The 57,671-nt window shown below is 33.1% G+C and carries 58 protein-coding genes and 5 pseudogenes (1 of these 63 running past the window's edge); 33 read left to right on the top strand and 30 right to left on the bottom strand.

Going from position 1 to position 57,671, the window contains the following annotated elements; genetic code table 11:
• The 5 genes from ACQY44_RS08625 to ACQY44_RS08605 form a co-directional block, all read right to left on the bottom strand.
• A protein-coding gene (locus ACQY44_RS08625; RefSeq protein WP_428229977.1) for an AAA family ATPase crosses the window boundary here: on the bottom strand, positions 1 to 13 show its 5' end (the start). The gene continues 701 nt to the left of window position 1, outside the view; only the first 13 of its 714 coding nucleotides appear in the window; the start codon lies at positions 11 to 13; its stop codon lies beyond the left edge, outside the window.
• Positions 14 to 42: 29 nt separating this feature from the next.
• Positions 43 to 774 (bottom strand): YggS family pyridoxal phosphate-dependent enzyme, encoded by a 732-nt coding sequence (locus ACQY44_RS08620; protein ID WP_428229976.1) that lies wholly within the window; start codon positions 772 to 774, stop codon positions 43 to 45.
• Positions 775 to 1,078: 304 nt separating this feature from the next.
• Positions 1,079 to 1,819 carry a hypothetical protein gene (locus ACQY44_RS08615; protein WP_428229975.1) on the bottom strand — a complete coding sequence of 247 codons (741 nt, stop codon included), beginning with the start codon at positions 1,817 to 1,819 and terminating at the stop codon, positions 1,079 to 1,081.
• Between the two features lie 68 nt (positions 1,820 to 1,887).
• The gene (locus ACQY44_RS08610; RefSeq protein WP_428229974.1) at positions 1,888 to 2,352 is read right to left on the bottom strand and encodes a DUF962 domain-containing protein; all 465 of its coding nucleotides are present in this window, start codon (positions 2,350 to 2,352) and stop codon (positions 1,888 to 1,890) included.
• 370 nt (positions 2,353 to 2,722) lie between these two features.
• Positions 2,723 to 3,964 (bottom strand): TMEM143 family protein, encoded by a 1,242-nt coding sequence (locus tag ACQY44_RS08605; protein ID WP_428229973.1) that lies wholly within the window; start codon positions 3,962 to 3,964, stop codon positions 2,723 to 2,725.
• 266 nt (positions 3,965 to 4,230) lie between these two features.
• On the opposite strand from ACQY44_RS08605, the gene ACQY44_RS08600 reads away from it, so the two are divergent.
• Positions 4,231 to 4,653: a DoxX family protein gene (locus ACQY44_RS08600; RefSeq protein ID WP_428229972.1), complete on the top strand. Its 423-nt coding sequence runs from the start codon at positions 4,231 to 4,233 to the stop codon at positions 4,651 to 4,653.
• Between the two features lie 124 nt (positions 4,654 to 4,777).
• Entirely contained in the window at positions 4,778 to 5,386 is a 609-nt protein-coding gene (locus ACQY44_RS08595; RefSeq protein WP_428229971.1) for a YkgJ family cysteine cluster protein, read from the top strand.
• Positions 5,387 to 6,113: 727 nt separating this feature from the next.
• Here ACQY44_RS08595 and ACQY44_RS08590 read toward each other — a convergent pair.
• Positions 6,114 to 6,332 (bottom strand): hypothetical protein, encoded by a 219-nt coding sequence (locus tag ACQY44_RS08590; protein ID WP_428229970.1) that lies wholly within the window; start codon positions 6,330 to 6,332, stop codon positions 6,114 to 6,116.
• A gap of 87 nt (positions 6,333 to 6,419) precedes the next feature.
• Between ACQY44_RS08590 and ACQY44_RS08585 the strand changes: the two genes are divergently transcribed.
• The gene (locus tag ACQY44_RS08585; protein WP_428229969.1) at positions 6,420 to 7,118 is read left to right on the top strand and encodes a S24 family peptidase; all 699 of its coding nucleotides are present in this window, start codon (positions 6,420 to 6,422) and stop codon (positions 7,116 to 7,118) included.
• A gap of 469 nt (positions 7,119 to 7,587) precedes the next feature.
• Here ACQY44_RS08585 and ACQY44_RS08580 read toward each other — a convergent pair whose 3' ends face one another.
• Positions 7,588 to 8,055 carry a hypothetical protein gene (locus ACQY44_RS08580; protein ID WP_428229968.1) on the bottom strand — a complete coding sequence of 156 codons (468 nt, stop codon included), beginning with the start codon at positions 8,053 to 8,055 and terminating at the stop codon, positions 7,588 to 7,590.
• Between the two features lie 352 nt (positions 8,056 to 8,407).
• On the opposite strand from ACQY44_RS08580, the pseudogene ACQY44_RS08575 reads away from it, so the two are divergent.
• The 6 genes and pseudogenes from ACQY44_RS08575 to ACQY44_RS08550 form a co-directional block, all read left to right on the top strand.
• Positions 8,408 to 8,638 (top strand): annotated as a pseudogene (locus ACQY44_RS08575) (helix-turn-helix domain-containing protein); the annotation flags it as partial.
• 1,075 nt (positions 8,639 to 9,713) lie between these two features.
• Complete coding sequence (locus ACQY44_RS08570) at positions 9,714 to 10,649, top strand: IS1595 family transposase (RefSeq protein WP_428229967.1); 936 nt, start codon at positions 9,714 to 9,716, stop codon at positions 10,647 to 10,649.
• Entirely contained in the window at positions 10,642 to 10,764 is a 123-nt protein-coding gene (locus ACQY44_RS08565; protein ID WP_428229966.1) for a hypothetical protein, read from the top strand. Before ACQY44_RS08570 ends, ACQY44_RS08565 begins: the two co-directional genes overlap by 8 nt.
• Before the next feature lie 416 nt (positions 10,765 to 11,180).
• Positions 11,181 to 11,489 carry a hypothetical protein gene (locus ACQY44_RS08560; protein WP_428229965.1) on the top strand — a complete coding sequence of 103 codons (309 nt, stop codon included), beginning with the start codon at positions 11,181 to 11,183 and terminating at the stop codon, positions 11,487 to 11,489.
• 90 nt (positions 11,490 to 11,579) lie between these two features.
• Positions 11,580 to 11,870, top strand: coding sequence for a hypothetical protein (locus tag ACQY44_RS08555; protein ID WP_428229964.1), 291 nt, complete (start codon positions 11,580 to 11,582; stop codon positions 11,868 to 11,870).
• 86 nt (positions 11,871 to 11,956) lie between these two features.
• On the top strand, positions 11,957 to 12,142 hold the full coding sequence (locus ACQY44_RS08550; RefSeq protein ID WP_428229963.1) for a hypothetical protein: 186 nt from the start codon (positions 11,957 to 11,959) through the stop codon (positions 12,140 to 12,142).
• Between the two features lie 62 nt (positions 12,143 to 12,204).
• On the opposite strand, the gene ACQY44_RS08545 is transcribed toward ACQY44_RS08550, so the two are convergent.
• Genes ACQY44_RS08545 through ACQY44_RS08535 form a run of 3 tightly spaced genes read right to left on the bottom strand, consistent with a single transcriptional unit; the run spans position 12,205 to position 14,504 of the window.
• On the bottom strand, positions 12,205 to 12,642 hold the full coding sequence (locus tag ACQY44_RS08545; RefSeq protein ID WP_428229962.1) for a hypothetical protein: 438 nt from the start codon (positions 12,640 to 12,642) through the stop codon (positions 12,205 to 12,207).
• A gap of 27 nt (positions 12,643 to 12,669) precedes the next feature.
• A complete protein-coding gene (locus ACQY44_RS08540) occupies positions 12,670 to 13,194 on the bottom strand; it encodes a hypothetical protein (protein WP_428229961.1) in 525 nt (174 codons plus the stop codon).
• 2 nt (positions 13,195 to 13,196) lie between these two features.
• Complete coding sequence (locus ACQY44_RS08535) at positions 13,197 to 14,504, bottom strand: hypothetical protein (protein WP_428229960.1); 1,308 nt, start codon at positions 14,502 to 14,504, stop codon at positions 13,197 to 13,199.
• 117 nt (positions 14,505 to 14,621) lie between these two features.
• On the opposite strand from ACQY44_RS08535, the gene ACQY44_RS08530 reads away from it, so the two are divergent.
• From ACQY44_RS08530 to ACQY44_RS08520, 3 genes are all read left to right on the top strand, one after another.
• Complete coding sequence (locus ACQY44_RS08530) at positions 14,622 to 14,864, top strand: helix-turn-helix domain-containing protein (protein ID WP_428229959.1); 243 nt, start codon at positions 14,622 to 14,624, stop codon at positions 14,862 to 14,864.
• A gap of 30 nt (positions 14,865 to 14,894) precedes the next feature.
• Positions 14,895 to 15,149 carry a hypothetical protein gene (locus ACQY44_RS08525; protein WP_428229958.1) on the top strand — a complete coding sequence of 85 codons (255 nt, stop codon included), beginning with the start codon at positions 14,895 to 14,897 and terminating at the stop codon, positions 15,147 to 15,149.
• A gap of 87 nt (positions 15,150 to 15,236) precedes the next feature.
• On the top strand, positions 15,237 to 15,581 hold the full coding sequence (locus ACQY44_RS08520) for a hypothetical protein (RefSeq protein ID WP_428229957.1): 345 nt from the start codon (positions 15,237 to 15,239) through the stop codon (positions 15,579 to 15,581).
• On the opposite strand, the gene ACQY44_RS08515 is transcribed toward ACQY44_RS08520, so the two are convergent.
• Positions 15,578 to 15,868: a hypothetical protein gene (locus ACQY44_RS08515; RefSeq protein WP_428229956.1), complete on the bottom strand. Its 291-nt coding sequence runs from the start codon at positions 15,866 to 15,868 to the stop codon at positions 15,578 to 15,580. The two genes, ACQY44_RS08520 and ACQY44_RS08515, sit on opposite strands and share 4 nt — an antisense overlap.
• A gap of 430 nt (positions 15,869 to 16,298) precedes the next feature.
• Here ACQY44_RS08515 and ACQY44_RS08510 point away from each other — a divergent pair, with 430 nt between their 5' ends.
• Positions 16,299 to 17,189 (top strand): toll/interleukin-1 receptor domain-containing protein, encoded by an 891-nt coding sequence (locus ACQY44_RS08510; protein WP_428229955.1) that lies wholly within the window; start codon positions 16,299 to 16,301, stop codon positions 17,187 to 17,189.
• 129 nt (positions 17,190 to 17,318) lie between these two features.
• Positions 17,319 to 17,495 (top strand): annotated as a pseudogene (locus tag ACQY44_RS08505) (transcriptional regulator); the annotation flags it as partial.
• Between the two features lie 427 nt (positions 17,496 to 17,922).
• On the opposite strand, the gene ACQY44_RS08500 reads toward ACQY44_RS08505, so the two are convergent.
• Together ACQY44_RS08500 and ACQY44_RS08495 are read right to left on the bottom strand one after the other, a co-directional pair.
• Positions 17,923 to 18,636: a LytR/AlgR family response regulator transcription factor gene (locus ACQY44_RS08500; RefSeq protein WP_428229954.1), complete on the bottom strand. Its 714-nt coding sequence runs from the start codon at positions 18,634 to 18,636 to the stop codon at positions 17,923 to 17,925.
• Positions 18,606 to 19,607, bottom strand: a complete 1,002-nt coding sequence (locus ACQY44_RS08495) for a sensor histidine kinase (RefSeq protein ID WP_428229953.1) — start codon at positions 19,605 to 19,607, stop codon at positions 18,606 to 18,608. The genes ACQY44_RS08500 and ACQY44_RS08495 overlap by 31 nt, the downstream gene beginning before the upstream one ends.
• A gap of 179 nt (positions 19,608 to 19,786) precedes the next feature.
• Between ACQY44_RS08495 and ACQY44_RS08490 the strand changes: the two genes are divergently transcribed.
• The 5 genes from ACQY44_RS08490 (at position 19,787) to ACQY44_RS08470 (ending at position 24,744) form a co-directional block, all read left to right on the top strand.
• Entirely contained in the window at positions 19,787 to 20,767 is a 981-nt protein-coding gene (locus tag ACQY44_RS08490; protein ID WP_428229952.1) for a hypothetical protein, read from the top strand.
• Positions 20,768 to 20,836: 69 nt separating this feature from the next.
• Positions 20,837 to 21,049, top strand: a complete 213-nt coding sequence (locus ACQY44_RS08485; RefSeq protein WP_428229951.1) for a hypothetical protein — start codon at positions 20,837 to 20,839, stop codon at positions 21,047 to 21,049.
• A gap of 126 nt (positions 21,050 to 21,175) precedes the next feature.
• The gene (locus tag ACQY44_RS08480) at positions 21,176 to 22,705 is read left to right on the top strand and encodes a SulP family inorganic anion transporter (protein WP_428229950.1); all 1,530 of its coding nucleotides are present in this window, start codon (positions 21,176 to 21,178) and stop codon (positions 22,703 to 22,705) included.
• A 207-nt stretch (positions 22,706 to 22,912) separates the two neighbouring features.
• Positions 22,913 to 23,821, top strand: coding sequence for a helix-turn-helix domain-containing protein (locus ACQY44_RS08475; protein ID WP_428229949.1), 909 nt, complete (start codon positions 22,913 to 22,915; stop codon positions 23,819 to 23,821).
• An 83-nt stretch (positions 23,822 to 23,904) separates the two neighbouring features.
• Positions 23,905 to 24,744, top strand: coding sequence for an oxidoreductase (locus ACQY44_RS08470; protein ID WP_428229948.1), 840 nt, complete (start codon positions 23,905 to 23,907; stop codon positions 24,742 to 24,744).
• 94 nt (positions 24,745 to 24,838) lie between these two features.
• On the opposite strand, the gene ACQY44_RS08465 is transcribed toward ACQY44_RS08470, so the two are convergent.
• From ACQY44_RS08465 to miaB, 11 genes and pseudogenes are all read right to left on the bottom strand, one after another.
• Entirely contained in the window at positions 24,839 to 26,041 is a 1,203-nt protein-coding gene (locus tag ACQY44_RS08465; RefSeq protein ID WP_428229947.1) for an ectonucleotide pyrophosphatase/phosphodiesterase, read from the bottom strand.
• Positions 26,042 to 26,255: 214 nt separating this feature from the next.
• Positions 26,256 to 26,929: pseudogene (locus ACQY44_RS08460) on the bottom strand (TCP-1/cpn60 chaperonin family protein); the annotation flags it as partial.
• A gap of 73 nt (positions 26,930 to 27,002) precedes the next feature.
• A pseudogene (gene groEL / locus ACQY44_RS08455) lies at positions 27,003 to 27,929 on the bottom strand (chaperonin GroEL); the annotation flags it as partial.
• Between the two features lie 58 nt (positions 27,930 to 27,987).
• Positions 27,988 to 28,185 (bottom strand): annotated as a pseudogene (locus ACQY44_RS08450) (four helix bundle protein).
• A 221-nt stretch (positions 28,186 to 28,406) separates the two neighbouring features.
• The gene (locus ACQY44_RS08445) at positions 28,407 to 28,682 is read right to left on the bottom strand and encodes a co-chaperone GroES (RefSeq protein WP_012023920.1); all 276 of its coding nucleotides are present in this window, start codon (positions 28,680 to 28,682) and stop codon (positions 28,407 to 28,409) included.
• A gap of 142 nt (positions 28,683 to 28,824) precedes the next feature.
• Positions 28,825 to 29,166, bottom strand: a complete 342-nt coding sequence (gene secG / locus ACQY44_RS08440; RefSeq protein WP_428229946.1) for a preprotein translocase subunit SecG — start codon at positions 29,164 to 29,166, stop codon at positions 28,825 to 28,827.
• A 3-nt stretch (positions 29,167 to 29,169) separates the two neighbouring features.
• Entirely contained in the window at positions 29,170 to 30,675 is a 1,506-nt protein-coding gene (locus ACQY44_RS08435) for a tetratricopeptide repeat protein (protein ID WP_428229945.1), read from the bottom strand.
• An 88-nt stretch (positions 30,676 to 30,763) separates the two neighbouring features.
• Entirely contained in the window at positions 30,764 to 31,282 is a 519-nt protein-coding gene (locus ACQY44_RS08430; RefSeq protein WP_428229944.1) for an LptE family protein, read from the bottom strand.
• Positions 31,283 to 31,438: 156 nt separating this feature from the next.
• Entirely contained in the window at positions 31,439 to 32,692 is a 1,254-nt protein-coding gene (locus ACQY44_RS08425) for a sigma-54 interaction domain-containing protein (protein WP_428229943.1), read from the bottom strand.
• A gap of 195 nt (positions 32,693 to 32,887) precedes the next feature.
• Positions 32,888 to 33,277: a GxxExxY protein gene (locus ACQY44_RS08420; protein WP_428229942.1), complete on the bottom strand. Its 390-nt coding sequence runs from the start codon at positions 33,275 to 33,277 to the stop codon at positions 32,888 to 32,890.
• Positions 33,278 to 33,321: 44 nt separating this feature from the next.
• Positions 33,322 to 34,767, bottom strand: a complete 1,446-nt coding sequence (gene miaB, locus ACQY44_RS08415) for a tRNA (N6-isopentenyl adenosine(37)-C2)-methylthiotransferase MiaB (RefSeq protein WP_428229941.1) — start codon at positions 34,765 to 34,767, stop codon at positions 33,322 to 33,324.
• Positions 34,768 to 35,370: 603 nt separating this feature from the next.
• On the opposite strand from miaB, the gene topA reads away from it, so the two are divergent.
• The 8 genes from topA to ACQY44_RS08375 all read left to right on the top strand — a co-directional run bounded on the left by topA (position 35,371) and on the right by ACQY44_RS08375 (position 46,589).
• Positions 35,371 to 37,887: a type I DNA topoisomerase gene (gene topA / locus ACQY44_RS08410; RefSeq protein WP_428229940.1), complete on the top strand. Its 2,517-nt coding sequence runs from the start codon at positions 35,371 to 35,373 to the stop codon at positions 37,885 to 37,887.
• Positions 37,888 to 37,890: 3 nt separating this feature from the next.
• Positions 37,891 to 39,042: a formimidoylglutamase gene (locus tag ACQY44_RS08405; protein WP_428229939.1), complete on the top strand. Its 1,152-nt coding sequence runs from the start codon at positions 37,891 to 37,893 to the stop codon at positions 39,040 to 39,042.
• 252 nt (positions 39,043 to 39,294) lie between these two features.
• Positions 39,295 to 40,698, top strand: a complete 1,404-nt coding sequence (gene gldK / locus ACQY44_RS08400; protein ID WP_428229938.1) for a gliding motility lipoprotein GldK — start codon at positions 39,295 to 39,297, stop codon at positions 40,696 to 40,698.
• A 63-nt stretch (positions 40,699 to 40,761) separates the two neighbouring features.
• A complete protein-coding gene (gene gldL, locus ACQY44_RS08395) occupies positions 40,762 to 41,409 on the top strand; it encodes a gliding motility protein GldL (RefSeq protein WP_428229937.1) in 648 nt (215 codons plus the stop codon).
• 52 nt (positions 41,410 to 41,461) lie between these two features.
• Complete coding sequence (gldM, locus tag ACQY44_RS08390) at positions 41,462 to 43,006, top strand: gliding motility protein GldM (protein WP_428229936.1); 1,545 nt, start codon at positions 41,462 to 41,464, stop codon at positions 43,004 to 43,006.
• 46 nt (positions 43,007 to 43,052) lie between these two features.
• Positions 43,053 to 44,042 (top strand): gliding motility protein GldN, encoded by a 990-nt coding sequence (gene gldN, locus ACQY44_RS08385; RefSeq protein WP_428231187.1) that lies wholly within the window; start codon positions 43,053 to 43,055, stop codon positions 44,040 to 44,042.
• 407 nt (positions 44,043 to 44,449) lie between these two features.
• Positions 44,450 to 45,439, top strand: coding sequence for a gliding motility protein GldN (gene gldN, locus ACQY44_RS08380; protein ID WP_428231186.1), 990 nt, complete (start codon positions 44,450 to 44,452; stop codon positions 45,437 to 45,439).
• Between the two features lie 76 nt (positions 45,440 to 45,515).
• Positions 45,516 to 46,589, top strand: coding sequence for an NAD(P)/FAD-dependent oxidoreductase (locus ACQY44_RS08375; RefSeq protein WP_428229935.1), 1,074 nt, complete (start codon positions 45,516 to 45,518; stop codon positions 46,587 to 46,589).
• On the opposite strand, the gene ACQY44_RS08370 is transcribed toward ACQY44_RS08375, so the two are convergent.
• Positions 46,570 to 46,953 (bottom strand): DUF983 domain-containing protein, encoded by a 384-nt coding sequence (locus ACQY44_RS08370; RefSeq protein WP_428229934.1) that lies wholly within the window; start codon positions 46,951 to 46,953, stop codon positions 46,570 to 46,572. The two genes, ACQY44_RS08375 and ACQY44_RS08370, sit on opposite strands and share 20 nt — an antisense overlap.
• Positions 46,954 to 47,028: 75 nt before the next feature.
• On the opposite strand from ACQY44_RS08370, the gene ACQY44_RS08365 reads away from it, so the two are divergent.
• A complete protein-coding gene (locus ACQY44_RS08365) occupies positions 47,029 to 48,942 on the top strand; it encodes an ABC-F family ATP-binding cassette domain-containing protein (protein WP_428229933.1) in 1,914 nt (637 codons plus the stop codon).
• A 396-nt stretch (positions 48,943 to 49,338) separates the two neighbouring features.
• On the opposite strand, the gene ACQY44_RS08360 is transcribed toward ACQY44_RS08365, so the two are convergent.
• Complete coding sequence (locus ACQY44_RS08360; RefSeq protein ID WP_428229932.1) at positions 49,339 to 50,301, bottom strand: App1 family protein; 963 nt, start codon at positions 50,299 to 50,301, stop codon at positions 49,339 to 49,341.
• A 66-nt stretch (positions 50,302 to 50,367) separates the two neighbouring features.
• Here ACQY44_RS08360 and ACQY44_RS08355 point away from each other — a divergent pair, with 66 nt between their 5' ends.
• Complete coding sequence (locus tag ACQY44_RS08355) at positions 50,368 to 51,237, top strand: diacylglycerol/lipid kinase family protein (RefSeq protein WP_428229931.1); 870 nt, start codon at positions 50,368 to 50,370, stop codon at positions 51,235 to 51,237.
• A 53-nt stretch (positions 51,238 to 51,290) separates the two neighbouring features.
• On the opposite strand, the gene ACQY44_RS08350 is transcribed toward ACQY44_RS08355, so the two are convergent.
• Both ACQY44_RS08350 and ACQY44_RS08345 read right to left on the bottom strand, forming a co-directional pair.
• Positions 51,291 to 52,436: a GNAT family N-acetyltransferase gene (locus ACQY44_RS08350; RefSeq protein ID WP_428229930.1), complete on the bottom strand. Its 1,146-nt coding sequence runs from the start codon at positions 52,434 to 52,436 to the stop codon at positions 51,291 to 51,293.
• Positions 52,437 to 52,553: 117 nt separating this feature from the next.
• On the bottom strand, positions 52,554 to 53,042 hold the full coding sequence (locus ACQY44_RS08345) for a DUF1761 domain-containing protein (protein WP_428229929.1): 489 nt from the start codon (positions 53,040 to 53,042) through the stop codon (positions 52,554 to 52,556).
• Between the two features lie 178 nt (positions 53,043 to 53,220).
• Between ACQY44_RS08345 and ACQY44_RS08340 the strand changes: the two genes are divergently transcribed.
• From ACQY44_RS08340 to ACQY44_RS08330, 3 genes are all read left to right on the top strand, one after another.
• Positions 53,221 to 53,775, top strand: a complete 555-nt coding sequence (locus ACQY44_RS08340; RefSeq protein ID WP_428229928.1) for a Two component regulator three Y domain protein — start codon at positions 53,221 to 53,223, stop codon at positions 53,773 to 53,775.
• The gene (locus tag ACQY44_RS08335) at positions 53,772 to 53,933 is read left to right on the top strand and encodes a hypothetical protein (RefSeq protein WP_428229927.1); all 162 of its coding nucleotides are present in this window, start codon (positions 53,772 to 53,774) and stop codon (positions 53,931 to 53,933) included. Before ACQY44_RS08340 ends, ACQY44_RS08335 begins: the two co-directional genes overlap by 4 nt.
• Positions 53,934 to 54,182: 249 nt before the next feature.
• Positions 54,183 to 54,488, top strand: coding sequence for a hypothetical protein (locus tag ACQY44_RS08330; protein ID WP_428229926.1), 306 nt, complete (start codon positions 54,183 to 54,185; stop codon positions 54,486 to 54,488).
• Positions 54,489 to 54,920: 432 nt separating this feature from the next.
• Here the strand turns inward: ACQY44_RS08330 and ACQY44_RS08325 are convergent, their stop codons facing one another.
• Positions 54,921 to 56,015, bottom strand: coding sequence for an exopolyphosphatase (locus ACQY44_RS08325; RefSeq protein WP_428229925.1), 1,095 nt, complete (start codon positions 56,013 to 56,015; stop codon positions 54,921 to 54,923).
• Between the two features lie 563 nt (positions 56,016 to 56,578).
• On the opposite strand from ACQY44_RS08325, the gene ACQY44_RS08320 reads away from it, so the two are divergent.
• Positions 56,579 to 56,929: a hypothetical protein gene (locus tag ACQY44_RS08320; protein ID WP_428229924.1), complete on the top strand. Its 351-nt coding sequence runs from the start codon at positions 56,579 to 56,581 to the stop codon at positions 56,927 to 56,929.
• A gap of 188 nt (positions 56,930 to 57,117) precedes the next feature.
• On the opposite strand, the gene ACQY44_RS08315 is transcribed toward ACQY44_RS08320, so the two are convergent.
• On the bottom strand, positions 57,118 to 57,671 hold a 554-nt coding region (locus tag ACQY44_RS08315; protein WP_428229923.1), incomplete at its 5' end, for a pseudouridine synthase.

Raw genomic sequence — 57,671 nt, 5'->3', positions numbered from 1 at the left:
CGTATAGATTCATTTGAATTTTATTTGGTGCAAAATTATAGTTTATTCCGCAATATTCTCATTCCATATTTCTTTTCCCAAAAATCGGTTTCCAAAAATCGAAGTACCAATTCGAACTATATTAGAACCTTCAGTAACAGCCAGTTCTAAATCCTGAGACATTCCCATAGAGAGTCTCAGTTTCTGTATGTTTTCAATTCCTTCCGCATCAATTTCATCTCTCACTTTTCGTAATAGACGTAAAGAAGGCTGCATTTTTTCTTTTTCTGCATCCAGCAGACCAATTGTCATCAGGCCTTGGACATTCAGGGTATCGTATTTTTTGATTTCGCGAAGAAAAGAAATTACTTCGTGAGGAAGTAATCCAAATTTACTTGCTTCGAATGACGTATTTACCTGAACGAAAATGTCGAGATTCCTGCCTTCTTTTTGTAATTGTTTGTCGAGTTCCTCTGCCAGATTCAATCGGTCTAGAGACTGAATGCACGAAGCATATCTCAGGACTTCTTTTATTTTATTGGTTTGTAGATGACCAATAAAATGACGTTCTATGTCCAGTCCTTTTAATTCTAAATCTTTATCTCGTAATTCCTGCATTTTATTTTCGCCAATTAAAGTTTCTCCGGCTTCAATCGCAATTCTGATTTTATCCGCCGGAACCGTTTTGGTGGCTAGTAGTAATTGTACATCGGATACATTTCTACCGGAAAGTTTACAGGCATTACTGATTCTATTATGAACTTCTTTTAAATTGGAAATTATCATCTCTTTCATCGCACAAAATTAGGATTTGTCTGAACTGCCGGTATGATCCAGTTTTAAGGATTAAGAATAGTCCAGTTTGCGTTTTATCTTAAAAAGTAAAGTCAGTAAAATCGCTTTTGATTGCAAGTTTAGTTATGTTTTTTTTGGCATACACCAAATAAAAACTAAAAAAAAGATGCCAAAAGTCGAAGGCAAACAAGTTTAGGCATGTCTCCTTAAGGCATATAACTGCTAGAATAAGGTTCATTCGGCCTTATTTTTCTGGTTTTAAGCTTAGGATCTGAGAGGTATGAAGACTCACAGTGATTATTTGCTATTCCTCCAATATTTTTTCGGTATCTACAGGGTTATTTTCCTGATATAATTTTTGTCCTATCAGACCTTTGTCACCTAAAGCGCGACCCTTTATTAACCATGCAATTCCAAAAGCAAAAAGGGACAGTGCCTCAAAAATCAAAGTCGAATAAGGAAATAATTTTAAATTCTCAGAAATAGGTACCAAAACCACAAATACAATAATCGAATAGCCGCAAGTTCTGTAAATGTTGTTTTCGTTCAGCATACTTTTGGGGGTTCCGGTTTCGTTTTCCTGACCAATTGTAAATACGTTAATCGCCAATAAAGCTAATATCAAAAATAGGAGAGCAGCAAAACCATAATGGAGCCAACCCAGCCATTTTTCCGGATATGGAATCAGGGTGTAGATTTTATCTTTAAAACTATCAGGATTCGTTGGGAACAAAGCAACACCCAAGGCCATGATTCCGGCAATATTAGTGAGTAAGTTGTCATTTTTCCAAATCGAAGTGTTATCGTGGCCTTTGTACCGAATCAGGAATAAACCAACGGCGCACAAAGTTCCGGTAAAAATTTCTCTTAAATTGGTATAATAGTAATGACTGATAGAAGGCTGAACCTGAGTTTGAAAAAAAGGAATCAGGGAAAGGCCCACTAAAAGTATCGGAAGACTAATGCCTAAATAACCAATTGCACGTCTGATTCTACGATAAGTGAAGATATCATAGTTTTCAATTTCCTTGTTATTTGTTTTCATGATTCTTTAATTTAAGGAAAATTTCAGTTGGTCATTTTAGAGAGAAAAATATTCATCTGCATAATTTATTATTTCTTAGAAAACAAATTTTCTACAACCCAGGCCGGGCCAATCATAAGAAACTGAAGATCTTTTAAGAAGGAAGGTTTTTTGCCTTCAATATTATGTCCGTAGAATTGTCCGATCCAGGCGATTATAAAAACACCAATAGAAAAGATCCATAAAGGTATAAGTTGCCCAATGTAATAATTTATGACCAGACAAATGGCTGATAAAATCGCAATTTTAAGCGCCATACTTACTGATAACCGAATATAGAAAATGAGCACAAAAATGAGCACAACGACAGCCCAATTTTCGATAATAGGCGCATTCAATTTTAATGTATTGGCAATAATACCACTCGGGATACTCATTAATAATCCCACTATAGAAAAGTAAATCGCAGGAACACACACATAATGTATGGCCTTGTTTTTTGGGTTCTGATGACTTACGGCATATTCTGCAAACCACTGGTCTAATGTTCTCATCTTTTTGGTTTTAAGGTTAGTGGCGTAAATCTAATGAAATTTCTTTTTCGTTGATCGATTTATGAATTTAGAGTAAAAAATAGAAAAAGCAATTGTAATTGATCAATTGAGGTATGGGGAAAGTGTGAACAAGCCTCTGATTTTCTGGATTTTAAAAAGGTTTGATAGCTTTGGATGTTTGTAAAAAATGAATATGCCCAAAGGATTTCTGCGCAATAAGATAATCGTCTTATAAAAACGGCTGTCCTGGCGCTGATAGAAGCGTTATCTTTATTATGGCGGAGTGAACCATAAAAGATACAAGCGGATTAGTTCTCCAATTCGCACATTCAGTCTTGGGTGCAGGAAACAACTCCTGAATTTTATACTTTTAAAAATTTAAGGGTGTATTTGCATAATCAAAAACATTGTCCCACAATTCATCAATGGTAATAAGGGCTTTGTCTAATGGGATTACTTCCCATTTGCCGTTAGTTTCTACACCAAGTCCAATATTTTTCAATTTCAGTAAAGCATCTTTTACATTAAAATCAAGATCAGTTTTTAGTTGGGTCTGAAACCAGGTTTCGATCTGCTCATCAAGTTCATCAGCTGTTAAGGGGGTAGCACTCCGGTACAAAAAAGTATACGCCAGAATGGTTTCCTTAAGGACTTCTTCTTCAGATGAATTTAAAAGCGAATAAAAGGCTCCGCTGTTGTTTCCGAGGTTCTTAAAATAAAGACTGTCTGAAAGTATTTTAGAGTATTTGATTTTCTTATTGACAAAATTGCTGTATTGGCGAAACAAATATAAAGATAATATTCCCAGGGCAATTAAACCTTGATTTAACGAAGCTTTGCTGTTGAGTAAATCGATTGTCTCGCCGGATTTGTAGGCAGCGTACATGCCAATCAAAGCCGGAATCACGGTAGTGCTTAACAGCGAAATTCCACCGCCAATTCCGGGAACCCAAAAGAATAATTTGTCTTTGGTGGACATTCTTGGAATCGCATTTGGAAAAATCGTTTCGAGATCATTTTTAGGAACTCGCTTAAAGATCTTTAAGGCAATTGTACCCGGATCAATAGGCATTTTTCCTAATTTGACCTTTTTCTCACTCAGGTACTCTTTCTCATTATAATTGAGGTAAATCATGACACGATCATAGTATTCGATCTCAATTTCTTTCTTCCAGAAAATAAACTTTTTGACTTTTTCTTTGGCCTTATGATGTCCGCGAACATACAATTCGTAGTCTTTAAAAGCATTAAAATCTATCGAAAGATCTAAACCTATTAAATCTGAATCTTCAAAAGCTTTGTCTAAAGTTTGCTGATCAATGCGACGGTAATTGCCTTGTTCTAAAACTTTAAGAAGTGTTTTTTTAAAGATAGTAAAATCACTTTTACCTAAAAATCCCTGACGTTCTTTCAGGCTCAGATCCGGATCGAACAAAGCATAGTTTTGTTTTAGATTTCGGTTGAGGTTAAATGCTTCATAATGAAAATAATGTTCGATGATATCAAATAATTTTTTGAATTCATCGACTTTTTTCGGATCATCAGAGAAAGCAACGATTTGTTGTTCGAGTAAAAATTCCTTGTTAAAGGGAATGTAATGTTCTCGCTTCATACAGATTTTTGGGCTTAAATTTTTGGTATTTCTAAAACGCAAAAGTACCAACCGAAATTTGATTTTTTAGTGGATTTTGTATTAAAGTTTAGTTATTTTCTTTTAAGATGAGAAGAGCGTAATGACATGGGTATCACACAACAATTTGAGGGGAATTTTGCAAAGGATGTACTACATATTATCGTAAATTTGAAAGAGTTAGCTTTAAAATAAAATTCTCATTTTTAAAGTTTTAAATAAAAATATTACACTAATTAATTATCGATATGGAAAATATAAATACCTCTAAAACTCAAAATTTCTTTAGAATACTACTGGGAATTTTTATGGTAACAGCTGCCATTGGCCATTTTACTTTTCAGCGCGCCGATTTTCAGGCACAAGTTCCTAACTGGATTCCAATGAATAAAGATCTTGTTGTAATACTTTCCGGAATTGTGGAGATTGCTTTAGGGCTGAGCTTGATATTTCTAACCAAGTATAAAGTAAAAGTGGGAATCGCATTGGCTATATTTTATGTATTGGTTTTTCCGGGTAATATTGCGCAATATTTAAACGGTACGAGTGCCTTTGGACTCGACACAGATCAGGCCCGTTTGATGCGATTATTTTTTCAGCCCGTTTTGATTGTATTGACCTTATGGTCTACAGGAGCAATTACTTATTTTAGGAGATTAAAAAAGGCTTAATGGTTTGAGTGAAGTTTTTTAGCATTAGAACCTGAGATTTTTTAATCATTTCCCCAAACTCTTCACAATAAAAGCAATAGGGTAGCAGTAGCCATTTCTATTAGTCTACCTTACCCAAAAAAGGATGGCAATAGAAGATAAGGTTAGGCAGGTTGAAGCATTATTTTACCGCCTTGAAATTGAAATAACTGCTTTTCAGTCTGATACTCATTTGCATTGTAATGCGGGTTGTGGCAAATGCTGTACTACGCCCAATATCGACGCTTCGCCTTTAGAATTTTTGCCGTGGGCATTTCATTTGTTTTTGAATGGTAAAGCCGAAGAAACGTTAGTTTTATTAAACAATACTTCGTCGTCTGATAATTGCCTGATATATCGCCCTCTTTCCGTTTTAGAACATAAGGGAAGTTGTAGCAATTATCGTTACCGCGGCCTAATATGCCGCCTTTTTGGCTATGCTGCCAATACTGATAAATACGGAAAATTGCGATTGGCCACCTGCAAAATCATAAAAGAACAACAACAAGAAAACTTTATTGCTGCTGAGGAATCGATTAACAACGGAAAGTATGTTCCCATTTTTACCAATTATTATATGCAATTGTCCCAAATAGACTTTAGAATGGGGGTTATTTTACTTCCAATCAATGAAGCATTAAAAATTGCTATCGAAGAAGTTTTGCATTATTATGCTTATAGGCCATTTCCTGATGGTCTTAAAGATATTGCGTGATTGTTTTTTGTTGTCACTAAAATTTATCGTTGTTGAAGAACCACCGCAAGCAGCTAAGCCATTGTGGGGGACGCTCAACATGCTTTTGTGCGGTGCTCCAACCCTGTCTAAGTAAAAAAAAAACAGGAAAACAAACAATAAAAAGGAAGAAACAATATTTCTTTCATTTGATTCAACAATAAAGAAACAATGAATAAACTTAAAAATTGTTGTATTGTAACTTTGTTTGTGTATAGTACAAGACTTACTTGAGACTTTGAATTTTATCTAAAATACATCTCCAATACTAACTACAGTATTTACCCTAAGGACGTTGGTTACTCTAAAACTCTTGAGTTTGCTGTTCCTTAAGATCAGCATCCTGCATTCTTGTTTTATAAGCGTAACCTGAATAGGTATGAAACATTCTAAGTTACTTAAATCCTGATGCGTAATTAAAGCTATAAATCCGGTGGTGTTGCATGTTTTTATTTGTAGGCTTCTTAGGGTATTGATTACCGGTTTGCCTGTATTATAGCTTTTACGATTTTATTCCGGGATATTAAACATAAGTTAGTATTAGATGATGTACCAGATTCGCTCTATACATTACCATTCAGAATTGCAAACGATTAATTACTATTGATCCTTTAGAATTTAAAGTAAGCAGAAGCGGTAAGGTATGTATTGGAGCAAAAATGTGTTAGTAAAAGTCTCTTGATATAATTTTTTGGCCGATCAATTAAAATCATTTGCGATCCTTTAATTCATCGGCTTTATTTTCTATCGCTTTTTTTGACTCATTATTCAGTTTGTTGTATTCTGCCTTTATTATATCAGAAATATGTCCCACACGATCACCTCTTATAGACTTTCGAATGTAGTCGTGAGAATATCCGTACTTATTTTTTAGAATCTTTAGAATATCTTGATTATAACTTGGTTTTGTTTTTATATTTTTGTCCATCGCTTTGTTTGTATTATTAATAAGACAAATATAGTAAGATATTTCTTAGTTAACAAATAAAAGTAGGATTTTTTCTAAAAAAACTTTATGACAGAAAACACAATACAGAGAATTAAAAAATATATCGATTTAAAAGGCATCAGAGTTAGTGTCTTAGAGCGGGAAGTTGGCATGTCTAACGGTTCATTTGCCAGCCAATTGAAAAACAACAAAACAATTGGCCTTGATAAATTAGAAAATATCGTAAAAAAGTATACGGATATCAACCTTGAATGGCTTCTGACCGGAGAAGGCGATATGCTAAAATTCGATATTCTAGAGGAAAAAGACGGAAGATTGTATAAAAAAACAAACAAAACAGAAGATAATCCTGAGATTCCCGTTTATGATATACAAACAACCGCAGGAATTATTGATTTGTTTGGTAACAATGAAAATCAAAAACCGGTAGATTTTATCCGGATCCCTAAAATTTCTAATTGCGATGGTGCATTATATGTTGTAGGCGATAGTATGCATCCGCTCCTGAAAAGTGGTGATATTGTACTATATAAAAAGATTTTTAATCTCGAACATAATATCATTTGGGGCGAAATGTACCTGATTTATGTAAATAATGATGACAATGAGTACTTTTTTACCCGTTTTCTAAAACAATCTGAGCGAGAATCGTATGTACAATTTGTAGCTCAAAATCCGGAACACCAAACGCTGGAATTTCCTTTAAGCAGCATAAAAACACTTGCTTTGGTAAAAGGTTCTGTTCGGATTAATTCGCAGTTTTAATGTTTTTTGAAGTAAGATTACATGTTTACAGCATATCGTGTGAATATAAAACAAGTAGCACATCTTAGGATATTGCCCTTTAAGGAAAGGACTAATATTGAGTATAAAGGATTGTAAATTTAGACTAACAGCTTACTTACATAAAAAAGTGAGATTTTTAATCGTAAGAACCGATTAGAAATCTCACTTTGTTGTTCCAAAAAAAATGACAGCATTTTAATAGTTTCGTTTTAGTGAAGCTATGATCTCAAGTAAAAATTATTTACTGCAATTTTACCATTAAATAAAGTTTTGGCAATGCGTATTTATACCTGTTTTTAAGTTTTTTTGGCCAAAAAGGCCTGAAAGTACAGGCTTTTATTGTTGGGATGCAATCTAAGATGTCAAACTTATGATACGGATTTCTGATCCTTGAACATACAGAGAATAAAACGTAAGACTTTTAATAGCTGTGAGATAAATGTGAAATTTAATTCAGCTCAGCTCTTTTTAACTCAATTACTTTTTCAATATACTGTATTAGATTTTTTCTTTCTAACGAAAATAAAGCATTTTCCTCTTCGGTACTTAGATATAAATCTGCAATACTTTCAGCATCCATTTTGTTGTTTGAAGAATGGTGTTCGGCATATTCGATAAGATCGTCTAAAAAAACTTCCCACATTCTTCCTTTTTCAAGAGTGGCTTCGTCACCTTGTTTTATTTTGTCCATTTCTGATTCGGGCAAATCGATAGTGAGGTACGTATAATCTACAGGAACTTTTGAAAGCATTTCTTTAGAAACTCTTCCGGTACCTAAGCAATACGCACAGGGGGCAGGCGTCCATTTTAGTAATTTATCCAGGCGTCGTATATCCTCCCAGTCAACAAATGCTTTTCCCAGACATCTTGGACATTCTAAATTTGATTTTCCAAATAATAACTTTAAAAAGGTCATTTTCTACAATTAATTTTAGGATTAGTGGCTTTTGCGAATGTAATTATTTATGTAAGAAAAATGGCTTCGGTAAAGGTTTTTTTTGAAGAAAAGATTTAGGGTTGGTTAAAATTGGGTGTTTTTCAAAAAATAAAAATTGTATTTTATGGTTTTCAATGAAGATTCTTTGAAGACAATGAACGTAAATGTTTTATTAGTTTGATCGTTTTCATAATTGATTTTTTAATTTATAATTGTCTGAAAAATTGTATTTTTGCATTATATATAATAGATTGAAAATTGTATCCCACAACTACAAACTTGTATTTTACTATAACTGAAAATCTAAAAGAATTTTAAATATCTTTGAACTATGAGCACAGCAACAAAACCAAAACACATTGGCAGAAATATTAGCCGAATCAGAGAACTTAGAGGTATGAAACAAGAAGCACTTGCTTTTGCAATTGGTATGAGCCAGCAATCTGTTTCCAGCATCGAATCAAGCGAAAATGTTGATGAAGAAAAATTAAATGCTATTGCTGAGGCATTAGGTGTGTCTGCCGAAGCTATTAAAAATTATAGTGATGACGCTGTAATTAATTATGGCAATGATATACTTGTGTAACCTTGTCGATATGATTTGATATTTATCTTCGATATTATACCATAATATACGTACACGATTCTCCCATAAAATTATAATTCATTTTATTAAAAACCACTCTAAAAACGGAGTGGTTTTTTTAATTAGTATATTTTACAATACAAAAGTCTGTTGTCGTAAAAAAGATATTGACCTAGAATTGTCAATAACTCATACAGTTTTATTTGGGCCTTTTGAGAAAGTGATCAAAATAAAGCTTAATTTTACAAAACGAAGAAAAGCCAACCTTGTAATCAAGAGGCTTTAAGATGTTCTTATTTTATTGTTTAACTTAATTTTTAAAACTATGAAAAACAAATTGGACTATTGTGAAATAGACCCCTATTTTAAATTTAGACGTATGAAAAAAAGTTCTAAACCTAAACTGTCCCTTTGGACAAAAATCACTACTGTTGTCTTAGAAATTGCTGCTTTGATCGGTGCAATACAAGCAATAGTAGAATTCATTAACTTGGTTTTACCGTTTTTTATTCGGTAAGCCTTAACAAAAGAGACTCGATAGGTACTTACTATCGGGTTTTCTTTTTATAAAACATTGATGAAAACCATAATTATAAAGTATTTGAAAAATGTTACTCTATTCAAATGACCTACACAAAAGTACAACTTCTTTTCATATATAATGAAAAAATTTGCCATTATTATGTCAATATTTTTCACTATAATTTATAAGTGTCAATATTTTTGATAATTAATAGCTTATAAAAACTATTATGATAGTTTTTGAATCATATATATATTACCACTTAGTACTGTATATTCAAAATAATCTTCTTTTTTAAATTTTCTATAGAAATAGTCATAGTTTCTAATCTCTTCCACCTCCATAAACTTTTCCACGAATTTTTTCAAATTCGTATCAAAACACACAACTTTATTGTCTTTTATCACTATATATAAATATTTGACATCTTTATTCATGGTGCAAATATAAAATATTCCGTGTTTATTTGCAAATTACTGGCAAGTGCAAAATAAAACGTTTATATTTGTATTATATTTAATAAGCCTTATGTGTAAAGTAAAAGATTTAAGAGATTTCGATAGTTTATTTGAGTTGATGGATTACTTCAATACTGAAGAAGCATGCGAGAAATATTTAGCGATAATTAGATGGAATGGGAATCCGGTTTGTCCATATTGTGAAAGTGATAACGTAAAAGTTTTAAATGGTTCAACAAAACGTCTTAAATGTTACGGATGTAAAAAGCAATTTGGTGTTAAGGTGGGCACAATTTTTCATGATACAAAAATTTCATTAAGAAAATGGTTTATTGCTATCTATATCATTACTGCACACAAAAAAGGCATATCATCACATCAACTATCAAGAGATATTAAGGTAACACAAAAGACAGCCTGGTTTATACTACAAAGAATTAGAGAAACATATAACCCGGATGCAGAAATGTTTTCTGATGAAGTAGAAATTGACGAAACTTATGTAGGTGGCAAGGAAAGCAATAAGCATAAAAACAAAAGAACCGAAGGAACACAAGGTCGAAGTATTAAAACTAAGACTCCTGTGCTTGGTATTTTAAATCGAAACGGGAAAGTATACGCTCTTCCTGTTCAAGATACAAGAAAAATTACTATACTTCCAATAATGCTTGATAAAATAGAAAGAGGAAGCACTGTTTATACTGATGAGTATAGACCATATAGATCGTTGGCTAAAGATTTTAAACATGAATTTGTGAAGCATAATGCTGATGAATATGTGAAAGGATTTGCACATACAAATAACATTGAGAATTTCTGGTCGATGTTAAAAAGAGGAATCATCGGTATTTATCACCACATTAGCGCAAAGCATTTATTCAGATATGTAAATGAGTTTAGTTTCAGATATAATAATAGAAAAATGTCTGATGGATCGAAATTTGATGTAGCTTTGGCAAATGCTATAGGCAAAAGATTAGATTACAAAACACTCATCAATGGCTAAAAAAGATAAAGAAATAGAAAAACCAAGAGAAGATTTGAGAATCCAGGAAAAGAATCCTAAATTTAAAGAGGTACTTTCTTCTTTGGTTAATAAACCTATTAAGCCGAAAGAGTAAAACTTCAAACGTTCAATACTACTTTATATACACTTTGATATTACTACTACAATATATTACATTTGTTACAGTGTATAATCCTGTTTGTCCATTTACAAAGAGTTCAACCATTTCACCTATTCGTGGAGGACTAGTAATATTTGAGTAAGTCTGTACTTGTAAAAACGTTGAGTTTCCATTTTGCAACGTGTAGTAATCAATTGTTATTGCCATTTTAACACCTAATTTTTTTAGTAAAAATACTAAAAATTTGCATATATATTTTTTCATGTGAAAATATTATTTTGTCTATATATTAAATCCAATAGCTTCGTTAAGCAATTGATTTATAATACATATAAACAAAATCTATCCAAAAGATGATTAGTGTAATTAATTTCGTACTTTCGGGTTGAATAACTAACCAATTAAACATTATGAAATTTACACGCAAAGATTTATATTATGATAATTATTCGTGGTCAGCTGATGGCGGTGATGATTCACATTACAAAGGATATTTAGATAGAATTAAGGTGGATAAGACCGAGGGATATGAAGTTGTATACTTTTGCAATGACTTCCTTGTTGAGAATAAAAAAGAATTGACTAAAGAAAATTTTCAAAGAGTAGAAAAAATACTTAAAAGTAAGGATTTAAGCAATATTGAATTACGTTCTGATTTAAATTATGAGGTAAATAAAAATTGGAATTTAATTGTGCTAAGACAAATTATTAACGGCTAAAAAAAAGCAACCACTAAATTGGTTGCTTTTTAACTTTTTGATAGTTTTTTTTTGTATATTCCACTTCAACTAACCTTAAAAATTATTAACATGGGATTTACGAAAAGTGATTTGTATTATAAAGACTATTCATGGGCTGCTGACGGTGGTGATAATCCACATTACAAAAAGTATTTAGACAGAATAAAAGTTGATAAAACTGAAGGTTATGAAGTTGTTTATTTCTGTAATGACTTTATTAAAGATCATAATAAATTAGCAACCAAAACGAATTTCCAAAGAGTAGAGAGGCTAATTAGAAGTAACGAACTAAAAAATATTGTTTACCGAAGTACTTTAAATTTTGAAGTTAACCGAAGATGGAATATCATTTTACTCTGATTAAAAGATTCAATTAGATCTCAATCACTTTATAATTTTGTATAATGTGAAGTTCTTTTTCTAATATATAAAAGAAAAGAGTTTTTATGAAGAGGATACTTAATTATAAAGATTTTCAAAATCGAGAAGTTTGTGAATCGAAATCTATTCCGGATATTGAAAAACATCCAGAAGATGAGAATGTCAAAATTACTGAAATCAGACCCGATGGTATAGTAGCCACTAATAGTGACGGTGAAAACACAATACTTTCTGAGGAAGATATTAATTGAAAGTAAAAAACCTGGCTTTAAAAGTCAGGTTTTCTTTTTGTCATGTTTTAAAAAATGGAATATTAACCTTTATGCTCTGTAAAATACGCCCATATAATCCCGACAACAAGCAGGATGTATATGTAAGATAGAATCTGTCCACCCATTGTATTTAGATAGAATACAACACCTAAAACTACAATTAACATAGGAATTATTATTTTCCAATGAGGGATTAGTTTTCGGATTATAATCATTGTCTTTCTTGCTGCTTCAATATTTTCAAGTTCATTTTGTTCTTGACGAAGTTTCTTTTGCTCACGTTCGTACTGCAACTCTTCAAATGTTTTACCAACACTCGGATTATTCTCATTGGTATTAATAGAAGATTCCTGATTACTATTCTTCCATTGTGTTGCACATTTGTTACTACAAAATGAATAACCAAGAACTAAATTTCGTCTATACCAAACGGTATCATGATCAGCTACTTTGGTATTACACCATTTACATACATTCATTAATTAACGGTTTTATGGGTTATTATATTAATTGATAATTGCATTTGACCCAATATCAAATATGAAATTGAAATCCCCTTTAAAATTGCAGTTTTCAAAAGTGATAACAGATTGTTTCTTTACTATAATTTCAAAAGTTCTATTGGTATTGTTTTGAAACATGCAGTCTTTAAAAATTACTCTTGAATTGTAAAATTCCATTAAAACAATACCAAAAGAATCTAAAAGAGGATCATTAATAAAATCATATTGTTCAATCGTATATACATAGTTTAAGTCAGAATATGTAATATCATTATTGCCTGAGTGAAAAAACAGAGTAGAATTAAATTTCCAATTCGGATTTGCCGATAGTTCTTTAGGATCAAGATAAATGCTATAGTTTCTTTTAGAACCTTGTATATGTAATTGAACACCATTAAGGAATCTAAGCATATGACAATGACTAACTTCATTTTTTATCATTATAGATGCTTTCCTAGTTTTATCCGTTTTAATCTTACCTATTGCATCAAAAAATTGAATTGTATCATGAACGATATATTCTACCATCCTTATAAGGTTGAAAAATAAGATTTTTCACTAGTTGCTGTTCCTACTCCGTTGGTGGCATAGCCAACAATATAATATTTAGTCTTGCTAGACAGTCCGGAAATTTCAAAATTCACAGGAGCAAAAATATTACTATTACTCCAGCCACTACTACTTATAATTTTACCTACGCTATTTCCGTCCATATCAAAACATCTAACACTAATATCTTTTATGTTATCGCTACCTTGCGTTTTCACCGTTACTGTCGCATAGGCAGATAAGCCACTCGCTCTTCCAGATGCGATTACTGTAGGTTTGTTACCACCAGTTGTTTTTACCCATATTGTTGCGCCATATGCAATACCAGCTGCACTAATTGCATAAGCACGGACATAATAGGTTTTGAATGGCTGTAAATTGGTTAAAGAAGTTGTATATGAGCCAATACCGACACCATCTTTTGTGTGATTAGATGTTATAGTAGGTTGTGGATAAAAGTCATCATAACACACACCTCGCTGTGTTACAGGGGTATTACCTTCATTTAGTACAATACCACCAACAATTGCTGAAGTTTCATTTATTGAAGACGCATCCGAAGTGGTAACAGTAGGCAAGACAAATGAGGTTGTGGTAAAAGACAAAACCTGTCCGTAGCTAATTCCAGCAAGATTACTCGCAAATGCACGTACATAATAGGTTGTATTTTGTTCTAAATCTGTAATAGAACTAGAAAATTCAGAATTTCCCGAACTTTCAACTTTTTGATCTTTTACCTCAGGCTTAGGGTTTGTTTTGCTATAATAAAACCCTTTCGATAATACTTTAGAAGAGCCATCATTTTCAATTTTCCCATTAAATATTGCACTGTTTTGGGTAATTGAAGAAACTGATGTGGTTGTTAGTGTTGGAACACTTATAGTCTTGGTTGTAAAAGTCAGTTCGTTTCCATATATAGTTGTTGAATTAGTTCTTATATATGGTCTTGCATAATATTTACTATTATGTTGTAAGTTTTCAAATTTTCCAACATACTGCCCTAGAATATTCCCTGGTTCTTCATACTTTATATCATTAATAGTTGGATTGGTTTGCATAGCAATACAAATACCACGGAATAATACATTTTCTTTTCCACTAGTATTTAGATTAGCATTTATGACTGCCGAACTTTCTGTTACATTGATAATCTCTGATATTTTGAAATCTATAATTGATTTGTCTTCATCCTTTTCACTACTTGAACAGCCAAAATTTATTGTAAGCAATGCTCCATAAAACAAAATAACAAATGGTAAAAGGGATAGTTTCTTTGTAATTTTTCTCATTTTTCTTCAGATTTAAATTGTTGGTTTTTAAGATTTCGATGACAAATATAATAAAATTCGACTTATAAGTCGAATTTGTTTTTAAAAATCATCCGGTTACTTCTTTTCCTTTGTTTTATGAAGGATATTGAGATATTAGAAGCCGAACTTGTTGATAGAATTTATAAGCTATTCATTACTAAATTTGATGGTAATAAGAGCAGCTTTGCTAAAGCGAGTAACTGTACTGAAACTACTATTCGAAGAATTCTACTTAATCAACAAGGCATTACGATAAATCTTCTGATAAGAATATCAAATGCACTTGATACAACTCCAAGTGAACTTTTAAAAGGTATGCATCTAAATAAAGAAGAATAATTCTTATTTTTAAGTCTAAAACTTCCTCTTATGATACCGAAGCTAAACCGAACTAACAATTTTCAAATACAGATGGTCATTCTGTGGATAATTATTATTGTAACAATTATATTCTTCGTTGATAATCGTTACAAGATGGCTGAATTGGAAAGAAAAATTAAGAGAATTGATAAGGAATTGTATTTAAAAGAAAACACATTTCAGAAAAGACAAAAAGAATTTGATAAACAAGCTGAGAAACACCGCAAGCAGATCGAAGAATACAAAAAAACCTTAAATAAATAAGTTTTTTATCCATAGTACGGAAAACCGTAACTAAATAATTTACAGATAATGTATTTTGGCAAAATTAATCTTAAAAACAAAAACATTATGCCACATTATCACCTTTCTTATGATTTTGATGAAAAATTAAACGATGACACTTTCAATAATTACGATGAAGCTAGAGAATATTTATTGTGTGTTTTAACACAATTTCCTAGCTATGTAACAATGTATGAATATTGCGAATCAACGCTCATAATAGAAGTATCAAATACTAATAAACACACCTTTTTTGATTACACAAAACCAAGGCTAGAACCATATTTCTATTATTTTGTATCAGAAATATCCACTAGTACAAATGGTAATTTATATATTAATAACAATAAAAATGAAAAATTAAATAAAAGCTTACAGAAAGAATTGAAAGACTTAGATTGTTCTATTTAATTACTAAAAACTAAATAATGTGAATAATCTTTTGAATAAAAAGAACATATTTGTCCATCAATTGTAACCATATATCTTTTAGCATCATATATTTCGATATGTGATGCTATTTTAAATGATCTTACAAAGTAATCTAACCATACGAATTTAACTCCAAATTTTCTAAATAAAAATCTTCCTAACTTATCTCTTAAATTGTATAATCCCCAAACATTTCTTCCTAGCAGAAAATATAGGGCATTATGCATTCTTGATGGTTTGCATCTTAACTTTTCTAAATCATCCATGATTAAAACTTCTTTTTTTTATTATATATATAAAAAGGTTTCTCTCATATATATATTACAAAATGAAATGTACATTTTCAAATATTGAAAACATTTTCAAAAGTCTAGTAAATATTGAGGTTTAACAAGTAATTCTTTGAATTGTACAAAAAATGAAATGTACATTTTGAAGAATAAATAACATGAGTACCTGCTTCACAGCATATTCAAAAGCCTTTCAGCATATGTTTTTAAATTAATGGGTTGCCTAATGGGTTTACTCAAGAATTATGTAAACTCCTAATTTCCAACTTAAAGAAAAAACAAAATGTTCATTTCATTTTAATTTTGTGTACATTTCATTTTTTCGCTCATAATTCCAAGCATACGATTTTGTTGAATTATGGAAATAAATATTTAAGTTTACATTTCAATATTTAAATATAACAGAATGACCATACAAATCTGCTTTAATAACGATTTTAAGTCCTTGTCATTAGATTCCGTTATAAATATTACTTTGGACGATAAGAATGGGTATTCTGAAAAAATTGATATCAATCAAAAAGTTGTAGTGCCAACTGACGGCGCAACAAGATTTCTTGTGTTCTACTTGCCTAAATCTAGTTTTACCTCTATTGCTTGTAAAGAACTTATCAATTATTATGACGAAGCTGTAGTGAAATCAAATAACTTGGAGTGCAGAATGGGGATGCAAGGCGACATCTCAATTGGTATTCACACTGTTGTTTATTCCAAAAAAATTTACTTGTACACTGAAGATGAAATAACAGAAGGTGATTTAAAAATCTTAAACGGGATTGCAATTGAGAAAGGACTATACTTAACTTTTAGAAACCGAGAATATTTAAAAATGAAAATGGAAACAGATAAACCACTTGCTTTTATATCCCACGACTCCAGAGATAAAAAATTAATTGCCAGACCTCTAGCACACGGTCTAAGTTCCAGACTATGCTCTGTATGGTATGATGAGTTTAGTCTTAACATTGGTGATAGCCTTCGGGAGTCAATTGAAAAGGGGATAAAAGAAGCAAAGAAATGTATCTTGATATTAACACCAAATTTTCTTAACAATCCAGGGTGGGGAAAGAAAGAATTTGATTCCATCTTTACTAGAGAAATGATATATGAAGAGAAAATCATTTTACCAATTTGGTACGGTGTGACTAAGAAAGAAATTTATGAATATTCACCTGCACTTGCGGATACACTTGCGCTAGTATGGCCCAATGAAACAGAATTAAATAAAGATGATTATGAAAAGGAAGTTGAATTAGCTATTAGTAAAATACATACAGTAATTAGCAAAAGCAATTAATAAATTGAAGAAAGAAAGCCGTAATTTAATTACGGCTTTCTTTTCTTAAAAGTATATTTATAGAAATGATATAAGATCAAGTTATATCCTAATCAATAGCGATAGGTTACACACGTATATCATTCCCTTAATTATTTCAATACTTTTAATGAGACAGTTTCGAGCAGTAACTTTGGTACTGAAGGAACATTAAATAATAATTGTACTTTCAATCCGTTAGACAAAGTAGTAGAACTTTATGAACGTTTAGTTCAGGCAGAGAAAGATAAAGTGGAGTATTTGGAAAAATTGTTTAAAAAGGAATAATTTTTTTGTAGACAATATATTGTAAAAAGAGACTTTGTGAAAAGTCTCTTTTTTGTTGATAATAACATGAAGTTCTCTAGTTGAAACGGCACAAATTTACATTTATAAATAGTGAAACCTGCTCTGAAAAAGCCTGTTTTTAAGGTTTCGAACATTTCTGATTTGTAATAATCTTTGCTATCAGTATATGTTTGCGTGATCGAATTATAAATCTCCGATATCGTTGTGTGGGTCTGTGCGTTGAGGTTCTAAACCCGACAGGTTTTCAAAACCTGTCGGGTTTGTTTCCGGGTAATCTGAATAATTTAGTTTTTATAACAGAATGCAAGGTGTGCAGGGATAACATTACACAGATTTACAATTATTGCCTGACAGTTTTTTTGTTATTTTTAAATAAAGCCCAATCCTAAGAGTGGAACTTCTTAAATTATCTAATTATCAAACCATCCAATAAAATCTGATATTTTCTCCCCACTGGAACAATTTCTCCATTAGACATAGTAAGAGATTTTAAAGTTACAGTCGTAATTTCGGATGTGTTTACAATATAAGAGCGATGCACTTGTAGAAAGTCGTTGCTGTCAATTTCATCGGCTATACTCGAGAGTGAACCGTAGATGATAATGGGTGATTTTAGCTTTTTGCTGTAGAGTTTCATATAGTTGCCCAGGCTTTCGATATAAACAATATCACTTAAAAGCGTATCAATCATTTGGCCGTTTACGCGCTGCGAAAGTACTTTTTCGTTGGCGTTGTTTTCTTTTTTTATACTTTTTCCGGAATAATAAATCTTCGCTTTTTCGATGGCTTTAGAAAATTTTTCGAACGAAATAGGTTTGAGTAAATAATCTATAGCATCGTTTTGGTAGGCCGAAAGCGCAAAGTCAGAGTAAGCTGTGGTTACAATCGTTAGCGGTCTTTTAGGCTGTAATTCCATCAATTCAACACCTGAAATTACGGGCATATTAATATCCAGAAAAATAATATCGTAAGTGTTTTCATTGAGCATTTTTACCGCTTCCATACCGCTAAAAGCACTTCCGGAATGCTCCAGATCGTCAAATTTCGAAATATGCGATGCCAATGCCTTATGTGCGGGCGATTCATCGTCTATGATAAGACAGCGGTAGGTAAGTGCCATATATTCAATTTTACGATAAAGGTATTCTTTTCTTTCTTGCAGTTCAATTCATGTTTTAAGCCGTAAACCTCAAGACGTCTTTTTAGGTTTTCGATTCCAATTCCCGTACTCGAAAGCCGTGAGCCGGATTCGAGATAATTGTTCTTTAATGTAAAAGACAAGTGATTGCATTTTACTTTTAGATCTATGGTAATAAAAGGCTCCGGAGTTTCAGCTGAAAACTTAACGGCATTTTCTACTAAAGGCAAAAAGAACAAAGGCGGAATATCAATATTGTCAAAAGTCCCTTCATAGTTTTGCGTTACTTTGAGTCTTTCGTTTCGAAACGTATAATATTCGATGTATTTTTCAATGAACCCTATTTCTTCGGCAACCAAAACATAATCTTTTTTGGTGGCTTCAATCTGGTAGCGCAGCATATCGGCAAGATTGAGAATCCTGTCCGGTAATTTATCAGGTTCGCTTAAAGATTCTCCGTATAAATTATTCATGGCATTCAGTAAAAAATGCGGATTGAGTTGCTGTTTCAAAAACGAAAGTTCTGATTTGAAATTCATGATATCTTTATCCGTTTGCGAGACTTTTTTCATGATTCCCAAATGAAGAAAATACAAACATGTCCCGTTAAAAATTAAAGATATAATCGATAAGGTTTTCATTTTCCCCAGTCCGGCATACAAAAAGTAGTCGGTCATTAAAGAGTAAAATAAAATCCAATAGATGACAAATACAACCCAGAAAACCCTATATTTTTTTCTAAAAAGAAATTTATTAATGATAAACATATTGCTTATTGCAACACCCACATACATAGGTAAATAGCCAAGGCAAATATTTTGCAGCAGAATAAAAGAATCTTTTTTATAGTAGTTCATTTCGTCGTAAATACAAACGAAAATAATACCAATAACAAGAAGGTTTACGATGAGGTTTCGGAAAAAAAAGTTCTGATAAATTTTAAGAATCGTCATAACGGCAAAATTAGGGTAATATTATAGTTTATAGCGATTTGTCGAATAAATTTATACCAACGCCATTCGTATAAATGATACGCCACTAGTATAATTATGTTATTATAATAGGAGTCTGAAACTTATTTTTGCCCCAGATTTTGATTCTCCAAAAACAATCTTAAATTTTATACCGGTTTATGAAAACAAAAATAATTTGTATTTTATTTATATGTGCTTCTATACGTACCATTGCCCAGGAAAAAGATGCGCCAATGAAAACGGTCGTAAAATCGATAACAGATAAATTTCCGACAACCAGAATTTTAGATGTGCAATACGAACAATTGGGACCAACTAATTTTGATTCGAAACTTTTTGGAAATCATTTCGAGAGAGGAAGAATCGACACGCATAACCGGCTAAAAGTGGCCATCAATGTGCCTTTTTATGCAACCGAATCGAAACGTTTTATTCTAACCGGTTCTTTGCGCTATAAATATGAAACGTACGGTTTTGGTGATATCTATAATGTCAATTCTGCCGTGCCATCTACCAGGGCAAATCAGGAAATTCATTATTTTGCCGGAGCTTTGAGCGCAACGTATATGTCAATGCTTTTTCGTAAACCTGTTATTTACAATGCCACGGCAACGGTTGACGGGAATGAAGATAATATACAGCGTGTTAAAGGTTTTGTTACGGCAAATATTGTCCTGAAAAGAACTGCCAACACTACCATTACCATTGGGGCGCTGGCTATGTTGGATCCTTCATCAATTATTCCGGTCACGCCTCTTTTTACCTATAATCATAAATTTGAAAATTCTAATTGGGATATTGATTTCATTCTGCCACAACGTTTACTGTTCAGAAGAGAATTGTTGGAAAATGGAAGAATTTCCTTAGGTACAGAATTGAATTCTGAAAGTTTTTACTTAAATTTATCCACACCAAATCTAAAGGGAATCTACGAATTAAATCAGTTAGAATTAAAGTCCGGCTTTACCTATGAATATCGTTTTTCATCCAAAATAAACGGATTATTTAAAGCGGGGATTAATAATGTTTTAAGTACGCGTGTAACAGAAAGGGGTGAACGAACGTCTAAGTATATTTATGATCAGAAGCAAGATGCTCAGGGGTATTTTAGATTTGGAATTTCTTATAATCCTTTTTAATCAGAATTCGTGATTTAGCACAGTTCTATAGTTCGTTTATTATTTGGTAAAGTATTAAAATAAATAATTATGGTTGTTGAAGTTTTTAAGACAAATGTTCAAAAAGAAGCAGATACAAATTACATCATTGCCGTTATTCAAACTCAATTTCCTGATTATAGAATTAATTTTGATTTAGAAGATTGTGATAAAATATTACGGGTAGAAGGTATAGATTTGGAGCCAAACAACATCATAGACTATGTCAATTGTCTGGGGTATACTTGTGTAAAATTAGAATAGTATCAAGATGATAAACTTTATTATTTCCTGTGTTTTTTCTGTTATTGAAACAGTTCTGAATTTCCTTTTTTAAGTAACGAGCCTTTGTTCAGTTTGTGGGCATTATTTTTTTAAATTTGTGCCCTTATGAAAAAAGTACTTTCTCTCTTTGACTTTACCCAAAAAGTCAATTACAAAAATGAAATTTTAGCAGGTTTAACCGTTGCCATGACGATGATTCCCGAATCGTTGTCATTTGCTATTTTGGCCGGTTTTCCGCCTTTGGTAGGTTTATATGCTGCTTTTATTGCCGGTTTGGTTACTGCTGTTTTTGGCGGAAGACCCGGAATGATTTCAGGCGGGGCAGGAGCAACTGTTATTGTTTTGATCGCTTTAATGAAATCACACGGTATAGAATATGTTTTTGCAGCCGTCGCACTTGGTGGCGTAGTCCAGATTTGCATTGGACTTTTTAAACTCGGAAAATTTATCAGATTGGTACCACAGCCCGTTATGTTTGGTTTCGTAAACGGATTGGCAGTCGTGATTTTCATGTCGCAATTAGAGCAATTTAAAACTGTCGTCAACGGACAAACCGCATGGTTGCAAGGAACACCTTTGTATATTATGCTGGGTTTAGTTGCACTAACAATTGCAGTCGTTTTACTTTTTCCGAAGATCACAAAAGCTGTTCCGGCTTCTTTGGTGGCGATTATAGTGGTGTTTGCCATTGTGCTTGTATTTAATATCGAAACCAAAACAGTTGAAGATATTGCTTCTGTTCAGGGAGGTTTTCCTCCGTTTCATATCCCGAATATTCCGCTTTCTTTTGAGACTTTCAAAGTTATATTTCCGTATTCCGTGATTGTTGCCGCTGTTGGTCTGACAGAAGGTTTGCTGACATTGAATCTTGTAGATGAAATTACCGGAACACGTGGTAACAGCAACAGAGAATGTATCGCACAAGGAAGTTCGAATATCTTAAATGGTTTCTTTTTTGGGATGGGAGGTTGTCCAATGATTGCGCAAACTCTTGTAAATCTTTCTGCTGGTTCCAGAGCCCGGCTTTCAGGAATAATTGCCGCATTGACAATTTTAATAATCATACTTTTTGGAGCTCCTGTAATTGGCAAATTACCCATGGCAGCTTTAGTGGGCGTGATGATGATGGTCGCGATTACAACTTTTGAATGGTCAAGTTTCAGAATTATCAACAAGATGCCAAAGCACGATATTTTTGTGGGTATTTTGGTTGCTGTGATAACTATTGTGTTACATAATCTGGCTTTAGCCGTTTTGATTGGCGTGATTATTTCAGCACTTGTTTTTGCCTGGGAAAGCGCCAAAAGAATTCATGCGAAGCATTTTATCGATGAAGCAGGAGTAAAGCATTACCAAATTTACGGGCCATTATTCTTTGGCTCGATAAAGGCTTTTACAGAAAGTTTCGATGTTGCCAATGATCCTGATCATGTGATTATCGATTTTAAAGAAAGCCGTATCGCTGATATGTCAGCGATTGAAGCCTTGAATAATTTAACGAAGAAATACCATCAGGTCAATAAAGTAATAGAACTCCAATATTTAAGTACCGATTGTATCACATTGCTTAAAAATGCTGAGGCAGTAATTAAAGTAAATGTTATCGAAGATCCTACTTATAAAGTGGTTAGTTAATGAGGAAATGTGTCAATTAGAAAATAAGATAATTTGAAAAAATCTAATAAAAATTAATATAGATATGTCTCCAATGTTCTATAGAGGCGCTCCACTAAACCCGACAGGTTTTTAAAACCTGTCGGGTTTGACACGTTATTGATTATCACATTTTCTAATTGACACATTACCTCATTATAAAAAGATTGATTTTTGTAACTTTATCAAATGAAACGAACAGAAACCCTTGAAGATTTTTATACGATAAAAATAAAAGGAATGCCCGAGAATCTTAAAAAAGAAATCGGACATTTTAATGTTTTTAAACTCGATGATTATGTTGGGACTACTTGTAATCCTTTGCCTTATACCCGAAAAGATTATTATAAAATAAGTTTGATTATCGGTAAAAACAAAGTGCATTATGCGGATAAAATTGTCACGATACAAGATCAGGCTTTGTTTTTTGCCAATCCGCAAATTCCGTACAGTTGGGAACATATCGATGAAAACCAAACCGGATTTTTCTGCATTTTTACTGATGCTTTTTTTAGTCAGTTTGGAAATTTAAAAGAATATCCTTTATTCCAACCCGGAGGAAATCCGATTGTTCCTGTTTCGAAAGAACTTGCCGACTCTTTAAAAGCATTATATTTAAGAATGTTTGATGAAATAGATTCAGATTATGCCTTTAAGTATGATGTACTTCGAAATCTGGTTTTTGAGATTATCCATCTGGCACTCAAAACACAAACAGTAACTGCTTCATTATACAGTAAATCAAATGCCACGATTAGGGTTTCATCTTTATTTATGGAATTGCTGGAAAGACAATTTCCAATTGAATCTGTGTCGCAACAGATTAATTTTCGTTCGCCCTCTGAATATGCCGGTCAGCTAAACATTCATGTCAATCATCTAAATAAGGCGCTAAAAGAAACCACAGGAAAAACAACCTCACAGATTATATCCGAAAGAATTATTCAGGAAGCGATGATTTTACTCAAACAAACCAATTGGAATATTAATGAAATTGCATGGTGTTTGGGTTTTGAAGAATTGTCTCATTTTATTAATTTTTTTAAGAAAAACACCCAGGTTTCGCCTAAGGCGTATCGCATAACTGAAATTGTTTGATTTTTATAACTTCTGCTTTGATTTCTTTAATTTTTTAGAAGTACCTCGCCAATACCTTTGTTTTGAATTAAAAATGTAAAATCATGGAAAATAACAAAGTTTGGTTTATCACAGGTGCTTCAAAAGGACTTGGATTAGAATTGGTTAAAAAATTATTGAAAGAAGGTTATAAAGTGGCCGCAACATCAAGAAGTGAAGAGGCTTTGGTTAAAGTACTTGGAGAAGCATCTGAAAATTTTCTTCCTTTAGAAATGGATTTGGTTGATGAAAAAAGTGTCAAAAATGCAATTGAAGTAACGGTGAGTTATTTTAAGACTATTGATGTTTTAGTAAACAATGCCGGTTATGGTTTGTTAGGGGCGTTAGAGGAATTAACAGATGCAGAAGCAAGAAAAAACTATGAGGTAAATGTTTTTGGGTTATTGAATGTAATCAGAAATGCTATGCCTTATATGCGTGCTAATCGATCAGGGCATATTTTTAATATTTCATCTGTTGGAGGTTTTTATGGAGGTTTTCCGGGTTGGGGAATTTATTGTTCTACAAAATTTGCGGTTGCAGGTTTAACAGAATCATTGGCGGCGGAAATAAAATCGTTCGGGATCAATGCCACAATTGTGTATCCGGGTTATTTTAGAACTGATTTCTTAAAAGACAGTTCGTTATTATTGCCTCAAAATCCAATGGCAGATTATAAAGAAGTGAGACAATCTGAAAGTGCACACAAAGAGGATATCAATCAAAATCAACCGGGAGATCCTGAAAAATTAGCAGAAGCCCTAATCAAAATGAGTCACGAAGAAAATCCTGCTCTACATTTATTTTTGGGACAAGATGCGTATGATATGGCCAACCAAAAGATAGAAAGTGTTCAAAAAGAGTTAGAAAACTGGAAAAAGGTTTCTGTATCAACCGGATTTTAAATTGCCAATTTGGAAATGAGATAATTTGAAAATTAGATAGTGAGCAACTAAGTCATCATTATTTAATTTTCAAATTATCTCATTGACACATTACTTAATTTTTCAACATATTCTGTACTTCACTAAATTTGCCATCAACTTCGTCGATTTTTAAATCTAAAATATGCGCGATCAAAGGATAGACAGAGACGTTTTGAAAGGACTTAAATTCTTTGTCGACTTTAAAAGCGGGACCTTTTGCATAAAAAATAGCCTGCATGTCTTTTTCTTTATTATCATAACCGTGTGTTCCGCCTTTTATATTTTGAGTTTTACTATTGGCTAAACTGTATCCTTTTTTAGCTTCAATAACAAAATCATGAACTCTTGGGTTGGTTCCGTAATGCAATCTTTTAGGAACTTCATTAGATTTCCAGAATTTAATATGCGGTACTTTTTTTAAAGCAATTGCAATGGAATCATGATAACCCGGTTTTGCCTGAATGCTCATAATAGGATTAATAACGGTTTTATATCCCAACCATTCCGGTTTTAGATAATCTAAGATAACTACTTTTTTATCGTTGCTGATATTTGCCATTCCGTGATCTGAAACAATAATCAAATTGATTTGTTTTCCGATGGATAATTGATCCAGTTTAGAAGATAATTCTCCCATAAGTGAATCCATCTTTTTGATTATTTTTTCGTTTTCAGGAGAAAGAGGTCCAAAATTATGACCTGTATGATCGGGTTCATCAAAATACAAAGTAATTAAATGCGGACGTTGTTTTTCAGGAAGCTGTAGCCATTTTATAACCGTATCGATTCTGTTTCCGTACGGAATTTTATCATCATAACTTTTGTAATAAGTAGGTCTTTTTTGATCTGTGTCAGATCCTGGCCAAAAGAAAGAAGCTGTTTTTATACCTTGTTGTTCCGCTACATTCCAAATTGGATTTCCACCATAAAAGCGCGAATCATTTTTGGCATTGGTAGATAATGAAAACGATTCATTCAAAGTAGCGTCGTAAAAAACATTATTGATGATTCCGTGATGATCCGGATAAAGGCCTGTAACTATAGAATAATGATTAGGGAAAGTTTTGCTTGGATAAGAAGGCCGCATCGATTTAGCGTGAACGCCTTCTTTCGCAATTTGATTCAGATTTTGAAGTTTAAAATGTTTCGCATAATCCCAACGAAATCCATCCATAGAAACCAAAACAACATAAATATCTTTGTTGGTTTGGGAATGTGAAAGAGTGGTAAGAAGTAAGAATGTAAAAAATAAAAGGTGAGTCGTGAATTTTCTCATTTTGCAATTTTAATAGATTGCAAATTTACTGATAAACGATTTTTTAATTAAAAATAGAATGTTAAACTAAAGAAAAGTTTACAGAACACAGAGAAAAAGTTTGCCACAGATTTAAGGGATTAAAATAGATTAATCTGTGAGAATCATTTTAATCTCTGGCAAAAAAAAACGCCAGATACTTAATCTGGCGTTTTAATTTTTAAGAAAATGACGATTACATCATTCCTGGCATACCGCCACCCATTGGCATTCCGCCTCCGTTTTCTTCTTTAATATCAATTAATGCACATTCTGTAGTAAGGATCATTCCGGCAACAGAAGCAGCATTTTCTAATGCTACACGAGTTACTTTTTTAGGATCGATAATTCCAGCTTTAAGCATGTCTACGTATTCGTCAGTTTTGGCGTTGTATCCAAAATCACCAGAACCTTCACCCACTTTTGCTACAACTACAGAACCTTCAAGACCTGCATTTTCAACAATAGTTCTTAATGGAGATTCAACAGCACGAGATACAATCTGAATTCCTGTTGCTTCATCAGCGTTGTCAGCTTTGATATCAGCTAATGCAGCTTTTGCTCTTAATAAAGCAACACCACCACCAGCAACAATACCTTCTTCAACAGCCGCTCTAGTTGCATGTAAAGCATCATCAACGCTGATCTTTCTTTCTCTTTCATTTCTACTTCTGATAGCCGCACCTACATATAAGAACAGCAACACCGCCGGCTAATTTAGCTAAACGTTCTTGTAGTTTTTCTTTATCATAATCAGAGGTAGTATTTTCTACCTGAGCTTTTATTTGATTAACACGATTTTTGAAACGATATCAGATTTTTTTACCTTTTCCTCCAACAATTAGTAGTATTATCTTTATCAATTGTAATAGAAGAAGCTCTTTTTGCCAAGGGATGTCCTAACATTTCGATACCCCTTCTAATTTATAAAGTCCTAACCTCTTTCGCTCAGAAATTACCGTCCCGCCTGTTAAGAGTTGCAATATCAGTCTAACATTTCTTTTCTTCTATCGCCAAAACCTGGTGCTTTAACTGCAGCAACTTTAATAGTGCCACGTAATTTATTTACTACCAGATGTTGCTAGCGCTTCGCCATCTAACATCTTCTGCTATAATCATTAACGGACGACCTGACTTTGTGCAACTTTTTCTAAAACAGGTAAGTAATATCTTTCATTGCAGAAGATACTTCTTTGTCATATAATAAGAATATAGGGCGTAGTCTAATTCAGCCTGCATTTTTTCAGCTGTTTGTAACGAAGTATGGAGAAATATAACCCCTGTCAAACTGCATACCTTCAACAACATCAACAGTTGTGTCAGTTCCTTTAGCTTCTTCAACAGTAATAACACCTTCTTTACCCACTTTTGCAAAAGCAGTAGCGATTAGTTCCCCAATCACTTCGTCATTATTGGCAGAGATAGAAGCAATTTGTTTGATTTTATCAGAATCACTTCCAACTACTTTAGCTTGTTTTGCAAGGTCAGCCACGATAGCTTCAACAGCTTTATCGATACCACGTTTTAAATCCATTGGGTTTGCACCTGCAGCAACGTTTTTAAGACCTTCTTTTACGATTGCCTGAGCTAAAACTGTAGCAGTTGTAGTTCCGTCACCCGCTAAATCATTGGTTTTAGAAGCAACTTCTTTAACCATTTGCGCGCCCATATTTTCTAATGGGTCTTTTAATTCGATTTCTTTTGCAACAGAAACACCATCCTTAGTAACAGTTGGTCCACCAAATGATTTACCAATAATTACATTACGACCTTTTGGTCCAAGAGTTACTTTTACAGCATTTGCTAATGCATCAACACCACGTTTTAATCCGTCACGTGCTTCAATATCAAATTTTATATCTTTTGCCATTTTTTATTTGCTTTAGGCAGTAGGCTTTAAGCTTTCTACTGCTGAATTAATTTTTGTTTTAATTTGTAAATTTTGCTTTTATACTGTTGATTTTTTCTATTTGATTCTCTGCAATTTCATTATTAAGATATTGCAAATCTTTAGCTAAAATCAAAAGATATTCTGTTTCACTGGCAGAACCTAAAGCTATATTGAGAAATTGATTGAATTATTTGTCGCTATTTCTTCCACAGTCTTCACTTATATTAGTTGGAATTGAAGAAGATGCTCTTCTAATCTGACTAGTTAATCCATATAATTCTTCATTGGAAAGAATGAAGTTATTTTATAAATTTCTAAAGTGAAAGAATGACTTAGCTGCCAAATATGGTATTTTTTAAAATCTCTCATTTGTTTTTGCTTTAAGCTTTAGGCAATATGCTTTAAGATCTTCTAGGAAGCCTGTAGCCTACAGCCTATAGCAGCGTATAGCAATTTTTAGATAATTGCAAGGATATCATCCTCACGCATAATCAAATAATCAGTTCCTTCAAGTTTTAATTCTGTTCCTGCATACTTACCATAAAGTACAGTGTCTCCAACTTTTACAGTCATAGTGTGATCTTTAGAACCATTTCCTACTGCAACAACAGTTCCTTTTTGTGGTTTTTCTTTGGCAGTATCCGGAATAAAAATACCTGAGGCAGTTTTTGTTTCAGCTGCAACAGGCTCAATAAGTACGCGATCTGAAAGCGGTTTAATGTTTAAGGCCATGATTTTATATTTATTATAAGTTATACGTTTTTTATGTTCTATTGGATTTCAGAAATTATGCCATGCTCATAAAACTGACATTATTTCCTAAAAAAAATGCCAGCTTTGACAGGCTGGCATTTTTCTATTTATATCAAAATTATTATTTTGCTGCAGGGGTTGCCGGAGCAGGCGCTTGTTGAACTGGAACAGCTGGTGCAGTAGCAGCAGGAGTTTCAGATCTTTCAATGATTTTAGAGTCAGTTCCACCTGAAATACCAGGAAAACTTAAACTTGAAAGTAATATTAAAACAATCAGAATAGTAGCCAATGTCCAAGTACTTTTATCTAAAAAGTCTGTTGTTTTTTGTACTCCACCTAACATTTGAGTTCCACTAATAGTAGAAGACAATCCGCCTCCTTTAGGGTTTTGTACCATGATTACTACGATCAATAGAAAGCAAACTATTGTGATTAAAACTAAAAAAATTGAAAATGTGCTCATTGTTTAATTATTATTGTTATTTTGTTGTAAAATCTTTATATCCGAAATGCGGTCTGCAAAGAAACTAATTTTTTCTGGATATTTCAAAATTAATATTTCATATGCTTGTATTGCTTTTGTATATTTCTTTTGTTCCAAATATACTCTGGCTAAAGTCTCTGTCATTAAGTAAGAATTATCGTCTGTATTGAGATCGAATTGTACCGCTGGTACTATTGCAGTCTGTTTTATAGGAGATATCTTTGGGTTTGTTTCGATGAATTTATCGATTATTTCTGCCTTCTTCTTTTTCTCGTCATCAATTATTTCAGTTTGAACCTTTAGTTTCGCCGTTTTTTGGACTTCTTTTGCCTCTTGTGGCCCTTCTGTCCTGTCAATGGGTTCTGTTCGTGATAATTGCAGCCATTCCTGAAAAGAATGTTTCTCATTAACAGAGAAATCCAATGGCTTTCCTATTTCTAGATTTTCTTCGGCTATCTTTACCGTTTCCGGAACTTCAGTTTCTTTTGGTATTTCTGTTATTTTTGGTTCTTCAAAAACGACCGTTGAAGCCTCTTTGATAGAATTCAATATCGATTGTTCGATTGGATCAATTCTTACTTCCGGAATTTCTTCCTCTACTATTTCTTCAAAAAATGTTGGCATCGTTTCTTTAATAGAAGGTGCAATAGGTTGCTCTGCAATTAGTTCTTTTGGTTCTTCTGTTTTTGGAGCTTCTTCAAAAGTTATATTTGAAGCTTCTTTGATAGATTCTAAAATAGATAGCTCGATAATTGGATCAATTGGTTTCTCCTCCATTTTCACAGGTTCTTCAAAAGTAGTAGTTGTTACTTCTTTAAAAGTATCTAAAATAGATTGTTCTGTAATGGGGGCAACTGCAGGTTCCTCGATTTTTACGGGTTCTTCAAAAGTAGTAGTTGTTACTTCTTTAAAAGTATCTAAAATGGATTGCTCCGTAATAACAGGTTCAATTTTAAGTTCTTCAATTTTTACAGGTTCTTCAAAAGCAGCGGTTGTTGTTACTTCTTTAAAAGTATCGGTAATGGATGGCTCGTTACTTGGCGTACTTGTTTTGTTTTCTATTTTTTCAGGCTCATTAAAAGTAACATTAGTTGCTTCTTTTATAGAATTCAGAATAGATTGCTCAATTGGATCAATTCGAACTTCAGTTGCTTTTTTGATTTCTTCAAAAGAAACAATCTCGCTGTCGAATACTTTTATTTCTAAAAGATCTCTCAGTTTTCGATCATAATATTCATTCTGAATAGAAGTAAAATCTTCTGAAGTGATAAAATCAAATAAAACGGCACGATCAGTTGTGTGAGCGGCCGTAACTTTTAAGGCATAATTATACTTAAAGCTATTTTGATTGTAAAGTCCTTTTAATCGCAATGCTCTGGCACTTTGAAAATATGGAAATTCATTCAAAACACTTCCTAATGCATCCGCTTGCTTTTCAGTAATAGCATCCGGTTTGTTCATTAAGTACGTATAATCAGTTACATTCATTTTTTATTGTTTAATCGTTTTGTTTGTTTAAGTTTAATCTTTTAGAGAATCGATTAAAGAATTAACCGATTTCAATAAATAAACAATTTTACCATTTTGCTAATGATTCATTAAAGATATCCTGCGTAATTCTCTCGAAAATAGTTTGAATGGCTGTATTTAAAATAGCTCCCGTAGGCAATGTCGCTCCCGGATAGTCATAATAGAATTCGAACGATTTTTCGAAATCATCTGTTTCTTTCTTTTTATTGGTAAACCTAACTTGTACACGAATTGTCAGACGGTTTTGTGCTGCCCCAACATCACCACCTGATGTCACAGCAGTTGCCGTCATTGGAGTCGTTCTGTAATCTACAATTTCTCCTTCATAAACCAAGTCTCCACTATTGCTGACTAAGTTTAGATTGGTTTGATTTTGAATTAAATCCTGCAAAGCCAACGTGAATTGTCTATCAATTCCGGGCTCGATCAAATCCGCATTATTCTGAAAAAAGTTAACCTGAAAAGTTTTGGCATCAATTTTTCCTGTTCCTGTAAAGTTATAAACTGAGCAGCCACTTAACATAAAGAGGCTCATTAAGGCAAATAAAGAATATATTTTTTTCATAAAATGAATGTAGGGTGAAATTTCATCTTTTTAAATTCCAAATTCCATTTTTAAAAATTGCTTTGCAATTCTCAAACATTTTGGTTTGAAATCTAATTTTTTTCAAATATAACAATTTGGAATTTGGAATTTATTTTTTGAAATTTTCTGTTTTATTTATAAATCAAATTGTTTAATTTTTCGATATAAAGTACGTTCCGAAATGCCTAATTCATCAGCAGCAGCTTTTCGTTTTCCTTTATTTTTTTCTAATGACTTTTTGATCATTTCGATTTCTTTTTGCTCTAAACGTAAAACCTCTTCTTCCTCAATGGTCTCGGCAAACAAATAATTATCATCTTGAAGCTGATAATTGTCTTCGCGGGTTGCAGGTGTCATGACGGCTGTTCTTGGTTCTTCTTCAAAATCTATTTCACTTTCATTTTCCTGAGAACCATATATTTTCTGAATCAAATTTGGATTGATGTCTTGTACTTTGGTACCATTTTTCATCAATTCCAAAGTAAGTTTCTTTAAATCATTCAGATCACTTTTCATATCAAAAAGAACTTTGTACAAAATGTCTCTTTCGGTACTAAAATCGCTTTCTTTTTTCTTTTCATTAATTACAGAAGGTAAATTGCTTCCCTCGGTAGGTAAATATGATTTTAAAGTCGCTAACGTAATATCGCGATTGGTTTCTAAAACAGAGATTTGTTCTGCCACATTTCGCAACTGACGAATGTTTCCGTTCCATCTGAATTTTTGCAAAAGCTGTACTGCATCATCATCTAGTTTTAATGGAGGCATTTTATATTTATGCGCAAAATCAGCAACAAATTTTCTAAACAATAAATGAATGTCTTCATTTCTTTCGCGTAAGGGTGGCAAAGTAATTTCGACAGTAGTCAGACGATAATACAAATCCTCACGGAATTTTCCTTTTTCAATAGCATTGAATAAGTTCACGTTTGTAGCGGCCACAATTCTCACATTTGTTTTTTGAACCTGAGAAGAACCTACTTTTATAAATTCGCCATTTTCAAGCACACGAAGCAAACGAACCTGGGTTGTTAGAGGTAATTCACCCACTTCATCCAGGAAAATAGTTCCGCCATCGGCTACTTCAAAATAACCTTCACGGGTGCTCGTAGCTCCTGTAAAAGCGCCTTTTTCGTGACCAAATAGTTCACTGTCAATAGTTCCCTCAGGAATTGCACCACAGTTTACCGCAATATATTTACCATGCTTTCTGTGTGAAAGCGAATGTATTATTCTTGGAATATTTTCTTTACCAACACCACTTTCCCCAGTTACCATTACCGAAATATCAGTAGGAGCAACCTGAATGGCTTTTTCGATGGCACGATTTAATTTCGGATCATTTCCAATAATCTCAAATCGCTGTTTTATTGCTTGAACTGTTTCCATGTAAAATTTTGTTTCAAGTTTTTGTTTGTTTCAAGTTTCAAGTTACGGAATGTATACGAGTCTTAAAACCACAAATAATATTTTGTCTTTTGCCACGAATTTCACGAATTTATTTGAAATCGGACGAGAACTTTTTTGAGTAATATGACTATATTTAAATTAACCACAAATTACGCAAATTAGCGCAAATTTGTTTTATGAATTTATTAATCGTTTATGTATTAATGATTTGTTTTGAAAGTTTGCAATTATTCCAACTGGAGTATCAGCCAGTTTCATATAATTCAATGTCTGTGCAAGATGATCATTACATATTTCTTTTACTGATTTTACTTCTAATATTATGTCATCATAAACTATGAAATCGGCATAAAATTTATGTGGCAAAATGACTCCTTTATATTCAATTGAAAATTCCTTTTCTCGTTGATAAGGAATTCTATGATTTTTGAATTCGATTTCTAATGCGTCCTTATATACAATTTCAAGTAAACCAGGACCTAATAATCTATGTACTTCCATACATATACCTACTATTTGGTAGTTTTGATCTTTTTTGTAATAATATTCGGTTGTATCAGTCATGAAGAATTAATTTGTGAAAATTTGTGAAATTTGCGGTAAAAAACTTAGTTCATTTCGCTCAATAGCACTGCTTCGCCTTTAAGAGTTCCACTAGTGCAACTTGTGATTTTTACGTTTACAAAATCCCCAATCTTATAATTCTCTTTTGGGAAAACCACCGTAATACTTTGAGAGTTTCTTCCTGAGAATTCTTCAGTTGATTTTTTAGAAACTTTCTCAACTAAGACTTCCACAACTTGTCCTACGAATTCCTCGCTTCTGAACCAGGCGTGTTTTTGCTGTAAGTCTACAATTTCCTGCAATCTTCTGGCTTTGGTTTCTTCGGCAACATCATCGTCCATTTTTCTTCCTGCCAAAGTTCCCGGGCGCTCAGAATACGAATACATATAGCCAAAATTATATTTCACATATTCCATTAGGCTCATGGTATCCTGGTGATCTTCTTCAGTTTCTGTTGGGAAACCAGCAATCATATCCTGTGAAATCGAAGCATTCGGAATAATCGATCTGATTTTATCAATCAAAGTCATGTATTCTTCACGGGTATGCAAACGATTCATTTCTTTTAGAATTCGGTTACTTCCGGATTGAACCGGTAAGTGAATGTGTTTACAAATATTAGGGTGCTTCGCAATAACGTGCAGCACACTTTCGTGCATGTCCTGAGGATTAGAAGTCGAAAACCGAATACGCATTTTAGGAAATCCAACCGCAACCATTTCCAGCAACTGATCAAAATCAACCGCAGTTGCTTTTTGCATTTCAGAGGCATTTACGAAATCTTTTTTCAAACCACCTCCATACCAAAGATAACTGTCAACGTTTTGTCCTAGCAGTGTAATCTCCTTAAAGCCTTTGTCCCATAAATCCTGAATTTCCTTCATGATACTTTGAGGTTCACGGCTACGTTCACGTCCGCGGGTAAAAGGTACAACGCAAAACGTACACATATTATCGCAACCACGAGTAATAGAAACTAATGCCGTAATTCCGTTACTCATCAAACGAACCGGCGAAATATCTCCGTAGGTTTCCTCTTTCGATAAAATTACGTTAATAGCGTCGCGGCCTTCTTCAACTTCTGCTAATAAATTCGGTAAGTCTTTGTAAGCATCAGGGCCGACCACAAGATCGACTATTTTTTCTTCCTCCAAAAACTGACTTTTCAAACGTTCGGCCATACAGCCTAAAACGCCCACTTTCATCTTTGGGTTAATACGTTTTACGGCATTATATTTCTCCAGACGTTTGCGAATAGTCTGTTCAGCCTTATCCCGAATTGAGCAGGTGTTTACCAAAACCAAATCGGCGTCTTCAAGGGTTTGTGTGGTATTATATCCGTTTATTGATAAAATAGAAGCTACAATTTCACTGTCCGAAAAATTCATCGCACAACCGTAACTTTCTATAAAAAGTTTTTTAGTATTCTCAGGTTTATTCTCCAAAACAAGACTTTCACCCTGTTTGCTTTCCTCAATAATCTTTTCCATTGTATAATTTCAAAGTGCAAAGATAACGTAAATGCGGTAAATATGACAAGATGGCAGAAAAGAAATTTTAGATTTTAGTACTGAAGTTTGGGGATTGATTTTAGATTGAGTTGTAGTTGCTAAAAGCACATTTTAAGATCTCGTAATAAGATTTAAAATGACAATCCAAAATAATTAAAGGCACATATTAAAAGATTAAAAGCATTCTCAAAACTTTTCGAACTTACCCTGAAATATTTCAGATCAAACAAACTTTGTGAATTTTGCGTAAAATTTGCGAACACTGTGGTTGAATTTTTTGCCACAGATTAAAAGATTCTGAAAGATTTGTAATTTCTGAGGTTAAAACGTATTATAAGAAGCAATTTTCGGATTTTCGTTTTTTATTCCGGGCTTTTCACCACAATCCGGGCTGCGGATTTACAGTTTGAAAAAGAATATTCCGTGGTATTAACCTTTAAAATTTATACCTATATATATAATAGGTAGGGATACAGATAAATCTGCATTTTTACGAAACATAATATTAAAATAACTCAAAAATGATTTCTCGAAGGTAATATTTAAAAAAAATAGATACTTTTGTTGCAGAAAAATAGAGCAATGGCAAAGAATTTAGTAATAGTGGAGTCACCTGCAAAGGCGAAAACGATAGAGAAATTTCTGGGAAGTGATTTTCAAGTAGAGTCAAGTTACGGACATATAGCAGACTTACCATCAAAGGAAATAGGAGTAGATGTAGAGAATGGTTTTAAACCTAAATACGAAGTTTCTCCGGATAAAAAAGCCTTGGTAAGCAAATTGAAAACACTATCTAAGAATGCCGAAATGGTTTGGTTAGCAAGTGATGAGGACCGCGAGGGGGAGGCTATTTCATGGCATCTTGCGGAAGAATTAAAACTGGATACTAAAAAAACCAAGCGAATTGTTTTTCACGAAATTACAAAGTCTGCGATTCTTAAAGCAATCGACAACCCTAGAGAAATTGATTATAATTTAGTAAACGCACAACAAGCACGTCGTGTTTTAGACCGTTTGGTAGGATACGAATTGTCTCCTGTTTTATGGAGAAAAATTAAGGGAGGATTGTCTGCGGGTCGTGTACAATCAGTTTCAGTTCGTTTGATTGTAGAAAGAGAACGTGAAATTCAGAATTTTAATGCAGTTGCGAGTTATTCAATTGTAGCAGAATTTGTAAATGAGGCAGGAAAAGCTTTCAAAGCTAAATTGCCAAAAAACTTCAATACTAAAAAAGAAGCCGAAGATTTTTTAAATAAAAATATCGGATCACAATATAAGGTAGCTGATTTAGAAACCAAACCTACCAAAAAATCACCAACAGCCCCTTTTACAACTTCTACTTTGCAACAAGAGGCAGCGAGAAAATTGTATTTACCGGTTGGGATCACCATGCAGCTTGCACAACGTTTATACGAAGCGGGACTTATCACTTATATGAGAACCGATAGTGTGAACCTTTCTAAAGATGCTATGGATGCTGCTGAAGCTGAAATCATAAAATCATACGGAAAAGAATTTTCGAAACCCCGAACTTTTGCAAACAAAAGCAAAGGAGCACAAGAGGCGCACGAAGCAATTCGTCCGACTGATATGTCACGTCACACTGTAAATATCGATCGTGACCAGGCTCGTTTGTATGATTTGATCTGGAAAAGAACATTGGCGTCTCAAATGAGTGATGCGCAATTAGAAAGAACAAACGTAAAAATCGAGGCAAATAATCACAGCGAGATTTTTACAGCTTCCGGAGAGGTTTTACTTTTTGAAGGTTTCCTGAAAGTGTACTTAGAAGGTCACGATGATGATGAAGAGGAGCAAGAAGGAATGTTGCCTGCATTAAAAGTAAACGAAAAGCTAGTTAACAATTATATTACGGCAACGGAGAGATATTCAAGACCTCCGGCTCGTTATACAGAAGCTTCTTTGGTAAAAAAATTAGAAGAATTAGGAATTGGTCGTCCGTCTACGTATGCGCCAACTATTTCTACTATCATCAATAGAAATTATGTTGAGAAAGGAACGCTTGAAGGTCAGGAACGTAATTATACACAACTTACTTTGCAAGCTAATAAAGTAGGTGAAAAGTTGCTGAAAGAAAATACAGGTTCAGATAAAGGAAAATTAGTTCCTACAGATATCGGGACTATCGTTACGGATTTCCTGGTTAAGAACTTTGGAAATATCTTGGATTATAACTTTACTGCAAAAGTAGAGCAGGATTTTGATGAAATTGCCGAAGGGAATATTGACTGGGCAGTGATGATGAAGGAGTTCTATGATAAATTTCACCCGAACGTAAAAGAGGTGGAAGCAAATGCAGAACGTGAAAGCGGAGAAAGAATCCTTGGTAAAGATGCTGACGGAAGACAAGTTTCTGTTCGTTTAGGAAAATTTGGTCCTATGGCTCAAATTGGAGAAGCAGATGATGAAGATAAGAAGTTCGCCAGTTTGATGTCTGATCAGAATATCGGAAACATTACGCTGGAAGAAGCTTTGAATTTGTTTTTATTACCTAAAAATTTAGGAGAATATAAAGGAGAAGAAGTAGAAGTTAGTAATGGTCGTTATGGTCCTTATGTTCGTCACGGAAGTGTATTCATTTCGTTGCCAAAAGGAGAAGATCCATTAAGTCTTTCTAAAGAAAGAGCACAGGAACTAATTGATGAAAAAGCAATTGCTGATGCGCCAATCGCAGTTTACAAAGGTGAAGGTGTTCAAAAAGGTGTGGGACGTTTTGGTCCGTTCATCAAATGGAACGGCATTTTTATCAACGTAAGTAAAAAATACAATTTTGATAATTTGTCACAACAAGAAGTTGAAGAACTAATTGAGGATAAATTACAAAAAAATATAGACAAAGTGCTTCATAACTGGGAAGATGAAGGTATTTTGGTTGAAAAGGCCCGTTGGGGTCGTTCAGTTATTACAAAAGGTAAAATCAAAATTGAATTAAGTAAGGATGTTGATGCTACAAAATTGACATTGGCTCAGGTTCAGGAGATGATTGCAGCTAAAACACCGGCAAAAAAGACACCAGCTAAAAAGGCAACAACCGCTAAGAAAGCTCCAGCTAAAAAAACAGCTGCTAAAAAGAAATAATAAATGGAATTTGATTTTCTAGAACCGGTTAATGACGGAATTTTAAAATTCATTAGTTCGTTGTCTTCACAAGAATTGGGAAGCAAAATAGTTTTGCATACTCAAGATCAGTTTCCTGATATTAGCAGAATTACCATTGCAATAGTGGGTGTTTTAGAAGATCGTCGCAACAGCAATGTAATTAATGAAGTTAACTTAAATGCAGTTCGTAAGAGATTGTACAGTATGTTTCCCGGTAATTGGGATGCATCTATTGCGGACTTGGGAGATATTCGTGCAGGTGATTCAGTAGAGGATACTTATTTTGCATTAAAAAAAGTAACCTCTAAATTAATTAAGAATAAAGTGATTCCTATAGTCCTGGGAGGTTCGCAGGATTTGACTTATGCTTTGTATCGCGCTTATGATGATTTAGAGCAAATGGTAAATATGGTCGCTGTAGACAATAAGTTTGATTTTGGTAAAGAAAATGAAACCGTTTCAGCTAATTCTTATCTGACTAAAATTATTATAGATGAGCCGAATAACCTGTTTAATTATTGTAATGTTGGTTATCAGACCTATTACAATTCGCAGGAAGAAATCGATTTGATTGAAAAACTATTTTTTGATGCGTATCGTTTAGGAGAGATCTCGAATAATATTGCATTGGCAGAGCCTGTTTTTAGGGATGCTGATCTGGTAAGTATAGATCTGAATTCTGTAAAATCATCAGAATCAGGAAATTTGGTCTCTTTTGAGCCAAATGGTTTCAACGGAAAAGAGATATGTTCACTGGCCAGATATGCAGGTATTAGTGATAAAGTTTCTTGTTTAGGAATCTTTAATCATAATAGTACTGCGCCGGAATCAGTTATTATTGCGCAAATGGTTTGGTATTTTATAGAAGGTTATCACTATCGTTCTAAAGAATATCCATTTGGTAGTAGAGCAACGTACTTAAAATATATTGTTCCGCTTGAAGACGAAGAGTTGGTTTTTTATAAAAGTGACAAGACAGATCGTTGGTGGATCGAAATTCCATTTGAGTCAAATGGTCACAATAAATTGAAAAGAAATACGTTATTACCGTGTTCATACGACGAATATCTGAGCGCTTGTAATCAAGAATTGCCGGAAAGATGGTGGAAAGCACAGCGAAAAAATGCTTTGTAAAAGTATTTTTTACGCAAAATCATAATTTTATAAAATTAGTTAAATAGTATTAGTAAGAAAATAAATATAAACTATAAAATTTAACGTGTTACGTCGATTTTTTAGGTTAGTTTATCGATGAAATATTTTTTTTTTATTTTATTTAACATTATTTTTGAACGATAAATAAATTTCGCAACTAGTATTGTTTTTTAGATAAATAATAAATACGTTTACGGACTTATAATAATGAATAGATAATCCCAAATTTATATGAAGAAGTTTATTGCATTTGCAGCAATGTTAACACTGGTAATTGGCTGTGGTAAGTCAGGAGACAAAGGTGAGTTAGTTGGTGTTACAGGAGGGAAATGGCATCCTGAAAAACCTTATGGAATGACGTTAGTTCCGGGTGGTTCTTTTATTATGGGTAAATCAGATGCTGATTTAGCTAATGTGGAGGACGCTCCGACTAAAACAGTTACAGTTCGTTCATTTTATATGGATGAAACTGAGATTACTAATAGTGAGTACCGTCAATTTGTAGAATGGGTAAAAGATTCTACAATGAGAGTTCGTCTGGCTATTTTAGCTGATGAGACCGGGCAAAAATCTACTGGTGATAAAGGTAAAAAAGGTGGAAGCATTTCAGATTATGCATTTAATGATTCAGAGCCGGATAAAATGACGGCATACGATAAATATATGTATGATAACTACTATAGTGTAGGTACAAAAGACGATCCTTATGCAGGAAGAAAATTAAACAAAAAAGTTAAATTAATTAAAGATACTAAAGCATATCCGGATGAGTATTATGCGGAAGTAATGGATTCAATGTATTTGCCAATTGAAGAATCATATAATGGTTTGAGAACAATTGATGTCAATAAATTGAAATTCCGTTATTCTTGGATGGACATTCAGGCTGCTGCAAAAGCTAAAGTGGGTAAAAGAAAAGACTTCGTTAAAACAGAACAAGTTAGTGTATATCCTGATACAACAGTTTGGATTAAAGATTTTGCTTATTCTTATAATGAGCCAATGCACAATGATTATTTCTGGCACAAAGCTTACGGGGATTATCCTGTAGTAGGTGTAACCTGGAAACAGGCAAAAGCATTCTGTGCCTGGAGAACATTAAATAAAAATAGTTATATCAAATCTAAGAAAAAAGGACGTGATTTAGTAAATGCTTTCAGATTGCCAACAGAGGCAGAATGGGAGTATGCTGCAAGAGGAGGTCTGGAATCAGCTACTTATCCTTGGGGTGGTCCTTATACTAAGAGTGACAGAGGTTGTTTCTTAGCCAACTTTAAACCTAATAGAGGAGATTACGCTGCTGATGAGGCTTTGTATACAGTTGAGGCTAAATCTTATGAGCCAAATGGATACGGATTGTATAATATGGCAGGAAACGTTTCAGAGTGGACAGATTCAGCTTATAATCCAAATGCATACGAATATGTTTCTACAATGAATCCAAACGTAATTGATGGAAACAATCAAAGAAAAGTAGTTCGTGGAGGTTCTTGGAAAGATGTTGCTTATTTCCTACAGGTAAGCACTCGTGACCACGAATATGCAGATTCTGCAAGAAGTTATATTGGTTTCAGAACGGTACAGGATTACATGGGAACTCAAACGACAGGAAGCGGCAAAAAAACTAAAAAGTAAGTATAATTAAATTCAAATAACCAAATCAAATCTATTTTAAATTAAAACCTAAAAAAAAGTATTATGGCATTATTAAGTAAAAAAGCAATGAATTTCGCTTATGGTATGGGAGCGGCAGTGGTAATCGTTGGAGCCTTATTCAAAATTACTCACTTTGAGATTGGACCATTAACAGGAACTGTGATGTTATCAGTTGGATTGGTAACTGAAGCGTTAATCTTTGCACTTTCTGCTTTTGAACCAGTTGAAGATGAGTTAGATTGGACTCTTGTTTACCCTGAGTTAGCTAACGGTCAGGCTAGAAAAAAAGCGGATAAAGTTGAAGCTCCATCTGATGCCCAAGGATTGTTGTCTCAAAAATTAGATGTTATGTTGAAAGAAGCTAAAATTGACGGAGAATTAATGTCAAGCTTAGGTAATTCTATCAAAAACTTCGAAGGAGCTGCAAAAGCAATTTCTCCAACAGTAGATTCTATTGCAGGACAAAAGAAATATGCTGAAGAAATGTCTATGGCTGCTGCACAAATGGAATCATTAAACAGCTTATACAAAGTACAATTAGAAAGTGCTGCAAGAAATGCACAGGCAAATAGCGAAATCGCTGAAAATGCTTCTAAATTGAAAGAACAAATGCAATCAATGACTGCAAACATTGCTTCTTTAAACAATGTTTATGGTGGTATGCTTTCTGCAATGAGTAACAAAGGATAATTAGTTTTTGACTATTATATTAAATTTATTAATAAAGAACTAATTAGAAAAAATGGCAGGAGGAAAATTAACCCCTAGACAGAAGATGATTAACCTGATGTATCTGGTTTTCATCGCAATGTTAGCAATGAATGTATCAAAAGAAGTTATATCGGCTTTTGGTTTGATGAATGAAAAATTCGAAGGTGCAAATACTAATTCAACGGAAACAAATGCAGCTTTATTGATGTCTTTAGATCAAAAAGCCGCTGAGGCAAAAGGTGAGTTTACTATAGCTGCAGCTACTGCTCACAAAGTAGAAACAATTTCAAAAGAATTTTACGATTATATAGGTTCTTTAAAAGCGCAATCTATAAAAGGATTTGAAGTTGATAAAGAAACTGGAAAACTACCTTATGAGTCTATGGACAGAGGTGATAATATCGACGACTGGTTTACAGGAGACGGTTACACTGCAAAAGGTAAACAAATTATCGCTAAAATTGAGAAATATAAATCAGATATTAAAGCTGCTTTAGGTACAGACAAAAAATATGCTGGTATTATTTCTGAGGTTGAGAAAAAATTTGATGTTTCTGACGTAAAAAACAAAGAAGGTATAAAAGAAAAGTACTTAGAATATCACTTTAAAGGTTTTCCTGCAATTGCATCAGCTGCAAAACTTTCAGCTTGGCAAAATGACGTAAAGAAAACTGAAGCAGACGTTTATAATAGTGCATTAGGAAAAGCGGCTGTTGCTGCAGCTTCTTACAGTAACTATCAGGCGATTGTTGTTTTAGATAAAAATGCTTATTTCCAAGGAGAAAAAGTAACTGGTAAAGTAGTTTTAGGTCGTTATGACGAAAACACAAAACCAGAAAGTGTAACAGGAGCTTCTTTAGATCCTGCGACCGGACAAGCTAAAATTAACTTAACTGCAGGTAATGTAGGTGAGCAAGCTATTAATGGTCAGTTTAATTTCGTAGAAGATGGTAAAAAAATTAACTTGCCATTTAAAGGGAATTATGTTGTGGTGCCAAGACCAAACTCTGCTACAATTTCTGCAGACAAAATGAATGTTGTGTATAGAGGAGTTGTTAACCCAATTTCTGTATCATTCGCAGGTGTTGCTGATAATAAAGTGGTGGCTAGTGCTCCTGGATTATCGTCAGCTGGAAAACCAGGGAAATATAACATGAATCCGGGTTCAGGTACTGAAGCTACAATTTCTGTAACAGGAACTTTACCAAACGGAGATAAAGTTACAGATAAGAAAACATTTAGAATTAAAGGTATTCCTGGGCCTACAGGTACAATTAGAGGTGAGATGGGTGTTGTTAAAGGACCTAAATCTAACTTAGAAATTGCTACTATTGGAGCTAAATTACTTGATTTTGACTTTGAAGTTGGTTTAGATGTTGTTGGATTTAATTTAAAAATTGCAGGACAACCTACAGTTGTTGTTGCTGGAAATAAATTGAATGCTCAATGTAAAACAATACTTTCAAGAGCTGGAAAAGGAGACCAGGTTACTATTTCTGAGATTAAAACTAAACTTGTTGGAGCCGGTAGTTATTTATTGCCAAGAACTGCTCCGGTAATTTATGAAATACAATAATAAAAAGTAGGTAAACCTACGTTCAATATCTTATAATGGTATCATGATGAAAGTAAGAAATTTTTTAATAGCTATTGTTTCTATCGCTGGAGGTTTTTCTTCTTATGCGCAATCTAATTTGCTAAATGCGAAAACACCTGCTCAGATAGGACTTAAAACTCCTGCGCAACTTATCTCAGATAACGATAAGCCTTTGGCTTATGGTTACGTAGATGATAGAGATATCTTGATGGGGAAAACTACTTGGGAAATCATTGATTTAAATGAAAAAATCAACTTTCCAATGTACTTTCCGGTAGATACGGCTAATATTGGTTCTGATAGACGTTCACTTTACGATGTCTTGACGAAAGCTGTTAAAAACGGCAAAATAACTGAAGTATATAGCGACAGTTATTTCAATACTAAAAAATCTTTGAAAGATATTCAAGGTGCATTATCCCGTATTGATACAACAGATGCAGGTAGAGAATTGATCAACCAATATCCTGATGACTACAAAAGTCACGTTGTGAAGAAAAAAGTAGTTACAGGTACTGGTAAAAAGAAAGTTGTTTCTTATGTTGAAGAAACAGTTGGAGCAACAAGAACAGTTCCTGCAGAATATATCTTAAAACAAGATTTAACTGCTGCTGATGTTACACAATATAAAATTAAAGGATACTGGTATTTTGACAAACGTCAGAGTGAATTGAAATATCGTTTACTGGGAATTTGTCCTGTAACTCCGGATGTTTATACTATGAATAGTGACGAAAAGGATTATATTGAATTATTCTGGGTTTTCTTCCCTAATGCAAGAGAAGCATTACATGAAGCAAAAGCTTTTAACGATAATAACTCTGCACTTCCAATTTCATTTGATCAGATCTTAAATTCAAGACGTTTTAATGCAGTAATCTACAAAGAAGAAAACTTGTACGGAGATCGTGAGATCAAAGATTACATGAAGGATAATGCACAAAACCAATTGTTGGAATCTGAAAGAGTAAAAGAGAAGATTCGTAACTTCGAGCAAGATATGTGGAATTACTAAGTATCTAAAAATATATTATGAGAAACTCTTACTACAAATGTAGTAAGAGTTTTTTTTTGTTTTTGTTTTTATACATTTTTGATTGTTCAATTATTGAAGCGTATTGGTGCGGATTTCATTTATTGAAATTGCTTAGCAAAAAATAAGTGAAATGGAATTTAAAATCCCTCTTTTTTAAAGGCTATTGTAGTGCTGTAATAGAATAAAAAGATGTAAATTAGATTGTTTGTAGTCAATGAGTTATGTGTTTGATTTTATTTGTGCACAGGCGAATAGGCTTAACATTAAGTAGGAAGTTTTGAAAAAGAGAATTATTTTTTGATCTATTCTTCTATATTGATGTTTATGTAAGAAAAATTACAATAAAAAAAGTAATGCTACGTTCAATACCTTATACTGATGTTATGATGAAAGTGAGAAATTTTTTAATAGCTATTGTTTCTGTTGCGGGAAGTTTTTCTTCTCATGCACAATCTAATTTGCTGAATGCAAAAACACCTGCTCAGATTGGAGTAAAGACTCCTGCACAACTTATCTCAGATAATGATAAACCATTATCTTACGGCTATGTCGATGATAGAGATGTTTTGATGGGAAAAACTACCTGGGAAATCATTGATTTAAATGAAAAAATTAACTTCCCGTTGTATTTTCCGGTAGATACGGCTAATATTGGTTCTGACAGACGTTCGCTTTATGACGTTTTAATAAGAGCTATGAAAAGTGGTAAAATCACAGAAGTTTACAGCGATAGTTATTTTAATACTAAAAAATCTTTAAAAGATATTCAGGGGGCATTATCTCGTATTGACACAACAGATGCAGGTAGAGAATTGATCAATCAATATCCGGATGATTACAAAACTCACGTCGTAAAGAAAAAAGTAGTTACGGGTACGGGTAAAAAGAAAGTCGTTTCCTATACCGATGAAACTGTTGGTGCAACACGATCTGTACCCGCAGAATATATTCTTAGACAAGATCTTACTGCTGCAGATGTTACGCAATATAAAATTAAAGGATATTGGTATTTTGACAAACGGCAGAGTGATCTGAAATATCGTTTATTAGGGATTTGTCCTGTAACTCCTGATGTTTATACCATGAATAGTGATGAAAAGGATTATATTGAGTTGTTCTGGATTTTCTTCCCTGATGCTAGAGAGGTATTATATGAAGCCAAAGCATTTAATGATAAAAATTCTGCACGCCCCATTTCATTTGATCAAATCTTAAATTCAAGGTATTTTAATGCTGTTATTTATAAAGAGGAAAATATGTATGGCGATCGTGAGATCAAAGCTTATATGAAGGATAATGCTCAAAGTCAATTGCTGGAGGCGGAAAGAGTAAAAGAGAAGATACGGAACTTCGAAGAAGATATGTGGAACTACTAAATATCTAAATTACATTATAACAAAAACTCTTACTACCTTTGTAGTAAGAGTTTTTGTATTTTACCTTATAATACCTATGTTAGATTATTTAATTGTTGGATCCGGATTGGCTGGGATTTCATTTGCTGAAATGGCACTTAAAAATAATAAATCAATTTTAGTAGTAGATAATATGTCTCAGGTATCTTCAAGAGTTGCCGGAGGATTTTATAATCCTGTTATTTTAAAAAGATTTAGCGAAGTCTGGAATGCACAAGAACAATTGGTCGTAATGGACGATTTTTACAATCATATCGAGGCCAAATTACAAACGAAGTTTAATTTTAAACTTCCTATACTAAGAAAATTTTTCTCTATCGAAGAACAAAATAATTGGTTTGCCGCTTCAGATAAAATAAATTTAGCACCTTTTTTGTCTACCAAATTAATTTTAAAAAAATATAGAGGTATAGATTCTCCTTACGATTATGGTGAAGTCTTGCATACGGGTTATGTAGATACGATGTTGTTATTGGATACTTATAGAAAATATTTGCAAGAGAATAATCTGCTTTTAGAGCAGTCTTTTGACTGGAGCTATATTGAATTTTTCGATTTCGGAATTCAATATAAAAATATTCAGGCGCGTAATATTATTTTTGCGGAAGGGTTTGGATTGCATAAGAATCCTTTTTTTAGTTATTTGCCTCTAGACGGTACTAAGGGGGAAATGTTTGTAATAAAGGCTCCGGATTTAGACTTGGATGTCATTATAAATACAAGTGTTTTTATATTGCCTCTCGGGAATGATTTGTTTAAAGTTGGTGCTACATATAACTGGGAAGATAAAACCGATTTGCCCACCGAGGCAGGAAAACAGGAACTAATAGATCGGATCAAAGAAATTATTACCTGTGATTTTGAGATTATAGAACATTATGGAGGAGTTCGTCCTACCGTAAAGGACAGAAGACCTTTGATAGGAACTCATGAGGAATTTAAATCCCTCCATATTCTTAACGGATTAGGAACCAGAGGTGTGATGCTTGGACCTGCAATGGCAAAAGTTTTATATGATTATATCGAAGATAAAATACCTTTAACACGTGAAATTGATATTAAAAGATTTCATAAAAGATATTTAAAAAGTCTTATTTCTGACCGGCCTTAGGATCATAAGAAACGAACATATTAATATACAAATTTCTTGAGAGTCGTAAGACAAACGGAAATAATACAATCAAAGTGATCACTATTGCAATAAATGATTCTTCGATTGAGGCTTTAAAAAACACAAACGAAACAATAAAAGCCGCAATTCCAACAGCTACATTTAATCCGTAGCTTACATACATTGCTCCGTAAAAAAACGAAGGTTCAATTTGATATTTTAATCCGCAATGGCTGCAATGATCGTTCATTTTTAGAACTTTAGTCAAATGCAGTGGATTTTTGTCCGAATACATACTTTCATTTTGACATTTTGGACAACTTCCTGTTAAAATACTATTTAGTTTCGATCCTTTTTTTAACATTTGCAAAAAATTAAATTACCCCATTGGTTTGGGAGTGTAAATTTACACAATCAATTAGTTATAAAATAACAATACATGCTTAATATACATAATTTATCGGTTTCTTTTGGTGGTTCATATTTATTCGAAGAGGTGACTTTTCGTTTAGGTGCCGGAGATCGGGTTGGACTTGTCGGAAAAAATGGTGCTGGAAAATCAACTATGCTTAAAATCCTTGCGGGAGATTTTAAACCGGATTCAGGACAAATCGCTACCGAGAAAGAAGTTCGTATGGGATTCTTGCGTCAGGATATTGATTTTGAGCAGGGAAGAACCGTTCTTGAAGAAGCCTATGAAGCTTTTACGGATATTAAAGTTGTTGAGAAAAAATTAGCAGATATCAATCATCAATTAGTGACCAGAACTGATTATGAAAGTGAAGAATATACTCAAATCATCGAAGACCTGTCTGATTACACCCATCGTTTTGAACTTTTAGGAGGTTATAATTATGTAGGGGATACTGAGAAAATCCTTTTAGGTTTAGGTTTTAAAAGAGAAGTTTTTGATAATCAGACTGAAACATTTTCAGGAGGTTGGAGGATGCGTATTGAGTTGGCTAAATTATTATTGCAGGCAAATGATATTTTACTTCTGGATGAGCCTACGAATCACCTGGATATCGAAAGTATCATTTGGCTGGAAAACTTCCTGCGTAATTATCCCGGAGTTGTAGTAATTGTTTCGCACGATAAAATGTTCCTGGATAATGTAACGAATCGTACGATCGAAATTTCATTAGGAAAAGCCTATGATTTCAATAAGCCGTATTCTCAATATTTAGAATTGCGTCATGAAATTCGTGAAAAGCAATTGGCAACGCAAAAGAATCAGGCGAAGAAAATTGAAGAAACAGAAAAATTAATCGAGAAATTCCGTGCCAAAGCTTCTAAAGCTTCAATGGCGCAATCGTTGATTAAAAAATTAGATAAAGTAGAACGAATTGAAGTTGATGAAGACGACAATTCGGTAATGAATATTTCCTTTCCAGTTTCAAAAGAACCGGGTAGAGTAGTGGTTGAAGCAGATCATGTTACTAAAGCATACGGCGATAAAACGATCCTAAAAGACATTAATCTATTAGTAGAACGCGGAAGTAAAATTGCTTTTGTGGGACAGAATGGTCAGGGAAAATCGACTTTTATCAAAGCGATTGTTGATGAATTTGAATACGAAGGAAGTATCAAGCTGGGACATAACGTACAGTTAGGTTATTTTGCCCAAAATCAGGCAGAATATCTTGATGGCGAAATTACACTTCTTCAAACTATGGAAGATGCTGCAATGGATACGAATCGTTCTAAGGTTCGTGATATGTTAGGTTCGTTTTTATTTCGTGGAGATGATGTAGAGAAAAAAGTAAAAGTTCTTTCAGGTGGTGAGCGTAACCGTTTGGCACTTTGTAAGTTGTTGTTGCAGCCTATCAATGTTTTGCTGATGGATGAGCCTACGAATCACTTGGATATTAAATCTAAAAACGTTCTGAAAGCAGCACTTCAAAAATTTGGGGGAACTTTATTATTGGTTTCTCACGATAGGGATTTCCTGCAAGGAATGTCAAATATCGTTTATGAATTCAAAGATCAAAAGATAAAAGAATATTTAGGAGACATCAATTATTTCTTAGAGCAACGCAATCTTGAAAATATGCGTGAAGTCGAGAAAAAAGATGTGGCAAAAGCTGCTGCTCCTAAAGAAAGTAATAAGACTTCTTACGAAGATCAGAAAAAAGGTAAGGCATTACAAAACAAATTAAGTAAAGTCGAAAGCCAGATCAAACAATTAGAAAGAGACATTCAGCACGACGATAAATTGCTGCTTTCTAATTATGACAAGCATATCGAAGATGCTTCTTTTTTTACCGCATACAACAAAAAGAAAAAAGATTTAGATCAATTGCTTCTCGACTGGGAAATCGTTCAGGAAGAAATAGATAATTTCAACGCTTAATATAGTTTTCGGGAGCTAATCCAGCTTTCCGTTTCAAGTCCTCACTAAAAAAAACTAATTTTTCTAAACCATAAAACGAGCTTCCGTTGGTCGCTGTTTTCTGGCAAGAAAAATTGGTTTTTTTAGTTCCGGGCTTTTCTCTTCAATCTGGGCTTGGAAAAGAAGTTTCAGGTTTCCGTAAAGTATGTCAGTGATAATAAACGCCTCGGGTGTCATTTCGACGAAGGAGAAATCACACTAGTTGACCGAAAAAGATTGGCGAGATTCTTCGAGGAGTTTCATATGTCATTTCGACGAAGGTGAAATGACAAAAATGAGAATAAAATCTGTAAGTATCAGTTAAACCACTGTCATCTGTATTCCAATAACCATCACAGTATGCATTTTACCAAGAAATTACTTAATAATCCCAATACATTTTGAGTGCATAATGGCTTCACTACTATGTTTGTAATAGCAAACAGAAACTTCCAGGTTTTCTAAATTTTTCATAATAACCTTAGTCGCTTCTTTTTGATGTTTACCGGTTTGTCTGATATAAACAGCTTTGACGGTGACAGGAAATATTTTGCAGATTCGTTCATACAAAATCGGATCGTGTTGCGAATCATCTCCCAGTAAAACATATTTCAGATTAGGGTAAAACTCCAAGACGTGTTTTATTTTATCAAATTTGTGATCGTGATTGCCACGTCCGCTCATAAAAAAATCGGTAATACCTCTTTTAATATCTTTCAGTAAAATTACAGCTCTTGGCAATTGATGTATTTTGGTAAACTTTACAATAAAGCGATACAAATTCCACTCGCTGCTTGAGACATAAAAAAAAGCATTTTCTTCCTCTTTATTATTTCGCCCTGCTGAACTCAACGCCTGATAGTGGGATACAACATCTGTGAAAACTTTGCGGTCATTCACGTTTTTAAATAAAAGGATGTATATTTTTTTAAATAAATTTTGGGTGTGCGAAATCAGAAATGTATCATCAATATCAGATATAATTCCAAGTTTTCCTTTGTGAGGTCTGATGAAGCTGCCTTTTTCGGTTATGGTTTCATTTTCATCCTTAATACTCACTTCATATTCCATCCATCCAAAATTAGTTTCTGTTTCAAGGGGGATACAAAATTTAAAATAACCGTCATCCAGTGTTTTGGTGTGAATTTCCTGATTCCCGCATTTGAGATAAATATCAAAATTTTTGAGGGTTTTTATCCTAAACTGATTAATAATTGAACGTGCATTTTTTAAGTTTTTCTTCTGAAAATCATAATCATACGTTCTTTTAAAAACATGTCCCATTACAATTAATTCTTCTTCATTGGCATAACCTCGATATAATTGTAAAATTGGTTTCATTAATTGCGTATATTTATATATGGATGCTGTAAATTAATTATTTTAATTGACTTTAAAAATAAAATTTTGAAAAAGAATATCATATTTGTTGTAAACCCTATTTCCGGAGATCTGGATAAATCAGATTTGATAGATGCCGTGCAGGAGTTTGCCAACACAAATCATTTTGATCTTGAAGTTTATGAAACTACGGGTAAAAGTGACCAGAGAGAAATACAATCGCTTTATAATCAATATTTACCTGAACGAATTATAGTTGCCGGTGGCGATGGAACCATCAAAATGGTTGCTGAAGCAATGGAACAGTTTGATGTTATCATTGGTATTTTGCCTGCCGGATCAGCAAATGGTTTATCTGTCGATCTGAATTTGCCCACTACAATTGAAGAAAATCTAAAAATTGCTTTTCTAAACCGTTATATCGAAATGGATATGATTTGTATCAATGGCAAAAAGAGTATTCATTTAAGCGATATTGGTGTGAATGCTAACCTGGTGAAGAATTATGAAGAAAGTAACTTACGCGGCTTCTGGGGATATGCCCTGCAAGCATACTCGGCATTAAAAGAATCTGAAGAACCTTTTGTTGCGACTATTTCTGCCAATAATAAAACGGTTAAACATACCGCAAGAATGATTGTAATTGCGAATTCTCAAAAGTACGGAACGGGAGTTGTTATTAATCCACATGGAGTTATGAACGACGGAAAATTTGAATTGGTGATCTTAAAGAATCTTGATTTATTGCTTATTGGAAAAATCATTACGGGCAATATGCCAATTGATTCAGACGATATTGTGATTATTTCGACTGACAAGGCCACTATAAAAACAGATTGTCCGGTAAATTTTCAGATCGATGGAGAATATTGTGGGGCTCAGACTTCTTTAGAAATTCATATTCTGCACCAACAAATGAAAATTGCGATTCCTTAAAGTGAAAACTGAACTTTGGCAAAGTTTCGAAACTTTGTCAAAGTTTTTCATAATTATTTAAAAGGATTGCGTTCCTGCCAGTCCGTTTTGGGTTCAAGATAATTGAATAGTTTGGCAATATTATGATTGATTAAAGCATTGCTGTGTGTAATTAATCCGTACATTTTTACTGGTTTTGCACCAACAGAACTTTTAATTTCCAGTGCGGTTCTGGCAAAAACAATTTCTGAAAAACCCTGATTAATGGAATAAGCAATCATATCGTATAACATATTTAAGTACAACATTCTTTCGCGTTGAATGGTTTCGTCGTAGCCTAAAAAGTAAGTATCCATTACATTTCCGTTTTTTATTAATGTATTGAAGCCTATTAGTTTTTCATCAAGGAAATAACCATAAAACAAAAAGTCATCCTTCATGATTTCCTTAAAAAAGCTAAAGTGATTTCTGGCCAGGAAAAAAGTATTAAAAGGGGCATTTTTTGCCACATGAAAATACAGGTCGTAAATCAGATCTTCATAGTTTTTAATGCCATTCAGGGACATTTTTTGCTTTACAATTCCTTCTGCTTTTTTTCGGGCACGTTTATATTGATCGCGATATTTTTTGGATAAAGCATCAATGTAATCTTGTTCATTTGTCCAATTTTTATTGATTTCAAAAATCATATTGGGTTGTGTGGAAAAGGTATAATTATTCTTGAATTCTGCTTTTAAAGGCTCAATTTCATTTGCTGTAAAGTCTTTTATACTGGTTATATGAACTTTTCTTCCGCTTGCTTTCAGGTCTTTCTTAAGCTGATTGATTGCTTTATGAAGGGTTTTGATAGCCTTAGGTTGCTTTATAGTTGCATCAAAAATAAAAGCATTTTGTCCCGTGAGCATATTGTTACCAACGAATAATACATGCGAGGCGAAATTTTTAAAAGCAAAATTGCGGACAGAAGTTTTTAAACATTGATCGCGTTCTCCAAAGGAATCTAATTTTTCTGCAAATAAAAATTGAGTTAAGACGATGCCTGCAAGTTTATCATCGTTAAAAATTCCAATAAAATGACAAATCATATTTACCGGAGAAGAGTTCTCCAGTACTTCGAGATATTCCCGGGTCAAAAAGATATTATTTACAGCCAGCAAATTCCATTCTAACGGTAGTAAGGAAGCGCTGTTGTATATCCTGAAGGTATAAGTTGTATTCAAAAGTGTGAGCTAATTTTTTCAAAATTAGGTAATATTTGTAATAACCCGCTTTCTTTAGGTTATTATTAAGAAAATCCGTTTGAGTTTTGATTTCAAACGGATTCTATTTTATGTTATTTATGCATATCCACAAATGATTCCGCCCATTAAAGTAAGTGTAACGACCCAAAATCCGGCGTGTATGAATATGTATTTCCATGATTTCCTTTCAAATAAACCATTAATTCCAATTATCGGGAAAGCAAACAATAAACCCGATATGAAGCCATGAAGCGCACCGTGTTTAAAAGTGCGGTAAGCAGTTCCGTAATCTGCCATAAAAGCGGCAAAAGATGGTTTTGCGCTGTCGATTAGCTGCGGTCCGCCAACCATACCAACAGCCCCGGATTGATGAATGGTTAGTGACATTAGCGTAACTGTAATCATTAACGAGAAAATATAAGTTAGCCCAAAAATTTTGAGCATATTACCGGTTCGAAGTTCTTTTTGTGTCAGGTTGTTTTCTCTCATCCAGATTGTTCCAAACACTTTTGGGTTGTACCAAACAAATCCAACTACTAGTGTAACAACAGCTGCGAGAAGCAATGCAATAGGGTTAATTTTCATAATATGAGGTTTTTATAATTAGTTGGTCAAATTTAAACAAAATAATAGAAGTGTGGTATTTTGTTTAAATGTAATACAATTAGGGTTAATTTATTATTTATCAACACATTGTCGATATTATGTGCTTTATTTCGATGAAATGTATAATTTTAACTCCGAACAAATTCCCCAATCTGTTATGAAAAGCTTAGTCCTGTTTTTTCTGGCTTTTGCTTTTTCTCTAAATATTTTTGCTGATACTATTTCAGATAAAGAGAAAAACGCGCTTATAAAATTATATCATGCTACAAATGGAGGGCAATGGAAAACGAAGTGGGATTTATCACTTTCGGCCGCTACCTGGAATGGTGTTGAAACTGATAATGGCAAAGTAGTAGGCCTTAATTTAGCCAACAATAATTTGCAAGGAAAGTTACCTGTAGAATTGTTGGATTTAGTGAATTTAGTTCAAGTAGATCTTCATAAAAATAGATTGCAAGGTGAGTTGCCTTTGGAGATTGGCAGGCTAAGTAAATTAGAGGTTCTTTCTTTGTTTGATAATCAAATTCAGGGAGATTTACCGGGTTCCATCTATAAGTTAATAAATTTAAAGGTTTTGCTTTTAAACAATAATAAATTTTCAGGCAGTTTGAGCAAAGAAATAATCAATTATGGTGCTTTGCAAAACCTGAGTTTGTTTGATAATAATTTTGAGGGAGAATTCCGATTGAAATTGAAAAGTTGCATAATTTGAAAGAAATGAACCTTTCGTATAATCAATTTAAAGGGAGCGTTTCAAAAGATCTGATTTTATTAGACACCTTAAATATGACCATGTTTGACGAGAACGGAAATCCTTTTCTATTAGAAATCAATACTGAAAAAGAAACAACAATAGTTACCCAAAATTAATCGTGCTTATGAATGAATTTTATAATCGTTAAAAAGTTGATTAAATATATTTAGTTAATTGTTTAGAAACCGTAATTCGTTACGGTTTTTTTTACGTTTGGAATTTACCGTTATGAAATAGAAAAAATAACATTTAATTTAGATCGATATTTTTATCAATTTGCTTTTTTTTTATAACTTTAATTCTTCAATTTGCAGAATAAACAAATAGAAGTATAAAATAATCTAACCTTTTTAATAATTAAAATTATGGTAGTACAGTATCAAGGTGAACAACACGGAAAAGCAACAACATTTACACTAAGAATCATAGGCAACAATTTGTCAAAAAGCAGCTCGAACTACCAAATTGATTTATTAGTAGGAGATAAGCAATTGCCCACTTTTACAACGGCAATTCATCAGAGTTTATCAAATTGTCTAAAAGAAATTTACCTTTTCAGAAAACATAACGGAATTAAATTTAATGCTTCTTCAGAGAAAATAACGCCACTTTTGGTTCCTTACGATTTGGTTTTATACAATTATAATAAAGGGGCTTTATTTATGGCTTAAAGTTAGAGTTTCTTATAGAATATAAAGAAGACTGTTCTGAGAGCAGTCTTTTTTTTGTTTAAGATTTTTTAATTTTATCTTGAGGAATAAAAAGCTATAAACCCTTCTGAAAATTTTGAATCTAAGCTATTTTCTAATTCCTTAAACTTCAGCAATTTTGTTTTGGCAACCAAGTCTTATCCTTGTGTTTTGAGGTCTTATTGTAGACCATTTATGGAATAATAATAATAATAATAATAATATTTCTTATGTAGCTCAAACAGAGTACTTAAAATACTGACAGTGATTCAGTACGAATCTTAAATTCAGATACTATAAATTATAAAAAAACGAAAGCTGTCTCAATTTTTATTTGAGACAGCTTTCGTTTTGATGATTCAATTCTGCAATAGCAAAATCAGAGAAGCTTTGTAAGAATGGTAATTGAGATACTTAAAAATTAGTATTTACTTTTTTAGAACGATCTGCAATGTATGACATAAGCCAGGTTACCTGACCATCCTTTACAAAGTAAATTTTCTTTGTTGCTAAGTTTGGAATACTTTCCAGACAGTTTGCCAGTATGTTATTTGCAGAAATAAGGTATTTCTGGTCATAGGTACTCAAAACTCTGGCAGCTTCTTTATCTGTTTTGGCAAGAGTATTATACTTGTTGAAATTATTTTTCAGGATTGCGTCATAATTCATAACGTCTTCTAAGTTGAAGGAAATATAATGATCTTTAACGTTTTCATTAAAATATAGCGTAGAAAATGCCCATACAGCTCCTCCGGATAAATAGATTTTTTCTTTTTTTAATAAAAGAGGATTTGCGTCCAGCATTTCTTTTATCTTTTTGCGCAGTACGGTATTAAAATCAAAAGACTTTTCCTGATAGGTCGACATATCATTAGCCTGGCTTTGATTTACAACCGTTTTCTTTACGGCATCAGTAAGTGTCATTGTACCAAAATCAAGTTCCAGAGGTATAAACTCTAATTTGTTATCTGTAAGCTCATCGATATATCCTCCTTTAGTAGTTTGGGCACCAATATCAAGGAGTAGGGCATTAGAATAATCTACAGGAGGTATCGCACCTTTTACCAGCATTTTGGCCTCTTCGTCAACATTTATAACATCAAAACTTTTATTAGACAGTGTAGTAATTTTATTTCTTAAAACATCAATGTTGCGAGCTGATGAGAAAACGGGAGCAGCAACTATAAATATATTGGCTTCGGGAATTTTAAATTCCTCTCTTATTTTCTTCAATTGGTCCAGGACGATAATACTGGTTTTGTTAATGTCTTCCTGAGGAATCTCACCATAAGTATTAATATGATCGGCAAGACTAATTCTTTCATTTGAGAAGTAGAGAATCTTGTAGTCTGCTTTCTTGATATTGTTTATATCCAGAATAGAGGTTTTTATTGCCCGGCGTCCGATTTCGATTCCGGCATAAAGATTTTTTTGAGAAAATGAATGGATGGAAAAAAATAAATTTAAAAGAATAAAAAATAGAATTTGGGATTTGTTTTTCTTAAACATTGGATTTAATTATGGTTATAATACAATTTATTTTTGAATAAAGACTTTAAGCTATTGTGTGTGGTATTTATGTGAAAGTCATAATTTTAAATTAAAAATAATAGGTTTCAATACGAGATCGCAAATTTATAAAAACATTTACGAACATAAACGCAGTTATTAGAAAATATAAGATTAATTATTAGGTAGTGCTTTAAGGTTGATGTTGTATGATTTTGTATTTCTAACCTATTGAAAAAGAGTGGCAATAGAAAGTTATTTACTTAAGGTTGGCTAATAACAATCCTTGTTCTCTGCAATGTTTTGATCCAAAACTCCTAAAATACCTCTTATTTAATACTTTTTTATTTGTTGTGCATCGTAAATAGGACAAAAGTCTTTTTAATTTTTCCTGAAATAAAACTGAAATAATTCAATATGGCATACTTTTTCTGAAGCGGAAAACTAAGGTCGTTTAAGCTTTTGCCAATAGATTTTTCTTTATTTTTTTAGGTTATGATATACGATAACCACTTTTTGGAATAATTATGACAAAATTTGAATTATTATAAAAAAATAATTCAATGGAAACAATAGAGATTAAAAACGTAGAGTATTTAAGAAAACTAATGATTCAGTATCTAAATATTTTAAAGACGCCAAATGATAAAACAGAGTTTTATGCTGCTGAAATCAAATTATTAAATTATTATGAATTGGGCTGTGTCATTACCGAAATGCTTAAATTATGCATTCTGGCACTGGATCACGAAGCACAAAAAATTTCAGGCGCGATCAAAAATCCGTCAATTAATGTGGCTCTTATTTTGGAAGTTGTCCTCCAGTTATTTCCTGTCGATGAATTTGAGCTGTTAACTGAAATTAATGAATTCCTTATTGCGGATTCTACCGATGGAAGTGAACCAAATAGTTGAAATAAATAATTTTGAAATCATTTTAATAAAAAGAAAAATAATTGAAATTGGAGGTACTGCCTTATCTAACATAAAAAGCTAATTTTTTCTAGTATTTATAGAAAAAAGCCTGATAAATCCTGATGCCCCGCTTTTTGAGGATTATAAAAGTATTTTAGCAGGCTTATCTTAAATTTCAAATTATTATTCTATTTATACTTGCTCAAATCCAGATTAAGAATAGTACCTACTCTGCTAAACTCTTCATTAATCTTTGCATTCAGGATGAGTTGTTCATTTTTTATTGGATGATTAAAAATTAACTGATGGGCATGAAGCATCATTCCTTTCAGGTCGTAATTCTCCAACCATAATTTATTTTGTTTGTTGCAACCATGTGGACGACTTCCTAAAATGGGATGAAAAATATGTTTGAAATGTTTTCGTAATTGATGCATACGTCCCGTTTCAGGAATCGCTTCTACCAAACAATATCGCGATGTTGGTTTATTGTTAAATTCTAAGTCAACTTCGGCATTTTGCAAACGATGAAAGTATGTTATTGCATTTTGTTTAATGTCATCATCATTGATTAAATCATAATCAATTGTTAGTTCTTCGGGCGACCAACCACGTAAAATGGCTAAATATTTTTTTTCGACTTCGCGTGTGGCGAAATGATCATTCATAATTTTCAAAACCTCTTTATTCAATGCAAATAACAAGACGCCAGATGTTTTTCGGTCTAGCCGATGAATAGGAT

The sequence above is a fragment of the Flavobacterium sp. genome, assembly GCF_965277525.1.
GTDB lineage: Bacteria > Bacteroidota > Bacteroidia > Flavobacteriales > Flavobacteriaceae > Flavobacterium.
This window is presented reverse-complemented; position numbering and strand designations above follow the sequence as displayed.

Bases quoted from the DNA above. Each gene is read 5' to 3' on its own strand.
- ACQY44_RS08555 (WP_428229964.1), top strand. From the start codon at position 11,580: ATGGGATTTACGAAAAGTGATTTGTATTATAAAGACTATTCATGGGCT.
- ACQY44_RS08515 (WP_428229956.1), bottom strand. From the start codon at position 15,868: ATGGATGATTTAGAAAAGTTAAGATGCAAACCATCAAGAATGCATAAT.
- ACQY44_RS08560 (WP_428229965.1), top strand. From the start codon at position 11,181: ATGAAATTTACACGCAAAGATTTATATTATGATAATTATTCGTGGTCA.
- ACQY44_RS08485 (WP_428229951.1), top strand. From the start codon at position 20,837: ATGGTTGTTGAAGTTTTTAAGACAAATGTTCAAAAAGAAGCAGATACA.
- ACQY44_RS08490 (WP_428229952.1), top strand. From the start codon at position 19,787: ATGAAAACAAAAATAATTTGTATTTTATTTATATGTGCTTCTATACGT.
- ACQY44_RS08595 (WP_428229971.1), top strand. From the start codon at position 4,778: ATGGCAATAGAAGATAAGGTTAGGCAGGTTGAAGCATTATTTTACCGC.
- ACQY44_RS08550 (WP_428229963.1), top strand. From the start codon at position 11,957: ATGAAGAGGATACTTAATTATAAAGATTTTCAAAATCGAGAAGTTTGT.
- ACQY44_RS08370 (WP_428229934.1), bottom strand. From the start codon at position 46,953: ATGTTAAAAAAAGGATCGAAACTAAATAGTATTTTAACAGGAAGTTGT.
- gldN (WP_428231187.1), top strand. From the start codon at position 43,053: ATGAAAGTAAGAAATTTTTTAATAGCTATTGTTTCTATCGCTGGAGGT.
- miaB (WP_428229941.1), bottom strand. From the start codon at position 34,767: ATGGAAAAGATTATTGAGGAAAGCAAACAGGGTGAAAGTCTTGTTTTG.
- gldL (WP_428229937.1), top strand. From the start codon at position 40,762: ATGGCATTATTAAGTAAAAAAGCAATGAATTTCGCTTATGGTATGGGA.
- ACQY44_RS08615 (WP_428229975.1), bottom strand. From the start codon at position 1,819: ATGAAAACAAATAACAAGGAAATTGAAAACTATGATATCTTCACTTAT.
- ACQY44_RS08330 (WP_428229926.1), top strand. From the start codon at position 54,183: ATGGTAGTACAGTATCAAGGTGAACAACACGGAAAAGCAACAACATTT.
- ACQY44_RS08480 (WP_428229950.1), top strand. From the start codon at position 21,176: ATGAAAAAAGTACTTTCTCTCTTTGACTTTACCCAAAAAGTCAATTAC.
- ACQY44_RS08600 (WP_428229972.1), top strand. From the start codon at position 4,231: ATGGAAAATATAAATACCTCTAAAACTCAAAATTTCTTTAGAATACTA.
- gldM (WP_428229936.1), top strand. From the start codon at position 41,462: ATGGCAGGAGGAAAATTAACCCCTAGACAGAAGATGATTAACCTGATG.
- ACQY44_RS08590 (WP_428229970.1), bottom strand. From the start codon at position 6,332: ATGGACAAAAATATAAAAACAAAACCAAGTTATAATCAAGATATTCTA.
- ACQY44_RS08435 (WP_428229945.1), bottom strand. From the start codon at position 30,675: ATGAATGTAACTGATTATACGTACTTAATGAACAAACCGGATGCTATT.
- ACQY44_RS08570 (WP_428229967.1), top strand. From the start codon at position 9,714: ATGTGTAAAGTAAAAGATTTAAGAGATTTCGATAGTTTATTTGAGTTG.
- ACQY44_RS08405 (WP_428229939.1), top strand. From the start codon at position 37,891: ATGGAATTTGATTTTCTAGAACCGGTTAATGACGGAATTTTAAAATTC.
- ACQY44_RS08510 (WP_428229955.1), top strand. From the start codon at position 16,299: ATGACCATACAAATCTGCTTTAATAACGATTTTAAGTCCTTGTCATTA.
- ACQY44_RS08565 (WP_428229966.1), top strand. From the start codon at position 10,642: ATGGCTAAAAAAGATAAAGAAATAGAAAAACCAAGAGAAGATTTGAGA.
- ACQY44_RS08320 (WP_428229924.1), top strand. From the start codon at position 56,579: ATGGAAACAATAGAGATTAAAAACGTAGAGTATTTAAGAAAACTAATG.
- ACQY44_RS08540 (WP_428229961.1), bottom strand. From the start codon at position 13,194: ATGGTAGAATATATCGTTCATGATACAATTCAATTTTTTGATGCAATA.
- ACQY44_RS08360 (WP_428229932.1), bottom strand. From the start codon at position 50,301: ATGAAACCAATTTTACAATTATATCGAGGTTATGCCAATGAAGAAGAA.
- ACQY44_RS08445 (WP_012023920.1), bottom strand. From the start codon at position 28,682: ATGGCCTTAAACATTAAACCGCTTTCAGATCGCGTACTTATTGAGCCT.
- ACQY44_RS08520 (WP_428229957.1), top strand. From the start codon at position 15,237: ATGCCACATTATCACCTTTCTTATGATTTTGATGAAAAATTAAACGAT.
- ACQY44_RS08530 (WP_428229959.1), top strand. From the start codon at position 14,622: ATGAAGGATATTGAGATATTAGAAGCCGAACTTGTTGATAGAATTTAT.
- secG (WP_428229946.1), bottom strand. From the start codon at position 29,166: ATGAGCACATTTTCAATTTTTTTAGTTTTAATCACAATAGTTTGCTTT.
- ACQY44_RS08345 (WP_428229929.1), bottom strand. From the start codon at position 53,042: ATGAAAATTAACCCTATTGCATTGCTTCTCGCAGCTGTTGTTACACTA.
- ACQY44_RS08420 (WP_428229942.1), bottom strand. From the start codon at position 33,277: ATGACTGATACAACCGAATATTATTACAAAAAAGATCAAAACTACCAA.
- gldN (WP_428231186.1), top strand. From the start codon at position 44,450: ATGAAAGTGAGAAATTTTTTAATAGCTATTGTTTCTGTTGCGGGAAGT.
- ACQY44_RS08470 (WP_428229948.1), top strand. From the start codon at position 23,905: ATGGAAAATAACAAAGTTTGGTTTATCACAGGTGCTTCAAAAGGACTT.
- ACQY44_RS08430 (WP_428229944.1), bottom strand. From the start codon at position 31,282: ATGAAAAAAATATATTCTTTATTTGCCTTAATGAGCCTCTTTATGTTA.
- gldK (WP_428229938.1), top strand. From the start codon at position 39,295: ATGAAGAAGTTTATTGCATTTGCAGCAATGTTAACACTGGTAATTGGC.
- ACQY44_RS08585 (WP_428229969.1), top strand. From the start codon at position 6,420: ATGACAGAAAACACAATACAGAGAATTAAAAAATATATCGATTTAAAA.
- ACQY44_RS08475 (WP_428229949.1), top strand. From the start codon at position 22,913: ATGAAACGAACAGAAACCCTTGAAGATTTTTATACGATAAAAATAAAA.
- ACQY44_RS08365 (WP_428229933.1), top strand. From the start codon at position 47,029: ATGCTTAATATACATAATTTATCGGTTTCTTTTGGTGGTTCATATTTA.
- ACQY44_RS08610 (WP_428229974.1), bottom strand. From the start codon at position 2,352: ATGAGAACATTAGACCAGTGGTTTGCAGAATATGCCGTAAGTCATCAG.
- ACQY44_RS08580 (WP_428229968.1), bottom strand. From the start codon at position 8,055: ATGACCTTTTTAAAGTTATTATTTGGAAAATCAAATTTAGAATGTCCA.
- ACQY44_RS08425 (WP_428229943.1), bottom strand. From the start codon at position 32,692: ATGGAAACAGTTCAAGCAATAAAACAGCGATTTGAGATTATTGGAAAT.
- ACQY44_RS08375 (WP_428229935.1), top strand. From the start codon at position 45,516: ATGTTAGATTATTTAATTGTTGGATCCGGATTGGCTGGGATTTCATTT.
- ACQY44_RS08340 (WP_428229928.1), top strand. From the start codon at position 53,221: ATGAAAAGCTTAGTCCTGTTTTTTCTGGCTTTTGCTTTTTCTCTAAAT.
- ACQY44_RS08545 (WP_428229962.1), bottom strand. From the start codon at position 12,642: ATGAATGTATGTAAATGGTGTAATACCAAAGTAGCTGATCATGATACC.
- topA (WP_428229940.1), top strand. From the start codon at position 35,371: ATGGCAAAGAATTTAGTAATAGTGGAGTCACCTGCAAAGGCGAAAACG.
- ACQY44_RS08620 (WP_428229976.1), bottom strand. From the start codon at position 774: ATGAAAGAGATGATAATTTCCAATTTAAAAGAAGTTCATAATAGAATC.
- ACQY44_RS08525 (WP_428229958.1), top strand. From the start codon at position 14,895: ATGATACCGAAGCTAAACCGAACTAACAATTTTCAAATACAGATGGTC.
- ACQY44_RS08535 (WP_428229960.1), bottom strand. From the start codon at position 14,504: ATGAGAAAAATTACAAAGAAACTATCCCTTTTACCATTTGTTATTTTG.
- ACQY44_RS08500 (WP_428229954.1), bottom strand. From the start codon at position 18,636: ATGGCACTTACCTACCGCTGTCTTATCATAGACGATGAATCGCCCGCA.
- ACQY44_RS08495 (WP_428229953.1), bottom strand. From the start codon at position 19,607: ATGACGATTCTTAAAATTTATCAGAACTTTTTTTTCCGAAACCTCATC.
- ACQY44_RS08325 (WP_428229925.1), bottom strand. From the start codon at position 56,015: ATGTTTAAGAAAAACAAATCCCAAATTCTATTTTTTATTCTTTTAAAT.
- ACQY44_RS08465 (WP_428229947.1), bottom strand. From the start codon at position 26,041: ATGAGAAAATTCACGACTCACCTTTTATTTTTTACATTCTTACTTCTT.
- ACQY44_RS08605 (WP_428229973.1), bottom strand. From the start codon at position 3,964: ATGAAGCGAGAACATTACATTCCCTTTAACAAGGAATTTTTACTCGAA.